We start from the raw sequence: 56,093 nt of genomic DNA, 5'->3' as shown, positions 1-56,093 counted from the left end.
TTGCAGTAACTTGACGATTTATGGGTTGAGATTGAATGGGAAGATTCATCTTTGTTTATCCTTATTTGAGAATTGATTGTTTGTTTTTAGGTGTCACGAATGTGAGGTGCGATCGGGAAAAGCCCTCCCTCACATATCCAAAACCGTAAATTATGCGCAAACTCCAGTACATGTGCCGAAAATGCATAGCCCGTAGCATTGTTTACCGCCAGGACAGCAAGATGCCAAAATACCAGTTGCTTTGATAGCGTTTGCAGTAACTTGACGATTTATGGGTTGAGATTGAATGGGAAGATTCATCTTTGTTTATCCTTATTTGAGAATTGATTGTTTGTTTTTAGGTGTCACGAATGTGAGGTGCGATCGGGAAAAGCCCTCCCTCACATATCCAAAACCGTAAATTATGCGCAAACTCCAGTACATGTGCCGAAAATGCATAGCCCGTAGCATTGTTTACCGCCAGGACAGCAAGATGCCAAAATACCAGTTGCTTTGATAGCGCTTGCAGTAACTTGACGATTTATGGGTTGAGATTGAATGGGAAGATTCATAATGTTTTCCCTCTTGATGTTTTCCCTCTTGAGTATTTCTGATTATTTATAATTAGGACTGAGACCAAGAGCGCACTGTACCAATGGTCACAGGAATTACATCACTAACATCAATGGTGAATCGAAAGACTCGGTTAGAACGTCGGTTATTTTCTGGATCGAAGAAGATTAACTTAACGTCATAACAATCAGAATCAGGGCGACAGATAGGACTTTTCTCTACGCTGATAGAATTAAGCACTCTCTGATCGCCTGCTGCCTGAGCGATCGCTACGGAAGCCTGGAAAGCATTAGTAGCGGAGAAATTCAATGCTCGCTCTTGAGGAGTTATCCCTAAATTACGATAGTCGTAATAAACTCGATTCAAATAATCTTCAATCTGAGACCGTAATCTGTCCTCTGTGATATTTGCAGCAGTTATTTGTGGCGCGACTGCTGTTACTAAAGCAGTAATAGACCAACTGTACATTCCTCTAACTTCAGGAACGATTAATGGAACAACTTGACCAGACATTAAGCGGATACTACCAGCAATATATCCTGGAACCGAGATGCGTTCGATGTTTTCATCTCCTAAATAGGAAATAAGTCGCTCATAAGCGATGCTAGCATAAGGACCAGCAGCCTTAATGGCATAGATGGGAGTAGCATCTAAATTGAGAGTCCAGATGATAGATTGAGCTTCATAAGGACGATCGCGAAGATACTGAAGCAGTGTCATATCAGGAGGCATTGCTTGGGTAAAGGAATCTCGGCGAGCTTCAGTGCCAAAATCAGTACCTAATTGGCCAATCGCATAAACTGTCTGTATAGGGCCACCGCCTCCGCAGCCACAACCTCCATCTGCTCCAGAAGGGGTAATAGAAGAAACTGTTTGATTATTGGGAGTTACCATCATGGGGTTAACTGTATTATTAGAAATATTGGTAGGCATAACTGGAGATATTTTGGCTTCTGCTGCTTGTATACCCATTGTTACTTGGGGAACAGTTGCTTGTGAACTGGCGTTAATAGCTTCAATAGGTTGAACTTGCTCTATTTCAATCTCATTGATTTCATTGTTTAACTCTTGAGGGATGTTGTTAACTTCACTCGGTTCCATCATAGCTTCTTCTAATTTATTATCGGACACTGGTTCAATTTCTCCTTTTGTAATTAGGGTGTAAGCCCCAGAAATATTCAGAATGCCCACTAAACAGCGAGCTTGATCTGCTTTTTGTACGTTACAAGGCAAAGCACTTTTGAGAATGGCTTCACGAACGCCATGGGGATCTGGCTGTTCCCCCCGTTGCAATTGAATACTGAGTAAAAGAGCCGCAATTCCTGAGACAATGGGTGTTGCAAAGCTAGTCCCAGTTTTTAGACTCGTGCCCCCGCCAGGAGTTGCACCTAATATGTTTGCGCCGAGAGCAAGAATCCCTTGACTTTGGTAAGCTTTGCCCCAATTACTAAAATCAAGGGGATTTCCTTGAGAGTTCATTGCTCCCACGGCCAGAACTGATTCCAGGGCAGCAGGAAGATGAAGACACTCGCAGCTATCATTTCCTGCTGCAGCAATGATGAGAACATTCTTTTCTTGACACAAACGAATAGCATTAGCTAGTAATTGGTCAGATTCTGGGGAAGCCGTCAACTGACCACCACTAATGTTAATAACGTTAGCTCCTGCTTCGACTGCTTGGGTAATCGCTCGTGCTAGGTCAATTTGAGAACAGGGAGCTAGATTATCTCCTTTCCCGCTACTGAAAATAGGTAGGATTAACCCACGACAATAAGGAGCGATCCCCTGAACAGAACTACCTTGTTGACCAAAGATGATGCTAGCAACATGAGTTCCATGTTGAGATGCAGGACTTCCATTAGCTGCACCAGATACTAATGTTGTAAGCTGAGTGATATTAGCTCCATCAAAGCATGGATGGGAAAGATCGACTGGTCCATCAAGAATGGCAATACATACACCAGAATCACCAAGAGATTTATTCATTAGCGAACTGAGTTCAGTTGATGTTGCAATATTAGTCACCAAGTTTTTCTCTATCCTCTTTGTTTCATAACCTCTTTGAGCTGTTTTTGTTGGCTTTTGTACTTAGCTATGAGTACAAGGTATAGGTTTTCTTTTGTCAGCACAACCAAAGTTTGTAATTTTAAGAAAAAAGATAAGGAATTAGCATTAGTAAATCCCCAAGGCATTTTCCCATCTAGATTTCAGCGATCAAAAAGTTCAGAACATCACCACCATCCCCTACCCAAATTGCTTAACTTTGGAAAAATTCCAAAGTTAAAAGTTAAGCACTGTACTTCCGGTTTCATCCCGTAGTTCATTACAATTATCTTGGTAACAGCCCATGGTATGAGCAGTTTCTTGGTCATTTGCTCATTCCCCTTAAAATTATTACCTCTGTCTATTGCTTACTGGCTATTATTTGTTGAATAAATATTCATATAGATTTTATGAGATTGACAAATCATTTGACTTGTGCAGGTAGCTAATAACAGTTGATTTTCACTATGAAGGAAAGCCTAATTATATGAACTTTTATGAGTCATACGAATAAATCCCTTACGTCTATTCTATATAGTTATGTAGATAGTCAGCAGATAGAATAATGAGTAACCATGCACGCCGGCGAGGCGTAATCTTAACTATTCAGGGCTTAAAGAAACTCAATCAGGCAAAAGCTAAGGCAGAGATTGAGCAACATTCCAAGCGCTATACTCTCGAATCTCTTAGTCAAGAAACAGGTTTAACTCCCAATACCCTCAGCAAAGTTTTTACCTGCTCGTCAGGAGTTGACAAACGGACTTTGAAATGCTGCTTCCATGCTTTTGATCTAATTTTGGCAGAGGACGACTATCTCTACCTACAGTCCAATCAAAATAATCTAGCTAAAATTAACTCAATCTCACCTACAAAAACCTACTCCTTCTTTGAACCCACCTGCAATTGTCATTTCGATATGCTGCGCGATCGCAACAATCCTTCCCCAATAAAAAAAATTATTCAACCACAAGATAATCTACAACCTCGTCTACTAACAGCACCGGGAGGTCAGATGCCTTTAAATTCTGTTTTTTACATTGAGCGTCCTATCATCAAATCCCTTGCTTACAAAAGCATCCAGAAACCAGGCACGCTGTTGAATATCCGCGCCCCCAAGCAAATGGGGAAAACCTCCCTAATAAGTCGCATCCTGGCTTTTGCTAAATCTCTGGGTTATCAAATCGTTTATCTGAATTTACAACTTGCCGATGGTGAGATTTTACAGAACCTAAAACGCTTCCTACAATGGTTCTGTGCCAGAGTTAGCAAGGAATTAGAATTTCCCAATGCGCCATCGCCAGAGGCGATGGCGCATGAGCGGATAGCTGACTTTTGGGATAGCTCCTTGGGTAGCAAATCAACTGCCACCGACTACTTCAATGATATTATCTTAGCTAACCTAGATAGTCCTCTGGTAATAGCTATTGATGAACTTAATCAGCTTTTTACCTACCCAGATATTGCTAGTGAATTTATCCAACTTCTGCGAACTTGGTCTGAGCAAGCAAAAGCAAGGGTTACAGACAATACTCTCTGGCAAAAGTTGCGACTGGTGACAGTTCATTCTACTGAAATTCTGATGCCTCGCTCAATTAATCCCTCCCTGTTGAATACTGGGTTAGTCATCAATTTACCTGAATTTACCCAAGCTCAAGTGCAGGATATAGCACAGCGGTACGAACAAGAGATAACCGAACAACAAATCAAGCAACTGATTACCCTTTTGGGCGGACATCCCTATCGGTTGCAGTTGGCGTTTTATTATCTACAGCAACAGAATATAACCCTGGAAGAACTTTTAGAAAAATCTGAGAGTGCGACTGCTTTTTATGCAGAACATTTACAACAACAATGGTCAAATCTGCAAGGCTATGATGAATTATTGCCGAGCTTTACTGAAATTGTGAACAACCCCAAACCTATAAAAATCAAACTATCCTTTGGTTATCAGTTGCAAAAGATGGGGTTGGTTAATTTGAAAGGCGATCGGGCAAGTCTCTCTTGTGAGTTATTTCGTCCGTTTTTTATGGGAGTTTTGAATTGATTCTGAGGTGGTGTTGCATTGTTATAGCAAAAGGCATTTATGCTGAGGGCAGAAGGCAGAAGGAAAAATCTTGGTTTGTCTGGGTTTTATGGTTTTGATGTGTCCTAACCTTTGCTTCGACTGGTATATTATTTTCGTTGTGGAATATGGCACTCGGAGCATCTTACTCCTTTACAGTAAAATCAGTAGGTTCGATTTTCCTTTTCCTGCGCAGCATAACAAACGGAAAAAGCGATCGCTTAACGCACTATTCATAGAAATAATTACAATTATCATTGCACCATTTTAGCTTTGTTGATACTGGACTGACACACCTAATTTTAGGCATTAGTATCCTTATTAATTTGAAAAACGAACCCGCCCCATGCTATTGCAACATTTGAGCCTGGTAAATGTTTAATAAATGACATTAATAATACTAATTCTCATGCATTAATACTACATTTCAGCTCTACTTCAACATCTAAATAGTTACTAAGATTCAAAGTCCGTTTTTGACAATTATTTAGTCGGTTAGTATAGATTTTTCCTACTTTTAATCTCTCCCGTACGGACGTTGTATGTAACGTCCCTACCCACACTCCTCACATTTCGCCATCCAATCAAATATAGTAATATTTTTGAGAAATGCTATAATATCATATCCGGGTAATTAGTGATAAAAAAGTTTTTGTTTATAGTATAGCTCTGAGCAATATCTATAGATATTACTCAGAGCTATACTAGGAAGCTCTAATTATAACTATTTAACTACATATGATATAATATCTAATCTGCTACAATTCTTTACCGAAAAATTTTGGTTTAAAACCTCCCCTTGGATAGGGGATAATAAATAAAAATTTTCATGATTAGTCAATCCTCTCCTTGAAAAGAAGAGGTAATTATTAATTATTCATTATTAATTATTAATTGTTGAAACCATATCCTGGTATTGTTTACCATGATTTTCATCTTTTTCTGCAAAACAAGTCAATATGACAGATAAACCGACGGACTATGCTGCTATTATTCGAGCTGGAAATCAATTACCTTCTCCTCCAGAATGGTTGAAAATTGGTGCGAAAATTTATTCTTCTGAACATGGTATTGGTCAAATTACGGCAGTATTGGGAAAACGTTTAATTGTAGATTTTTTGGAATGCCATAAACCTGTACATTTTCCAGATTGGCAAATAGCTATTAATGAGGAAAAAATTCATCCTAGAGATGGTGCAAATTTTAATCAGAAAAAATTAGAACAGGCAAAACAATCAAAGATTTCTTCAGCAGAAATAGAAGCTATTCCTCGACCTGTTTTTCAAAATATAGCTCAAGAATTTTTAGATAATTTATTAGCAATAGATAACACACCGCCAACTCCTGGAAAACTTTATCCTTTGCCAAAAGATTTACCAATTACTCTACAAAATTCTCTGGCTCAACAAAATATTACGGAACTCTACGAACATCAAATTGAATCATTAACTGCTCTACGGAAAGGATTAGATATTTGCATTTTTACCCCTACAGCTTCTGGCAAAACTCTTTGTTATAATCTCCCAATTTTAGAATCATGTATCCAACAATCTCAGACTACGGCATTATATATTTTTCCTCTCAAAGCATTGGCATTAGATCAGATGCAAAAGCTCGAAAAAATGGTCTCATATTTTCCTGGAAATTCTGTCAAAATTGGATTAATTACAGGCGATACTTCCTCAGAAAAAAGGAAACAATTATTTATCCCCAACCCACCCAATATTTTAGGTGTCAGCCCAGATTTATTACACTATCAACTATTTAAAATTAGAAGCAAAGATGGAGAAGGTTGGCGCAAATTTTTTCAACAACTCCGCTATGTAGTTATTGATGAATCTCATACTTATAGAGGTGCTTTTGGCGCTCATTTTGCTAACCTCATGCGACGGTTAAAAATGATAGTAGATCGAGTAGGAGGAACTTCAGAAAAATTACAATTTATCTTTAGTTCAGCTACTATTGGAAATCCCGCAGAAATGGCTATGAGATTTAGCGATCGCTCCCACCAACCGGAACGACTTCATCTAATCTCAAAAAGTGGTGCTTATACTGCTGGAAGAACTATTTTGTGTCTCGAACCAAGCGAGACTGCTAATCCTGATGCTTGTCAAATAATTCTGTCTTGGTTGCGCCATAATTTGAGTGGGATAGTATTTTGCAATTCCCGGAAAGCTATTAAAAAATTATTGGGAATAATTCAAAAAGAAGCTAATAAAAATGGAGAGGGTTATTTGGCAGATAAGGTGGCAATTTTTTATGGTTCTTTGGGGTTGGATAGGCGACAGGATATTATCCAAAAATTGCAAACTGGAATTGTCAAAGTTATCCTTTCTACTTCGGCATTAGAAGCAGGTATTGATTTACCCGAACTTGACTGTTGTTTAGTGCGTGGTTATCCAGGTAGTTTAATGTCTTGGAAACAAAGAATTGGTAGGGTAGGCAGGAGAAATCCTGGATTAGTTATGTTTTTGCCTGTAGATCAAAATCCTTTGGATAGTTTCTATGGAAATAAACCAGATTTATTACTAAATGGTGAGGCAGAAAATGCTGCTTTTAATCCAAATTATCCGACAATTTTGGGTAAACATTTAGAATGTAGTTGTGTGGAAAGTGGAGTACCTTTGAGTGAAATAACAGAACGTTTTGGAGAAGTGGCTGGAGCAATTGCCGATAGTTTATTAAAGCAGGAAAAAATCTATATTAATAAGTCTAATCAACTCTGGAGTTATGGTTATCCTCACCGGAATATTAATCTGCGCGGCCATGGTCAAACTGATGTGGAATTAATCAATATTAATACTGGGAAAAGTTTTGAAAAAATGTCAATGAGTCTGGCACATCAAGAGGTATTTCCAGGAGCAATTTATTTAGCACAAAATTATGATGGTGAGTTAATAACCTACCGTTCTGAGAATCTTGACTTAGATAAAAAACAAGCAATTTTAAAACCTTTAGGCAAGTGTAATTTAGAAACTGAAGCAAATGGTGATTTAGCTATTAAAGAAATTCAGCAACTAGCAACACCTCAAATAATTCAAACAAATATTTCCCACGCCAGATTAAGATTAAGTCTATTTTGGGGAGAAATTACCTCTTCCGTCACAGGTTATCAATTGTTTTCTACTAAATCTGAAAAAGGAGTTGAAATTATGATAGTTGTCGATGAAGGTAGCTTCGATCCTCCCTATCAAACTCAATATCAAGCTCCAGTTATTAAAGTTGAAATAAATGATGCTTTTAGTCAGGTTATACGGGAAAATATTACACAAATTAAGGAGAAAATTAAGGAGAAAAATCAAGGCATAATTCCAGATGATTTCAAAGATTTATGGAGTTGTCATCCAGATTTTATTGCATTGCATAGTATGGGGCATCAAATCAGAGCTGCTATTCCTTTAGTAGTGTTGAGTTCCAGTCAAGATGTCGAATGTTTTGTGCAGCGACAAGAAGGGGAAACTGTCGGTTATTTTTTTGATACTTGTGATGGTGGAAATGGAGCGAGTGAGGCAATTTTTAATCAACTGTTGAAGTTTGCACAGAAAGCAACAGCATTAGCCAAAAATTGTGATTGTGAATATGGTTGTCCTCGGTGTTTAACTCACCATCGTTGTCCTCAGCAAAATCGAGGTTTGCTTAAAGATTTGGGGTTGTTGTTGTTGGAAGCTTTATCCCCCCTAACCCCCCTTTGAAAGGGGGGGACTGGAGCTCCTTTGAAAGGGGGGGATTGGAGCTCCTTTGAAAGGGGGGGACTGGAGCTCCTTTGAAAGGGGGGGACTGGAGCTCCTTTGAAAGGGGGGGATTGGAGCTCCTTTGAAAGGGGGGGACTGGAGCTCCTTTGAAAGGGGGGGACTGGAGCTCCTTTGAAAGGGGGGGACTGGAGCNTCTTATAACCCCAAACAATGTGGAGGGAGACCTTGCATTCGAGGGATGCGAATTCGCGTTTCCGATATTTTAGAGATGCTGGCAGAAAATGTTAGTAGTGGAGAAATTTTAGAAGATTTTCCAGACTTGGAAGCGGAGGATATTCAAGCTTGTTTGTTGTTTGCTGCCCAACGAAGTAATATTCCTAAATTAACAGTATGAATTTTTGGATTGACGCGCAGCTTCCTCCAAATTTAGCTGATTGGTTAGTGGAAACTTTTAATGTCAATGCTACGGCTATTAGAGATTTGGGGCTACGAAATACTGAAGATATAGAGATTTTTAATGCTGCTAGAAACCCCGGGTTATTGTTAGTAAAGATAGCGATTTTGTCGAGTTAGTTACTCGTTTGGGAACTCCTCCTCAAATTCTTTGGTTGACTTGTGGGAATGTTACTAACAGAAACCTACGACGGATTTTGAGCAATACTTTTGCTGAAGCATTACGGATGCTAGAAGAGGGAGAAGCTATTGTGGAAATTGGCTATTAGTGAAAAGAATAGATGAGATGACAAAAAGATTATCTGTTTTTTCTTTTATGAATTTGATTTGTTAAGGAGATTGGGTTAATGTCGGAAGTTCAAGATGGGGCTAATAGCGTTTTTCAAAGGGCGAGAAAGTTGCAACGGGAGGGAAAGTTGGAAGAGGCGGTTCTTGTCTACAATCAAATCTTAGAAACTTCTACAAAATCTGCATGGACTTATAGCAATTTGGGAGAAACTTTGGCAAAACTTGGTAAGCTTGACTTTTGAATTCCCAATTCCCTAGCATATTTCATGTCGCGCAGCGAAAAGTTTTAAGGCTATAAAATCTAACTTTTGAATTTTGAATTTTGACTTTTGAATTCCCAATTCCCTAGCATATTTCATGTCGCGCAGCGAAAAGTTTTAAGGCTATAAAATCTAACTTTTGAATTTTGAATTTTGACTTTTGAATTCCCAATTCCCTAGCATATTTCATGTTGCGCAGCGAAAAGTTTTAAGGCTATAAAATCTAACTTTTGAATTTTGAATTTTGACTTTTGAATTCCCAATTCCCTTATAATATGAATAAAAAACCTAAAGTTGTTATTACCCATTGGATTCATCCTCAAGTTATTGATTATTTAAGTCAAACTTGTGAAGTTATTCTCAATCAAACTAAAAACACATTATCTCGTGAAGAAATTATCAATCGAACTAAAGAAGCTGAAGCTTTAATGGTATTTATGCCTGACTTTATTGAGTCTAATTTTTTAGACGCTTGTCCCCAATTAAAAGTTATTGCAGGAGCGTTAAGAGGTTACAATAATTTTGATATAGACGCTTGTATAAAACGAGGTATTTGGTTCACCATTGTTCCTGATTTATTAGCAGCACCCACCGCCGAATTAACCATTGGTTTATTAATTGGATTAGCTCGCCGAATGTTAGAAGGCGATCGCCTAATTCGTAATGGTAATTTTCAAGGATGGAAACCACAACTTTACAGTAAGGGATTATTAAATCAAACTCTAGGAATTGTAGGAATGGGAAAATTGGGAAAAGCTTTAGTTCAAAGATTAGTAGGTTTTGAAATGAATTTACTCTACAGCGATCCTATTCCCTTATCTGTAGAACAAGAAACTCTCTGGAAAATCTCTAGAGTTTCTTTATTAGAACTCTTAAAAAATAGTGATTATGTAGTGTTAATGGTACCCTTAATTCCTGATACTTATCATCTGATTAATCAAGATACCTTAGCTCAGATGAAACCAAAAAGTTTCCTAATTAATCCTTGTCGGGGGTCAGTTGTAGATGAGAAAGCGATCGCCTCGGCGATTCAATCAGGACATTTAGCTGGATATGCTGCTGATGTATTTGAGATGGAAGATTGGGCAATTTCTCATCGTCCTCAAGAAATTTGTGAGACATTAATAACAGAGAAAAATCAGACTTTTTTTACTCCTCATTTAGGTTCTGCTGTTGATGAAATTCGGCACGATATTGCTTTTGAAGCTGCCAAAAATATTGTTCAAGTTTTATCAGGAAATATTCCTCAAGGAGCTGTTCACGAACTATAAATTAAATCAAAACTGTTAATATCTGTACTTCATATACCTGGAATATCCTGTATTATGCTATAGCAATCCTAATAGGACTTACGCAAAGAAACCCGGTTTCTACGATAAATTGTTGTTTTTGACAATAAACATCTACGAGAAACCGGGTTTCTGGGTTCGCCTGGGTAAGTCCTGCCTAAATTGTTTGTGAGAATTTTTATGATATCAGATCCGGTAGTATCGTTTGTGTATAGAATTAAGTCACAATTGCCAGAAAACCTTCTGCCCTCCCCCCTTTCAAAGCGGGGTTGGGGGGATTCCTCCTGCCTTCCTTGCACCAAAGTATAAGTATTCAAGCGGACATAATATTAATGGGTAAAACAAAAAGACGCAAACAAACACCGAAAAGCATAAAATTAAATGAACCTAGAATATCAGGACTGCCATCAAGGGAATTTCCAGTAATAGAGACTAATGAACTAGATCGATCTAGTTTCTGTATTGCCAAACAGCAACCTTTTTCTCAATCTTTGCTCTGGGAATTACAGCGAGATTACTTTAACCGACGAGGTATAGATGCTTGGCGAACAGGGGAAGTTCCCCACTACATCACCAGCAACCCTACTATAGCTAACAGCTATGCCGAAATTACCTTGGCCTGTTGGCAGGATCTAAAACATCTCGTCTCCACCAAGCAACCCCTTTACATCTGCGATCTAGGAGCTGGTTCAGGTCGTTTTGCCTTCCATTTCCTGACTCGCCTCACTCACCTTTGCCAACAAGGTCATATTCCTCTCAGCAACTTCCGCTATATCTTAACCGACTTTACCCCAAGTAATCTCCAGCAATGGTCTCAACACCCCCGCTTTCAAACCTGGTTTCAGCAGGGAGTCTTAGACATGGCTCTGTTTGACATCAATCATTCCGATCAACTCACCTTGCAATACAGCGGTCAGATTCTCTCTGCCCAAACTATCCAAGGCCCCCTTGTGGCGATCGCTAATTATTTCTTCGATAGCATTCCCCAAGACCTCTACTATATCAATCGTAACCAAATCCAAGAGTGTCTTGTATCCTTACACTGTGATGTAGATCCTCAAAGCTTGAATACCTCTCAGCTACTCCAGCATTTACGTGTGCACTACGATTACCAAACCACTGCTCCCTCCGAACTCGCACCTCAATTTAGACCTCTGTTAACTCACTACCAACGCACCCTTACCAATACCCACCTGCTCTTTCCCTCAGCCGGAATGCTATGCCTGCAACGGTTGCAAAACTTATCACAACAGGGACTATTACTCCTCTCTGCTGACAAAGGCTACGCCGATCTTGCCAACCTCCAAGGCAATGCTCCTCCTCAGCTCATACAACACTACGGTTGTTTTTCCCTCAGCGTCAACTATCCCATTCTCCAAAACTTCTGTGAGCAAAATGGGGGTATCGCCCTAATGCCAGCCGTCAAGCATAACAGTATCTGTGTCGTTTGTCTAATTATGTGCGATGGAGCCAGTCGTTATTTAGAAACTCAGCGTGTCTATAATCGCCAAGTTCAAACTTTTGGCCCCGATGACTTTTTCACCATTACCAAACACGCCCGACAAACCATCGATCAGATGAACTTAGAAGCAATTTTGGCCTATTTGCGTTTGAGCTATTATGATAGTCACCAATTTGCCCGCTATATTCCCCGCTTGATGGAACTAGCTCCCAGTTTCACCGCTCAGGAAAAAGCGGCGATCGCAGAAGCAATTAAACAAGTGTGGCATCTCTATTTTCCATTGGGCGAGGATCAAGATTTGGCATACGAAATTGCTAAACTATGCTATAAAATTAAAGAATATGCCCAAGCTTTGATTTACTTTCAATATTCAACTGATATGTACGGCCAAGATAGTGAGACCTCTAACTATATAGCAATCTGTCAACAATTTCTAGATTAAAATTCCAAATTCCAAATTTGAATACACCGAATTTTCGGCAAAATATTTGGCATTTTTATCAATTATTGAAAAATCTAATTCCTGTTGCTTATTGGCCATGCTTGAAACTCAATTTTTCGGTGATGATTATGTTAAGGGAAAAAATTGCATCGGATGCTATTTTATATAGAATCCGGTTATACAGTAATTGCAAAATTACTTTCTCTTAATACAGATGTTCTACTGAATACAAATTATAGAATTCATGCTATTCCAATCTTTTCTTTCTCCTGACTCCTGACTCCTGACTCCTGACTCCTAGAGCGATACGATAACTAATTACCCGGATTCTATATTAGACGAAGCTTTTGCCTGGGTTTGTGAGAAACGTGCTCACTACCATTATAATGGTGATATTTGGCATCTCCGGCGGTGGTGGTCTGAAAAAAAACCGGAGCTACAGTACAAATTACGCTCTGGAACCTATCGCTTTAGGGAATTACGGCAAATCAAAGGAAAAGACCAAATTGTGGAATGGTGGTCGTCCCAGGATGCTCTGGTGTTGAAAGCTATTTCCCTGGTTTTGGCAGAACACCTCAAACCACATCTTTCCCGGCGCTGTTTTCACCTCGCAGGGACTGGTGGCCTGAAAGGGGCAGTGCGGGAAGTGTCTCTACATCTGGAGGAGCATACTTTTGTTTTTCGGACTGATGTTAAGAGCTATTATGCAAGTATCAATCATCATCTGCTCATGGATATGCTGAGACAGTATATCCAGGAGGAAGAGGTTCTGGCCTTGCTGTGGGGATATTTAAGGTAGTTAATCATGTGCTGGGGGGGTTAAGGGTGGAAAAACACCCGGATAAGACGTTTATTGGGCGCATTACCCGGGGGTTTGATTTTTTAGGATATTGGTTTTCGCCGGGGAGGGTGGGCGTGGCGAAAAAGACCGTGGAACGGATGCTGGATAAGGTGACTCAGCAATACGCGCAGGGTGCGAAATTGGTTCGCATTGAGTCTTACCTTACCCATTGGTGGCGTTGGGTTAGAAGTGGGATAGATAGGTTGTGGACTACATGGTCCCTTGGGGTTTTGATGAGTGATGTGGTGCGTTGCGGCGCGGCCGTACACACACGCAACCCGGGTAATGAATGACTTCGTAGGTTGCGGGAGCGTCAGGGATACCCAACAAACGGTTAAGCAAAAGCTCCCGATGTACATGGTTTCCAACTTCCACAAAAACAGCACTAGCTGCGTTCGCATATAAAATGAGGAATTTTAGACATGCTTGGTTGGGTGGAGCCTCTTTCATACCAAACCATACCTCGCGTTAGCATATAACATTGGAATATAGGTGTAAAAACCCCAACCCCACAATCCACCACACAGACTGACCCAATGAAAATCAGCATTGCATAAAATCATAATGTGGGGTTACATCCTACACAAAGGCCACAAACCCCGTAGCACTGCAATCCCCTGCCTGTCCCGCCAGGACTCGTCGAAATGCCTATTCTCACCCCCCCGTCCCCCCCTTTAGGTCTCCTCTAAGGGAGCTCCGACCTTACACGAGCCTCGAATCTTCTGATCTGTGCAGGGGTCAGCTTGTGGTACTCAAAGTACTTGATTCCCTCCGCACGGTCCCGAAACGCACGATCGCTCATGATTAGCCGCGCTTGCATATAATCCAATGCCGGCCCAAGTGAGCTCGGGTCTTCCAGGTAAGTATTTAAGTGAGCAACCAAATCAGTGTGGTTCTCATATGTATGACCACCCGGCCCAGCTAAATAAGCTAGCCGCTCTACGATACCTTTGGGGATAAATATTTGGAGTAACGACGCTCCTTTCGTTTTTTCCTTGCCAACCAACCTCACTAGGTTGTTTAACGTGCTTTCCGACACACCAGGTTTGTAGTGCCTAACTTGCTCCTCTAATATCTCCCTTCTGAATTGCGTAATACTGGTATTATTCTTGTAAAACTCAACCGTTGATTCCCCTTTATGAAGTGCGTTCCCTAAAAGTGACATGTTTGTCGACAACACATGGGCTGGTACATCGCTGTCTTCAGCTGTTTTCATCTTCTCTACCCAATATTCCACCTCGCTTCCCTTCTCACGCACGTCCGCTGCGTACTTGCCCGCGCTCGACTCCATAGACTTCGGCTCCCTCAATAACGTGAAGCGCGCATCGTCATTGTCATCCGCGTAGGCATGAGTTTCCACTGCGCCGCTTATTATATCGATCATCCACCTAAGGCTTCGATAATCGCCTCTTTGTGCATGATAAAATACATAGTGATCGCTTCCATATATCTCCTCTCGTCTCATCATTACCTCTAAGAAATTCCCCATATCGTTCACCAGCTCTCTCACTTTGGGTATGTTGCCCATTACGCGGAGATAGGCGGACGTCGGCCCCATACCATCCCACTCCACCTCGAGACCTTGATTTGCAGGATATAATTGCATTGTCCTTTTGATCAGACTTAGTGACTCGGTTTCGCTCAGTGATAGATGATCAAGGGCTTTCCTAACCACGTCTGCGTCCCTAATTTGTAGGACAACCGATTCGATAAATTTCTCCCTCTTCTCCTCCCTCTTTTTGATTATTTCGTTGAGTCTAGCACTAATCCCATCTCTCACCTTTTTATCGATAGCTGACCTTACCGCTTTCCTTCGTTGCAAATCCTCAGTGTTCGAACCATCCGCCGGTGCATTGGTTTTTTCCTCTGTATCAATTTCCAATCGTAGAGGAACAAGCTCTTCCCGAATTAGAGGGACATATCTGACAATAATATCCCTGAGTTCAGCTTCCGTGGTCAATAATGGCCGCCCGCCTGAAACAGAATAAGAACTCAAAACATTTATTACTCTCTCCACAATAAGCTGAGACAGTGGATCACTTTCCACAAGACCCCGGATATCAATACTAATATCCGACGGAGGCAACATCGGATCAGGCTGGGATAATTCCTCCGCTAGGGTTCTTATTGCATTCATCGGGTTGGACGTGTCATTTCTAAGCAGTTCCTCCAGGCGCGACCTTATAGCAATGAGATCAACATTCGGAAAAACTTGACCTTCAAAAACAGGAGAAGTAGCTTTTTCCTCAATAAAACTCGACTTTTCCTCCAAAGAATCCGAAAGTCCGCGATCCCGATGGTCACTAGACTTACGACCGCGATTTGTATTAGGATCACTTCCGCTAATACTGCGTTTTCCCAGGGATCCTCTTCTTTTCTTACCTGGATGACTACTAAAATCTTTCCCACTTCTTTGGCGTGGTTGCATAGCAAATATTCCTATAATAATGTTTACATTGGTCCGGATTATAAAACATACACAATGCAGAACTGCAGCAGCCCTTCATGTATCTCCCTAGCCACATCACTCACCAACTGAGCCGAGCGTCCAAATAAGGGGTGCGCTCTATAAAACTGGATTCTGATATCACCGATGGGATGTCTAACCTCTCAATTATGAGGAACAAAGGGTTGGGGGGCGATCCCCACAACACGAACATCCCGCTCCAAAAACTGTTCCAAGGGTTCCAAGGGGACAAATGCAGCATAAAGCCCTTGCTCCTTTTCCAGGCAACAAGCATCCCATGCTCAAGGGGAGATAGGCTTAGTTGCCATTTGCCATTTATGATGGGATAATGAGCATACGCCCTTTCCCTAGGTCGTATTTAGGACACAGTTTCGATAAAGTTTCCCGTTGTTGATCTCAATTAACTTCAGGCAAACTCAAGCCATTCCTAAACTCTGTACCATTACTAGCCAGACTCACCCACTTGTGGAGAGGGATATGATGATCACATTGTAACTCCACCAGGGCGTTGTGCCGCCCGCTCGGCTCGGCGTAGTGCCAGATCGGCAGTATTTTCCAGAAGAGCAGTACGACGACGTTTGCTTTCATGGTCGTCCACCACATCATCCGGGATATATAACCCCTGATCTTTCTCCTCCTTAGTCGCCTTGCTTTTTCTTGGTAGATAGCTTGTATCTCCCTCCTTTGTAATTACCGCAAACATTTTACGCTTGTTTTTAGCATCATACTCTGGCGCGACATTGCTCATAGCATTAGCCGGACCAAGGGGAGCATTTTGACTAATCGCCTCATCCTCCACATATCGCCCTTCCGAAAACTCCTTGGCACTTGCCTTGCTCTTTTTCGGCCAGTAATGATTACTACCATCATCAGCTTTCACCGCAAACAGATCCCGCTGATTCTCAAAATCATATCTAGGCCGTTTGTTCAACACCTCCCTCACTATCGAATTTTTCTCCGGGATATATTTCCCTGTAAGCAATTCCTGTTCTGTGGCCTCACTTTCTTGGGGCAGATATTCTGTTTTCGACTGACCAAGCCAATTGGTGGTCGTCGTAGCAAACAGTGTTCGTCCTGTACTGAACTCAGTAACCGTCGGACGCTCATACTTTGATGCCTCTTCAATTGTATTCACCGGATCTTTAGGCGCAAACCCCTTCAGATATCGACCCTCTGCCAGCTCTTGAGCAGTGGCCTGATTCTTTTTGGGAAAATATTCAATACTGCCATCCTCCATTTGAGTGGCAAACAATTTGCGATCGCTATTATCCGGGTCAGTTTTGGGAGGTTGAAATAATTCCTCCCCCGCAATAGAAGCTTTCTCTGGGATATATTTCCCAGCATTGAGTTCCTCAAAAGTCGCTTCACTTTGTCGGGGCAGATATTCTATTTTTTTCGTCCTTTTTCCATCATTGTCCAAAACCGCAGTGGCATATACAGTACGTCCCGTGCTTTTCTCAGTCACAGTTGGACGCTTACCATCAAGGTCTGATGGTTCGAGGGTCTGATTCACAGGAGGTAATGGGGCAACTCCCTCCAGATATCGACCTTCCGCCAGTTCTTGTGCGGTGGCCTGGTTTTTCCGGGGAAAATATTCGGTACTACCATCTGCCCCCTGGGTAGCAAACAGATAGCGATCGCTATTATCCGGGTCAGTTTTGGGAGGTTCGTCCAACTCCTCCCCAGCGATGGACGCTTTCTCCGGGATATATTTCCCGGCATTTAACTCGTCAATTGTAGCATCACTTTGGCGAGGAAGATACTCAATCTTAGTCTCTTTTCCATCACTATTTAAGGCTGCCGTGGCAAATAAAGTCCTGCCTGTTGCGACTTCCTTAGTTGTAGGAGGTTTGCCTTGTAATTCCGATGGAGCTTTAAGCTTATTCACAGGGTCTTTGGCCGCAAACCCCTCCAGATATTTACCTTCTGCCAATTCCTTAGCAGTGGCCTGATTCTTTTTCGGATAGTATTGGATACTGCCGTCAGGTGCCTCGGTGGCAAACAGTTTGCGATTGTTATTATCCGGGTCAGTTTGAGGCGGTTGATCCAACTCTTTTCCTACGCTGGGGGTTTTCTCAGGAATATATTTCCCGGCACTTAACTCCAGAGGCGAAGCCTCACTTTGGCGGGGTAGATATTCAACCTCCTCCATACCATAGCTATTTTTTGTTGTAGTCGCGAATAAGGTTCGGCCTGTCTTAGCATCCGTAACAGTAGGACGCTTGAAGTTCGATGCATCTGTGATAGTATTCACCGGATCTTTGCGTACCGCGTCATCCTCCACAAATACCCCGGCCTCAATTTCAGACTCACTGGCATCACGCCGAGCAGGCAGGTACTCGGTTACTCCTCCCTTGGTAACTGGATAGATCATGCGGCCTCTAATAATGTCAATTTTCGGTTTCGGTTCTTTCTCTGCTTTAGCCTTATTGACATCCCGACTGGCATTTTGTCGCCTTAAAGCCGGAGGTTTACTAACCTGGGGGGCAGAAGAATCCCGACTTACCAAAGCATTTGCCCGTTCTCGTCGGCCTTCGACATTGGCATTACCTCCATTCGATAAACTACGTTTCTGGGAGCGATCGCTCGGAGGATTTATACCACGACTCTTGATGGCATTTTGCCTATCTATCTTTTGTTTTTTGGTTAATGGCATAATCTTATCGTCTCACGGAATTCAAAATTCAAAAGTAATATTTTATAGACTGTTTGTAAAAGGAATATTACAGCACTTTTGAGGACGGTGAGGTAAAGTTTTTGTAACACAGGCTTCCAGCCTGTAACAAGCAGGATGCTTGTGTTACAAAACAGCTATCAGCTTTTAGCTATCTTGATAACTGTTCACTGATAACTGATAACTGTCCTACACCTTAGCCTTGTAAACCAAGATCATCTCCGCATTCTTCAAGGTACTACGATCGCCTTTCAAAGCAAATATCCAAGTAGTCCCATTCTGCCCCACACTCAAGGTTTTCGGTTGCAAATAGGTATTATTTGGCACTTGCAGATCGTTGTTAATAGTAAAGATAGCCCCACTGGTACCCCCTTCGTACTCATAGCGCATGAACAACCCAATAATCTTGCTACTCATCATATTAGGGAACATACTCCGGTTGAAATCAATCTCCACTTCATTAGCACCACCAGCAGTGAGCGCCTCCCACTGATCGGGGAAATTGTAAGCCATATCAAAGAAACTGGTAGCATGATAAGGTTTGAGAACTCCTTTAACCTCGTTGGCAAAGCGACTGCCTCCCTGCTTCGCTGTATAACGAAGCTTAATAGTGACATCCAAAAGATCCGCAGGATTGTAAGATCCTTTCTTACCATTGAGTTCCAAGCGCCAGTTTGACACTGCTCCAGTTCCCTCAAAAGGAAGATAACGATCATCCCCAAAATTCAACTCGAACATACCGTTATTTTCCGTGTACTGATCCACATGGGACAGCGCCACCTGTTGATTTGCTCGCCAGTTTGCCCGCACATTCGTGGTAGCTTCATTGGCAGGATCGATCAAGTGTTTCACTGCCTTGATATCCGTATCCATCACCAACTTGTGACTCAGTTGAGTTAGGGTAGCATTAACACTTTGACCTTCCCCAATATCAAAAGCAAGGGAGACAGTTTTAATCTGGCGGTTGTAATGACCTGGGAAATCGTAATCAAATAACTCCTCACTCAAGCGGAAAGTACAGAATCCTTTAGTTTTGAGAGCTAATAAAGCCATCGGATCGGTTTCCAGCAGGGAAATATTCTTGGTAATCTCCAGGGAACGGCTATTCATTTCCATGTAAGCCTTTTCCATGCGGTCAAGATCCAGCTCTAACTGCGCCCCAGACAGCAATCCTTTTTTCATGCTATCCCAGTACATTCCGCCAATATAGTTCACCTCACCCGCCTTAATTCCATGCTCAAAAATAAAGGCTTGTTCCGCTTGCTTGGCATAATCATGGGCAAGTTTATAAGTTTGGTAAAATAGACCCGAAATCTTACCACTCATCCAATTGTAAAGTTCCAAATTAGAGAACTTACTCTTCATAAACTTAGCGATCGCTTCCTTATTTTCGATCTCCTTCTGGTGTACCAGCAACTCCTGTTTTGCCTTAGTGATGCTATGTTTTTGAGCAGCGATCTGATGGTCAATTTGGACGATTTCGCTAGTAGCTATATCCTTTTGGAGTTTCCAGTCTTGCTCAGAACGCTTGTATTGAGCCATCACTCCAGCAATTTCACCACCCAAACTAAGCCCTTCAGCGAGGGATTCAGCAGATCCCCCAAACTCGCTTAACATAGCACCTACATTTCGGCCTCCAGAAGTTACCCCAAAGCTGAAAGGCCCGGCGGTAAATTGCGGTACGAAATAGGACAGACCGCTGATAATCCGGCTTAAAACCACCAACCCGTGAATTCCAGCAGCAGCACCCATCAAGCCGATTTGCGTTTTCTCCTCTGGTAATAGATTCTTACCAATCAAATCTGCATAGTGACTCTGTTGTATTTTTGCACTGTTTTTGGTTTCTTCTAGATTTTTCAGGGAGACTTCTGCTTCCTTAATCTGCTCTTCTTTGATCAGAGTCATCATATCCTGGATGAGCAACTCCTGTTTGTTTTGGAGCAGACTAAGTTCTTCTGCATCCTTCTTCTCCAAGGCAGACAGGAGAGCATCACCCAAGCTTTTCAGCTTGCCCACCAAGTCACGAGCTTTTGCCATCATGGAACTAAAACGGTAATCCGGCACATTAGCTGCACCCATTGCCATTGCAGCAGCTCCAGCAATACTAGCTCCTCCGGCAACTGCACTCACCAATGCCATCGGATCAATTGGTGGCTGGAATAAAGGTAATGGCTGAGCAACACCATCAATATTCAGGCAAGCGCGAATCTTAGCGAGTCGGTCTTCTACCCGCGTCCAATACTCTGTAAACAGTTCGTTTTCCTTGAGGTAGAAGTAGGGGTTTGCAATGGTATCAAACTGAGTTGCAGCAAAGCTGAGACTCTGTTCGTAATCAGCTACACTATTACTAATCGCCGTGTTTTCCAGGTCAATGAGGAAGTCATAATCTTCATGCTGTTCATTATCAGACTCACCGGTGTAGTGGCGTAGGTTGCTATAGGTTGTGGTATTCCCCAGTACCACTCGACCGATATTCTCAGGCTTTTGACCCAATATATCGTAGGCAAGGATATAGAGCATTCGCGCCTCATTGATACTCTCCCTGGTGTACTGACGGAAGAGCATATCTCCCCAGTCCAGGAGATTATCAATATAGTGCATGACGATCGCTTTCCGGTAGGCAATAGGACGCAGCGCTGCAATAGCATGAGGCTCGAAGGGGTCTGCAAAATACACCGCCAGTTGAGCGCTGTAGTTGTTCATCAAACCAAGGCGGTATTCGAGTTTTTTGACTATCTCCAGCACTTCCTGCATTTCACTCTTCCAAGTCACCAGGAGAGCTTTGTCGCTGTCAGTTTTGGCATTAGTAGTATTGAGGTTGCTAATAGCAGTCACTAGGTTCTGGAAAGTATTCCAATTTTCAATATTAGCAAGTTTGAGTCCCTGTGGATTCTTGTTAGTATCCGCTTCGTAAAGAGCCAGGTCAATTTTACCCAGAAAGACATTTTGATAGGGTTGTAAATCTGCTGCCAGGACTCCTAGAGCTATTTTGGCAGTTTGTACAGTTGTCTGTTGATTGTTTACAGGAACTTCCGTCGAAATCACGTCAAAAGCATCCAAGTCATTCCCCAGGGTACTCATAAGGGCATCAGGATCAACGGCGAGGAATGGCAAGAATTTCCAGTAATCGGAAATTTCTGTGGGATCGAAAATGTATTCATACCACTGTTTGGCATATTCAAACTTCTGGTCAGCGTTGAGAGTTTGTGCAATTAGGAAGGGTGCATGGAAAAATACTTCCCAGTAATAAAGACCGTTGGCACTGTTAAAGTCAAGATGACTGTTAGTTGGTTCCGTCGTAAACCTGTTCCGGTTCATCTGGATATTGCCAGGTGTGGAAGCAGCGAAGCTAATGGTGGGGGATTCATTAATCTCCTGGGTCGATATTTTTAACAGTCCATCAATACCATTAACAAACAGTATCTGATTGAGTTGTTCAGCAGTGCTTGACGTGAGGCGAATGACCTCGTACATGGCATCATTAATTTCGTAGGGTTTGGCTACGTTGGCACTGCTCATATCGTAGGAAATATAGGCATCTTTTTGAATCAGATACAGGGTTTCCTTGCCTTGACTATCAATATTTTTGAACGCAGCATCAAGGCCAGAAGCCCGGATCTCTTGGGGAATATTACCCCAACTGCCGGCAATGGAAGATGCGCTACCGAGAGCGATCGCTTGAGTGCTGCTTTCGGCAGCTGCATCCACGCGATAATAATTTGTACCTGAAAATAGGTAGACGTAATTGTTTAATACAAAGGCTGCATCAATATTACCCCCCTCCATAGATTTGGGGTAGCCACTATCAATATAACGAGGAATCGTATCCAGCACACTATTACCAGCGCTACTGGTAAGTGTGTAACGGTAATACTCTGTACTAACAATCAGATACAAGTAACCATTTGATACATAGGCTGCATCCACTTGCTGTGTAGTCTGTAGTTTTGTGAGGGAAAGCACACCCCAAACGTCCACTGTAGTGTGGTATTGATTGGTGTCACTACGGTAGTATTCCTGAGTATTATTGTTAAACAAGTAGGAGACATTATTACTGCTGTCATTTAGTGTGAAAGCAGCATCTATTTGGTTCCATCCTGCTTTTTTAGGGAAACCCTCATTATTTGTGGACAGGGTTTTAGGGTAGCCACTATCAGCTTTACTGGCAAAGTTGCCACTTTCATCCGGAGTAAACCGCAAGTATTGATCGCCTCGGAACAGATACAACGCATTTGCAGTGCCAAGGGTTGCCGTACCCATAAAGGCTGCATCAACTTTATTTTCCTGCCATATAGGGTTGCTCGAAACGGTATTCAGGTAAACTGGTAGACTGAGAACGGCTACATTACCTTTGTTACTATCTGTTCTTAGTTGAGTGAGAATTTCTTTGGGACTCTGACTGTTGTCAAACAGGTGATAAGTAGTCTCATTAGTGATAATAACAATGTAGCTACCATTAGCCGTAGTGAAAGCTCCTGTAACATTAACCCCTGTATCATAGAGGTAGGTGTTAGACCCAATGCCATCGCTACCAAAATCAACCCCTTGGTAGTTGCTCCAGGCTTTTGCTAGATAGTTGTTACCGTTACTGAGTAGCTGACTACCATCACCATAGGTGCTATAAAAGGCTAGGTGGTGCAAAACATTATTGGTGTCGGTATAGCTGAGACCAGAAGTCCAATTTTGGTCGTAAGAGTTTCCATCAAAAGGTCTAGGTGGCGATTGTACACCATCCGCTTTCACATAATTACTATGTCCTACAGCATCCACAATCCACAATCCACCGTCAATCACCATTAGACCTGTCAGGATATTGCCTTGACCAGTCACCTTGGGAGCGGAGTCACCAAAGATATTTTTCAATACCGTTTTAACCTTAGCGTCCTTTTGTTGACTACTGCTGCCGTCAGCGTTGTATACGGTGTATGCGCCATTGCTAATCAGGTGTAGAGTGTTTTGAAACACAGCAGCAATTGATATGGTACTGACTAGCCCTGCACTGTCACTGGGCAGGCCAAAGCTAGCTCGAATTGTGGCAATGCCACCGGTGTCACTACGCAGCACAGTTCCTGAAGTATTGTTAAACCAGAAGCTCACCTTCGAGCCATTGATAGTCGCAGTAAAAGCAGCATCAATATTACTCCAGCTATTGGGTATTCCACCAATCAATTCCGACAAACCTTTAGGTTCTTTCACCAAGAAAGCCAGGGGATCTTGACTATCTCTGTCATATTCATAGATTTGCCCATTTAGCGTTAGATAACTTGCACCATTGGCGACAAAGGCAGAATCAACATTACCGCTGGTTTGCATCTGGCTGGTGTCATCAATTCCCCAACGACTATTAATTGCAGCAGGCCCTGAGATGATATTGCCATCTGCAGAGACAGTGACATAGGTCTTATCCTTTAGGAAGTAGTAAACATTTCCACCTTGAGACACCTGCACCGCAGCCGTAATATTGCTATTGATAGGTATATTTGAGGTTCCACTCAGTGGGTTGAGAGTGGTATTGCTAGGTAATGCGATCGCATCGGGTTTGACCAAAAAACCGCAGCCATTGTGGTTATAAGCGAACCAGGGACCATCCATCGAATTAGCGGTGTAATTCAGCATTACTACATTGTCTTCTTCGATGTTTTCACTACTTGAAAACTCATTTGGGAAAAGCTCTTTGAATAGGACCTGTCCACGGTTTTGAATAGGCTGGGTGCTTGCCTCTTGAGAGTAAAGTTCAGGGGTTAGGTTAAAGGCTTTATAGTAAGGACCGTAGGTGGCTGAGGAGAAAGTTGTACCCAGGTAAAAGCGCACACTAATGTAGATGTTTTCGTACTCATGGTCACCCGATGCCTGCGTCAACTTGGTGGTATTTTCGACAAAAACATCCACATTAGAGATGTATAGAATATTCTTCAGTGCCGCTAGACCGTTAAAGGTAGTTTGCAGAGCCTGGGGTTGCGTCCAGCGCTTGTTCAAATTGTAGAAGGAATAGTAAACCTTCACTTCTTTTTGACTATTCCCTGAAGAACTGACTGTCTGCACACTATCACTATTTTTAGTGGTAGTTATTTGAGCGGAGGACGGATCTTCTGAACTTTCTTCTAAGACTGCCCAAAATACAAATACGCGATTAAAGGCAAACACTGGCTCGACACGGATGGCATCAATTGTGATTTGTAGTTCTTCCCAAGGCTCCCAAACCGCAGCAACGCTATTACCACCCACAAAAGTGCCAAAGCGATAAAAATAGCGCATGGGGTCAGTGCGAGTGCGACCAAAGAGTACCAGTTTTTTATCATTAGTACCGGAGCTATTATCATCATAAACATAGCCCCCAGCTATGGTTAGCTCTGATAGCTCGGTAAAGGTATCAAGGTACTTGAAGTATGCCTCTTCAATATTTATTTTAGTGAGTTCGCCTTGGGAAAGGCTTGCCTCTAGTGCTTCAAAAATATCAGTTTTGCTCTCGCGCAACTCTGGGCGAATATAGTTCTCTGGATACAAAAAGACTTTACGGTTGGCTTCCCAGACGCGGTAATTTTGCAGCCATTCCCACCTTTCCTTGAGAACTGTGCGCATTTCCTGTTGATCGCTGGCATCCAGTTGAATATCCTCCAGGTTCATAAAGTACCGATGGATATAAAGTTGGACGGCAGCGGTTGCTTCTTTAATGCGCGATGTTTCTGCAATGCTATCCATCTGGATATCAATGAGTAGTTTTTGATAGAGTTGTCGGGTGGTAGTAATCTCAACATCATTAGCGATGACATAGGGCACCAAAGCATCCCGTTTGATAGTGTTCACCTCATTGGTAATCTGCTTGACCAAGGTTTCATAATTGTTATTACAGTCCACTGCCACCAGCAAATCGTAAGCACCCGTAGCTGCATTGTTAAGATTTGGCGAACTGCTACCGTAGAGATTGACCCAAACATCTTTGTAGAAGGCGGACACATCTACCCGTAGCCGTTGGGTAGTAGCAAGGATATCGTAGAGGCGCAGTACCAGTTCCAGGTGGAAATCATCTTCAACCACATTCACCGGATCTGCCAGAAAAGCATTGTGCTGTTTAACCCAGCGAACCTCTTCCTTCTCGAAGCTAAAGATGGCAGCAAAGTGCATATAAGGTTCCCGAACCTCACCATTTGCCCCACTAACCAATTCTGTCAGGGTAAGATCGCCTCCAGTAAACCGTTGATTTAGGTCTTTGAAGCGACTAATAGCATGGATATCGCTCAAAAGATAATCAGACCATTCTCCCCAACGATAAGCCAGAACCTGCACCGGCTTCTCCTCATCATGGTCAGTCATATCCAGGTTGTAGGTAACGAAATATTCCCCGGTATGGAAATAGATTTCATCTTCAAATTTGAATACAGTATCAACGCCATCGGTTTGGAGGATGGTAGCATCCAGTTGAGGCCAAATTTCAATGATGTCGCGAGGAAATTCCTCATCTACATAGCGAGGATCGTCATAAGGGTTGAGGGCAAAGAGTTCGGCTGTGTCGCTGTAACGCACAAACTGTAGACCCTTGAAAATCAGTAATCCTCCTTCTTTGTCTACATAAGCTCCATCAATAGTCAGATCGTCTCCACCCATAAAGGTATTGTCGAGATAGCCCCAAACGTCGTTGATATTTCCTAAAGTATTGTTGTCACGAGCAACATGGAGATAAGTCTTCTCATTGAATAGCACCAAACCCAGGTCAGTAGAATAAAACGTTGCGTCAATGCCGTTGCGATAATCTTCAGGCAACTGCAATCCTTCTAAATTTAGATTCAGTATGTCTTTTTCTTCAGCATAGAAACTTTCCCCAAGAATTTTGGGATAACCCTCGTCGATATAGCGGTAATAGTCTCCCTGGTATTCATTCGCTACATCCTGCTTGACAGTATAGCGAATATATTGTTCGCCGGAGAACAGGTAGGTTACATATAAGTATTCCTCTGTTTGTGGATCTTGCGCTTCTACCACAAAAGCACTATCCACATAGCCTCCCTGGGTAAAGTTATTTTCCACTTGACCCAAACCATCAATGTCATAGACGACATATTTGTTTGGGCTACCGGTAAAGAGAGTATTGTCGGTAAAGAAGTATAGACAGCGCCCATTGTCTAGCAAACCCTTGAAGAACGGGGTGGGGTTGTCTGGGTCGTAGTCTGCTTCGAGATCGTCTAAATGCTGTTGAAATTCCTTGGTCATAAAGGCAAAAGCTGGCTCATCCCGTAGATAGGTACCAATTTCCTTGGGATAGCTTTCGTCCACATAACGGTAGTCGCTACCGCTATAGCGCACATAACAATCTCCGGCAAAGAGATAGGTACTGCGATCTGTAGGGTTCACCCAAGCAGCATCTACTCCCTCCTCAAAAATATTCTTTTGCAAACCCCAATAATCTTTGATATCAAAAATTTTCCACTCGTTATCATCGTTGTAAGTCGCATAACGTTCCTGGCTAAAAAGATAGACCTTGCTACCATTACCCACAAACCCAGATTTCAAGGTTTTGAAATCGGTTTTGTTAAAGGGAACGCCGGGATAAAGCAGCTCTAGGAGTTGTGGAGCGCTCCAGTTCTCGGTATTGAGATTAAAGCTGATAAAGTGGCGATCGCTGATAAATATCAGATTATCTTCATGGACAAAAATGGCATCAATATCCCCATTTGCCGGGTCAAAGCCTTCCCGCTTATAGGCAGTAGGAATATCCCACAGACTTTCATCTCCTTGGTCTAATCGACCTGTTTTCTCATAACTATCTTTGGTGTAGTGCAGATAACGGAAGTTACCGTTGGCATCGGGACGCTCAAACAAGTAGGTATCTTCTCTCCAGACATAGGCAAGGGCAACGTTATTGAGACCGCGCCATTTATCACTAATGCGTCGCGGAGGATACGTCACGGTACTATCAGTATAGTTTTCCGTGTCCGTGTTATACTCCACAAACCATTTCCCAGAAAATACATAGGTCACGCCATCCCGACCAACAAAAGCTGCATCAATGGTTTCCTGGTCATAAATCGGATTGCGCGATCGCCCCCAGACATCGGCAATATTAAAGCCTTGTTCTAACTCTACATCGTAGTATTTGTTCCCGGCAAACACATAACTCTTCCCATCGGTGCCATGGAGTACCGCATCAACATCTGTAATTGTTTTTTCATCAGCATTCAGGATATCCTCGGCTCGTTGCACCGTGCGGGGGGTAACTGCTTCCTTAGTTAACGTCCTGTCTTCCAAGTGATTAACTTTGTACCAGGTGTCGATGCTCGTCTCAGAGCGAGAGTCAAATTCGTTGAGCAACAGATAATTGACTCCCCCTTCCTGAGCAACACCTTTCACATTGGTAAAGGTGTTATCGTCATAGTGCTTGTAGTTGTCCTCATCTCCAATTACGACATGGAAGCTATTTCCCTTAAACAAATATACCTGGCGTTGGTCGGCAAAGGCAGCATCAATTCCTTCAGGGAAAGTTGTTTGTAACCCTCGGAAGCGGGGTTCATCTTTGAGACGGCCAAGAGAACGGGGATAACCCTGTTCAACAGCATCGTAGGTATAGTCACCGTCTTCATGGAGATAGCGGAAAAATTGATCTCCAGAAAACAGGTAGGTATGCTCGGCGGTCATGTCCACCAGTTGACCATTTTTGTCCTGTTCTTCCCACCGAGATTCCACTATTAGGGCAGCATCCACCTTACCCGTCCGTTCAATATTGTTCCGCACTTTACCCCAGAACTTACGAATCAAACGGGGATAGCCATAGTCTACCTTGCGCAGTTCAGCATCTGAAAAGCGTAGATATTTGGAGTCATTTGATGTCTCTTCTTTGTAGAACAGATAGGTTTTGCCATCTTTACCCATAAACCCGGCGACGACTTGTTCATTATCCAGACCTGTCACCGTCCGATCCCATTGCTCCGAAAGGACTTTGGGTTCAGACCACCAGCGATTTATGTGTTCATACTCGATATAATATAATTCACCATCAGAACCAGTGTAGAACAGATATACTTTACCTTCTGCCCCATTCATCACTGCGTCAATCTGGAAATTCCCATCCCCATTGGTGACACTATTGGGTAGACTCCAGAAGTCATCGTTCACAGTTGTAGGAAAAACTTCGATTTCATCAACATCTGGTCTGTTTGCCAGCACTGTTTCAATCACACGAGCATTAGGATCTTCTTCATCTACCTCCAGATAATCGTCCTCATCCTTACGCAGGGTAGAATAGCGCACATAAACGTTTTCATCCTCGCCATTCGTACCAAACAGATAGGTTTTATTCCCCAACACAAAGGCACCTGTAACCTCGGTTAGTCCCTCCCAATCTTCTGTGATTTTCCGGGGAAAACCGTCATCCACCTGAGAGTAATCACTCCCGGAGTAGCGCACATATTGTTCCCCTGAGAATAGATAAGTGTAGCCATCTAAACCTACAAAGGCTGCATCAACCTTGCCAAGATGCGCAATATCATTAGCAACCTTGCCCCACATTTCCCTGGTTTCTTGAGCTGCAGAGGTTCTGCGAGTTCCATTGCGGTTAATGGTGATGGTGACATACTCATCATCCCGGAACAAATAAATAGTATCGTCCCAACTACCAAGCGCCGCATTAATGCCAGAAACAAATTCATCAGGCAGGTCAGTAAATTCCTGGTGTATTCCTTTGGGATAACCGTCTTCTGGCTGTAAGTTTGCTAGCTCAATGCTGCCAACATATTTCGCTACTTTATTCTCCAGGAACAAAAAGTAGTTGCCCTGACTAGCTAAGACCGCATCAATGTGGGTGGGATGACCAAAGTTATATTCCCGATGTCCCCACTTTTCGGCTACGGATCGCACCTGACCATTCTCTGAAGAGACATAGCGATCGCCTAAGAAGGCATAGCTATAATTATCTACCCCATCAAACAGAGGACCTAGATCGCGAGAGAAACTCTTAGGAAGTTGAATAGGAAGATTTTCATCGTTCCAGTCTTCAGCGATAGATTTGGGATAACCCCGATCCACCTTGAGGTCAGAAGAAAGGTTAGAACCTACAGAACCTAAATCTGAATACCGCACATATTTATCGTTAGCAAACAAAAACAAGCGCCCTTCTGTATCCACATAAGCAGCATCGATCATCTCTAGATTTTCAAAGTCGTTATCGACCTGACCAAAGTTATTTTGGCGCCTATCCCAACTATCGCTATCCGCATACCGGACATAGTGGAACTCGTCACTAACAATAACCCATGTACCGTGGCGATCGATAAAAGCTGCATCCACTTTGCTGATATTCTCTTCTTCTTCTGCAAACAACTGACGAATGGGGTCTTCCTTCAGGTGCTTCTGCAATTCTTCGTCTTCTTTTTGGCGGTCTATTAAGTCTCGATCATCTTCATTATCTAGGTCGATGTCTTTTTTATCAATTAGGATGTAGTCTTCGGCGAGGTATATCCAATAATAATCATCCTTGAAGATATAGAGCAACTCTTCCGTTTCCAAGAGAGCATCCACACTGGTAATCGGATTGCCATTGCTATCATCAGGCAAAATCATGTCTTCAGGGAATTTATCCACTAGATCCTGATCTTCCAGAGCTAGCTCGATCTCGTTAAGATCCAACTGTTGTTGTTTGATTAACAATGCTAACTGGCGAATCCGTTTCACCGCCTGGGTGTAGTGCATATTCTCAGGCAGTTCATCCAGATGTCCTAAAGCATTAGCATCTTCTAATAACGGTCGCAACCAAGCGAAATGTAAATTGTCTTCGGTCTTAAATATCTCTTTAGACAAGGCTTTGACTGCATCTGCATCAATTCCTAGTACCCCTTGTAACTGTTCGACAATCGCGTTCTGCTGAGACTCACTGTTATCTTTTAACGCTTTGTCAACCGCTTTTACTGTCCCATCAATAGCTTGCGCCACATCGTACAAGATAAAGAAAACTTCTATGCTGTAATCTTCAAAACCAGGGATACTGAAGGTTGCTGCATTTTCTGGTATCAAGAAGAATGGAACTTGCTCGGAGTTCAAGAGACCTCGATCGTCCAGTACGCCAATTGCGGTTAAGTTTTGCTTTAAAGCCTGGATTTCCTCAGCATCAAAGTCTAAAGCTGTTAGCTTCTGTTCCGGGATGCGATATTGGTCAGCATAATTGACGATACCTGCGAGATGATCAAACACGATCGCCGTCTGACTCTCACCAAAGTAGGATCGTAACTTGAAACTGTCGCGGTTGCTCTCCTCTTTAAAAAATGCAATGGCTTCAGGATTCAATTCATGATCATTTAGATACGGTTTCTGGATATCTTCATAAACCCAGTAGGATACTGCTTTGGCTGCAATTTTACCCAATTCTCCGCGATCTATCTGTAACCAAGTCTCTTTGTCAGCAGCAATGGCATCCTTCAATACTTTGCAAATTGCCTCGCGATGGGGATAAAACTTGAGAGCTAGCTCCATCATCTGCGGTGTTTCAGCAACAATGCGCATCTTGTCAATGACAAACATCTGCTTGTCAATGTAGCCGCTCATATGGAGATTATGGATCAAATCTTGGAGCGCTACCGGCTTTAAATCCAGTTTTGCAAACATCTGTTCGCTGATTTTTACCTTGCTAGCTGCAAATTTATCAATTTGTACCTTGAGAAGTTGGTAAACCTGACCCCTTAGCTCTCCAAATCCAGTATATAATTCAAACTCGCTAGCATTGCTCCCATCACCGAGCATTTCTACATCGGTAGCAAAGCCTTCCTCATCAATGTAGCCATTGTAAATCAGAGTATCGTAAAGTTCTCGCACCTCTGCTGCCGAAAGACCGAGTTCCTCAAAATCTGATTTAAACACCTGGATTTCAATGGTGTCGCCTTCCTCAAGTTGGGCAGCTACTTCTTCTTGGTAAACGCGGTGAAAGATATCAAACACAGCCTGCTGAAGATCGCTGAAATCATACTCCAACATGAATTCGTGTAGAGGTGGCAAATCGTTATTCTCCATGTTAGCAAGCAGAATTTTTCCACTGCCATCGATCGCTTGATGATTAACAAGATTCTTGAAAATTTTCTCTTGTAACTTTGTCTCAAGCTGCAAATCAACAAATTCGTAATCGTAAACCTCTAGCAGTTGCTCAATAAAGTCATGGGTAAGTTCCTGAATCTCACGAGCTTTATAGGCCATCAGGAGATGATGACGTTCCTTCGGAGCCATCAGCATACGCTTGTGGAGCATATCCTGCATTTTGTATTTGTATACACCATGCTTTTTCAGCTTTTTATGCTTTTTATACTTTTTATGATGACTCCGCTTACAATTCCATCGAGGTTTGGCTGGTTCCATCTCCCGGTAGCGCTCTTTAATCAGGCTAAAGGCAAAGTGGGAAGCTCGTTCATCGCCGAGGGCTTCAGTGAGGCTATTGGGACCGATCTCTCCCGCCTTAAAGCTTTGCAACAGAGTATTATAAAGGGCAAGATCCTGAGCTTCCTGTGCCTCTTCCGCCTTGTCAGTCATGGGGGCACCATTAGCGATCGCCCACAACATTTCCGCCGAATACCCAAACTCCTTCATCCATTTAGTCAGAGCTATGAGAGATTCAAACAGCCAGAGCTTGTCGCCAATATTAGAGGTGGAGCCAGTAATTACGATAGATGAAGTCTTATCGTTGAAGTATCCTCCAACATTTTTGGTATCTTCAGTGTAGGTTTTAGATCTACCTTGGAAGTTTTCGTCCTCATATAGAGTCACAGTCCAGCCCTTAGGTATTTTCAGCGAACCCATTCTCTTCTCATCGACAGGGCTGAATTCTGAACGGTTGTATTTGCCTGGAAGCATTTTCTGGCTTCTCCCCCGGTACTTAGTACGTTGATAAACGATCGCATGGGAAGTTGTGGTGTCATCAGCACGAGTGCTATAGCCATCCATTAAAATTTCAAAGCACTTTTGGGTAATTGGTGCATTGTACACAAAGTAATTATGGGGATCGTATCGACCGATAAAAGGGTCTTGTTCTAACAAGTCAAAGAGAATGAACAATTCCAAGAAATGCACATCCAAGGCATCAGATAAAGCTCGAATGCGGTACAGAACATTTAGCAATTCCCATTCGTAGCTGCTATCTTCCCACAAACTGCGATCGGCGACCTCTTCAAACTCTAGCCGTTCGGTAATATTAATTAGGTCTGTTTCAGTAAAACCCAAGGCATGACGCAAGCGTTGGCGATACGTATCATTGTCATCGCTGAACAAGTCATCGTAATACTTGATGGGGGTATAAGTTTTATAAGTGGTTTCTTTATACTGTTCTGGAACTTCCCCCGTTTTACCCTCAATGTGAAAATATTTTTCATCAATAGATACGCAGGGCAAGTTAAAAATTCGGTTGAATTTATCCTGGGGGAGATCGTTGTTTGTTCGCCCTATATAGGATATCTGGCTCAGGATCGCCACAACGGTATCGATGGGCTTTTCTAGGGTTTTGTGGATATAAACAACCTGGGCAATATAGACCAAGGTCTCCTGACTCAGGGTGGGTGTACCCCTCCCATCCTGACAGCAATGGCGCAGAATACCATCTAATTCGGTAAAGCTCAAACCTGTTTTCTGGGCTAGTCGCACAAAGCGACTGGTGCGGTCAAACCAAGCAATAGGTACATCACTGGGGGTGCCACTGCCGATGCTGTACCATTCCAACTTAGTCTCGTCGGTACTGAGCGCAACGTAGCCTTCCCCTGCTGTCGTGCCAGTGTTAATGTAGAAAGTCTCACGACCCGCTTCAACAATAGAATGGTTAGACGGCTCAATGTAGAGATTTTGGTACAGTAGTTCCAGCATCTCCTGGGCTTCTAAATCTGTGCTCTCCATAAAGGTAGAGACTGTAGACAGATTGACGATCGAACTACTATCTGTATAGCCGTAGTATGGGGCGACTGATTCTTCTGTAACTGTAGTTGTTGGTTCTAAAAGTGCAGTCCACTCTGTCTCTGACAATCCCAAATATTCCCGTGCCACAGTAGTGTAATCTGTATCGGTAGCAAAGAGGCGACGTAACTCATGGGCAGAAATTCCCAAATGATGCAGATGGTTCTTAACTTTTTCGTTTTCTAAGGAAAACGGCATATTGAAGGGGTATGTCGCATTTTCCAGCTCTGTATAGACATCATCAGTGGTAGCAGTTTCATCCAGATTTATTAGGACTCGTCCTTCCAGTATTTCGTTAACAATATCAAGATAGGGAATCAGAGTAGTCGTATTTTCTGCGTCGAGATCGATGTTGTAGATATCATCTCGGCGAGCTTGAAAGTCGATAGTGCTGGAGTCAAACTCATCATCCAATAGTTGTAGTAAGTCAACTAAATAAGCTGCTGGAGAATAAACTGAGCGGAATTCGTCACCTTTTTTGAAGTCGATGTTGCCGAACAAATCTGCATAATTGGGGATATTGGTTAGCATTCCCATGTTGGTTACGTCCTACTAAATTTTTTCAGTTAAATTATGGATCTAGGGGTGTTTAACGCTGAAGACCAGCGGCGCGGGTGTGTGGCTCTAACTGCTGCACGCGAGCCATATATTGCAGTGTAACAGCTTTACGCAGGGCAAGGGCGCGGAGGTACACCTGTTCAGCTAATGTCCTTTCATTATTAAAGAGTTCGAGGTTTTTTTGGATGAAAACTTTTTTCGGTGTGCTAGCAATCTGCAAGGAGGATTGAATACCGTTTTTTAACAGAGCTTTGGCGAGATCGTCTCGACCTGGTGGGACAACCCGCAGCATCCGTTGGTAAGCTTTCAGTTGCTTGACTAGGCTCTCTTTTTCATCTTTTTTGAGCTTTGGCCATTTGTATTTTTCGATATTTGAGGTATGCAGCAGATCGGCTGTGCGAAAGTCTATCTCTTCGTTTTTTTTCAGGAAGGCGTTGAGTTTTCCGATATCGATAGGAGTTGGTGTTGGGTATGATTCAACAGATTGTTTTGCCATGGTCTCAATCCTCACCTTACTACAATAAATTTAAAATCAGCATAAATTAAAACACTATAGGAGTATGAAGGCGTATTCTAAAGTTTGATATTTCAGATACATCAAGCTGGGTAATTCTCGGTAAAATCAGGAAATACCGTTCATAGCAATGTAACAGCACAACCATCAAGGTAAGCATTATATAGCAATGCTTTGAGGAAAATCCCCAAAGCACCTTTTCAATCTCTCGGTATTGAGCGATCGCAATGCGGACATTTAAAATGCTTCGACTTAATATAGTAAATATATAGTAAATATTTACTATATTAACCTTGTTTATTATCGTTGCTTGGGTATCGTAACATAGGTCGCCATATCGGAGATCCATAAGTAATTTTCTTGAAGCTTAATCTATACTTTTTAATCAAGATAACCTTGCTCTATGAGAAATTACTGTGACTTGAATCCTAGTTTTTTATGATTTTTGTCACCAAAATTAGTTAATTTCTTTAACTATTTGTAACAGTTTGGAAATTTAATTTTCTTATTGCTAGTAGATCACAATATATGTTAAGAGTAATATTTTTCTAGAAAAACAATTAACTAGAGTCTTAACGATAAGACTAAAAAAGTACGCTACATATAGCGTACTTAGGTAAGTCCTGTATAAATTAGCTCTGAATTCCTGATACCTATGATCTAAATTAATCAGGATACTTTATGGTCTAAGTATTCTAAAGTATCCTTTAGTAATCCTAAATAGGTTGTAACATTTGATCGTAGGGGTTTGGTCTCCAAACCCAAACATACAGAATATTTCTGGCAAATGATGTACAAGGTAAATGTTCATTTGATCGTAGGGGTTTGGTCTCCAAACCCAAACATACAGAATATTTCTGGCAAATGATGTACAAGGTCATTTCAGTTATCAGTTATCAGTTATCAGTTATCAGTAGAGAGTGAACCTCCGACTAAAATCAAAGACTTGAAATACTAAATTAAATATTTTTTTCATCCCCTATCCAAGGGGAGGCGCATACCCTCATTTATATAGGGCATCTTGCCCGCATCGGGGTGTACCTCACAAACAACAAAAAGCGCTGTATAAGGGATTTGGAAACCAAACCCCTACAGTTTTTTTCCAGCAACCCTAAATGATTGCTATTTGAAAATTAATTCACAGCTTGACAATATTCTTCATAAACACCATCAAGCAATAAATTCAAAGCATCTACCGCTTTTGCTGCTGCTGCTAATGCTTCCTGTTTTTCCGCATCAGTTTCACATAGTTTTACTAATGCTTCTTTTGTAACTTTGCTGTGAATTTCATCAGCTTTTTCATGTACTTTAAAAAATGCCAAAGCTGCTTCAGAATCAATACCATAAAATTCTTTCAAACCAGCTATTTTAGTAGTAGCAACTTCGGGAATTTGTGACTCATAAGCATAAAGAGCAGCTAAACCTTTAGCAGGATTTTCACTCCGAGCTAATTCCTTCAGAATACTTACAGATTCCTTAGTTTTTGCTAAATGTTCCCGCTCTTTAACTGCTTCTCTTTTTACACCCAAACCTTCAGCAAAACGTAACCATAATTCAGGGTGATTTGCTGCTCCCATTTCTTCTTCAATCAAATTTTCTAAGAGCATTTTCCGAATTTCTAAATCATCACAAGCTGCATGAGTAGCACTAACATAAGTAGGGAAATAATGAACTTGTAGATAATATTCTTGAGCGTACTCTTGCAACATTTCTAAAGATAATTTTCCTTCATTCCACATTTCATAGAATGGGTGCTTAAGTAAATGTTGTTTTTCAATAATGTCGTCTAGTAGGGAAATGAACTCTTGTGCAGTCATTTGTTTGTCTTGAAGCAACATAACTTATTCGCTTAATTAATGGTTAGATATGGATAGTAGCACAATTTTCTGAATTGTCAAGAAAATCAAATACTTTTTTAATAAACTAAATTACCTCGTGAATATTTTATCTATTTATCTGTAATGTTAAACATTTCCAAAAATCCACAATCAAATCAATTATTATTCATAAATTATCAATTTTTAAGCATGAATTATAGGCAGTTTTTTCCTGCTTCAGATAAACTAGCAAGAATGGTATTTTTTTTGCGAATTTTTTGTAATTCATCTCCATATAATTTAATATTTGCATATTGATTTAGCCAAGAATAAAGTTTAATTGCTATTAAACCCAAACCCATAGGTTTAGAATTAAAACCTGAACGTAAATTTTGACGAAGTTGAATTAAAGTGAAACCTTGCTCAAGCAAAAAAGGAACAATATCAATTAATTCCTGAGAAATATTTTGTGGTTGGAAACTAGATTCTGGGTTTGCTTTTAAAGTAAATCTGCGACGACGCTGATAGTGATGCTGCCAAAACCAACGATAATGATCATTATATGCTTCATCAGTATCAACAATAGAGTCTGAAATTTCTATAGTATTAGAATTTTCCCAATATAGCTTTTCTGCAACTACAAATACTAAATCACAATACAGATTATTAAAGTTTGGAAAAGTGTCTCCAGAAACCCAAAAATTTATATTGCCAACTTGGGGTGACATTTGAGTAATGTGACAGTAAGTATGAAGAAACTTTGGATTCCAAACATAGGGATCTTGATTACCATTTGTGTTGTCGTAGTAAACTCTCGTAGTTTCAAAGTCTGAAACTACACGAGAAGGGTGATAAATAAGATAACCACTCAAAATTATATATCTCCTAAAAATTTAATTTCTAGAATATATTTTAATAATACTATATTCTGGTAATCGCTTATGGTATTACTCCTGCTTAACAACTACTCGATGTTCTTGACTCAACAATAAAATACCCGCAGTAACAATAAAAATACCCAGAATTTGCAAACCATTAATATTTTCTTGAATAGTTAACCATGCTAAAATTGCTGTTAGACTGGGGTTAATTGCACCAATAGTTGCTGCAGTAGTAGCACCTATCAACTTAATTCCATAATTAAACATTAAATGACCACTCAAAGTCACGATCGCTGACAAGAAACCACCAACCCACATAGGAGTCCAGTTAAGATCCGCATTGTCTCCCTGCCAAATTAATAAACTTGTAGCAGATAACCCTAAAGCAGTAGCAAAACTAATCCAAGTAAACGGAACCGGATGTATACCTTCAAAACTTTTTTGGGCATTTACAGTATAGAGAGCATAAGCAAATCCAGAAGCAATGCCAAAAATCACTCCAATTCCGTTGTAACTATCGGATGTTGTCTGAGTATAAGGAATAGTCAAAAAAGTACCGACTAACACAACTACCATTACCATCCAGCGAAACTTTGTCGGAGGAATACCTAAAAATCTCCAAGAAAGCAGCGAAGTGAATATCGGGTAAGTAAAAAACAGAGTTAAAGCAATTCCAGTTTCGATCAAACCGATAGATATATAAAGTAGTGCTAAGTATAGAAACATCAACACTCCACCAAGGAGCGATCGCCCCAGTATAGGACGTGCTTCATTATTTCCTAATGCTCGAATATCTTGCCAAGTCAGCGGGTAAAGTCTTGCCGCAAAGGATGCCATTAATGGAACTACTAACACCATCCGCATAAACATTAATAGAAAAGAATTTTGTAGGTTTGGTATAACAAACCCACCTGTGGTAAAAATTCCTAAAATTGTTTGTTCATTGAAGAGAATTCTTACAATGACATTTTGGAAACAAAAACAGAATGATGCCAGTAAAACAATGATAAAACCAAACATATATTCAATAATTAATAATTAATAATTAATAATTAATAATTACCTCTTCTTATAAAGAAGAGGATTGGCTAAAAGGAATTTTTTTTTCTTCTCTTGGTTGATTGGATATGGCGCTTGCTAGCGCAAAGCTCCGCTTTTCATGTCGCGACAGCGAAACGCGTAGCGTCCCGGAGGGAAGGAGACCTCGCCATCCCTCAACCGCTTTTTTCTCCATGAATGGAGAGGCTTTATACCTTTATTTTCCGGTAAAAGAAGTCAGGAGTCAGGAGTCAGAAGTCAGAAGTCAAATTATTGCTATGACTATATTTGATAATTTGAGAATGTCCACCCTTAAGAGCGGGGTTTAAATAAAGCGCAGTTTTCAGACTTAAAAAAATTAGTTGTATAACCAGCAATTGCATCTACATTTTCCCACAATTGATAATCAAAACTTTCTAAATTGAAATAACCACCATCTTTTGAAAATGCTATAGCATTTCTCATAAAGATGAGGTACAGTTACGATCCCCCTAAATCCCCCTTGAAAAGGGGGACTTTGAAGACTCCCCCCTTTTTAAGGGGGGCAGGGGGGATCTAAAACTGTATCTCACCAATTTGAGAAACGCTATACCAGATTTTATATGAGAAATAATTCCTCTACTATCCTCAAACTCCTATCCTCTACAAGTATAAAAACACTGCAATATTAAAGAGCAAAAAAAATAAAAAAGGACGACAAACTTATATTTGTCATCCTTTATTTTTTAGTACCCCCAAGGGAATTCGAATCCCTGTCGCCTCCGTGAAAGGGAGGTGTCCTAGGCCTCTAGACGATGGGGGCTTGTTTTTTTCTTTTCACCTTTATTACTATAGCCAATGCCTAAATAAATGTCAAGGGGTATGAAATTTTTTTTTCGTCACTATTTGGCCCCATTGAACGAAGTCAGAAATCAGAAGTCAGAAGTCAGAAGTTATTTTTGTAACGGGGATTTAGGCCCCGCTCCAAAAACATTTTGCCTTAAAAGTCCTTGCTCTAAACCCAATTATTTGGGTCAACTATTAGTATTAAGGGTAGAAGCAAAAATCTTGCTTTGTCTGGGTTTTAGGCTTTTGATGTGGGAGCGCCCAATATTCGACTGCTATGATAGCGCTTGAAAACTTTGGCTTTACCAGCTTTTAACAATGACCTAGCCATGGCAGGTTTGCATGGTGCTAGGGGTTTTTCTGGGCGTCAAGTACGAATACATAATTGCTTGAATTGGACATTGTTGCGTCCCTCCTACAAAAAGTGTAAAGTTGGCCTCGCCTAAATAATTAATAATGAATAATGAATAATTAATAATGAGAGAACTCTTTAATTATTAATTACAGCAGATTCAGCGTGTTATGAGGTAAATATATTATAAAAGCTTTGTAGCACAGCCTTCTAGGCTGTTACAGTCGGACCTCACCGAGTAAGAAATCCGCTGTATTAATTATTAATTAATAATCAGAAAACTCTTTAATAATTAATTATTAATTATTAATTATTAATTATTAATTATTCAACTAGCTTTTCAAATCTCTTTGCCTGTTTAATGCCAAACAATAGAGGTCGGAACTGGCCGCGCATCCCGACGTATTGTGAGCCAGTGCGGTCTTGGGGTCTCCCCAAGTGGAGCAACTGGCAAACCCTTTAGGGTGACTAAAATAACGTTTACTTGAAGAAAGTGGGCTGGACTAACCATTTAAACACTAATAAGTGTTTTGATTAGATTTGTGGTTAGTCTGTAAAGCCATCTGAGCTGATATACCATCGTTCTGGTCTCCAAAATACCATAAAACAGCAGCAGCCTCAGCCCGACTCACTGTTTTATCTGGCCTAAATAATCTAGTATAACCAAAAACCCGGCGAATATTAGAAAAATCATTATTAGCATCTGCTAATACTGCCCTTAAAGCACCAGGGTCAATTTTAGAAGCATCTCGAAAATCCCAAGCTGCCTTAACTTTCTCTATTGTAGCTTCTGGTAATGGCTTCCTAAAATCTAAAGGCACTTTCCACAAGATTAAATCCTCACGGGTTAAAAAATCATCTGGGCGAAATTTGACCACATTAACATCCCCAGATAAAGGACTAGGAATTAAACCTGATTCTGCCAAGCCTTGAATTATAGCAAAATCGGGGTCAGTTTTTGGCACATCTTCAAAAATTGGTTTTTCATTTGCTCTAGCTAATCGGATATGTTTGGCAGGATTATTAGCAAACATCTCATTATTAGCGGTTACTAACCATCTAGCATATATACGCCGACTCACAAGGTTTTGAGGTTCAACTAAAATATTAGTAGCGTCGGGATTATCTTGATTTTTAGGTTGTTGTTGCTGAAATACTCGAAGTTTGGACAAATCTGCAATGTATGGACGTAAACCTGTAGGGACATCCCTAAGAGCTTTTTTTAATACAGGGGACTCTAAAGGTGTGGGGATAGGTGCTGGAGGGATAACATTAAGGGGAGATGGTGTCGGTGTAGGTAGTGCTGCTACTGTTGGAGTCGGTAAAGGTGTAGGTAATATTTCGGGGGATAGCTGAGTTTCTGGTTGAGGGTTTGGTGACCAAGTTGAGATGGCAGAAGGTTCAGATTTATCTGGTAACTCAGAGTTAGGTTCTGAGGATATTTCTGAGGGAAAATTATTTTTTAACTGGGGATCTGCTGCAAAAATTTGCTCTAGTTCTTTGCTTCCAGGATTATTGGCGCAACTACTTATAGAAACTAATAAACAAATAGTTAAACTGGCAAATATAGGAGGTTTATTTAAAAACATATTCATAAAAATCAATTTACTTAGTATTTTTAGAGAGAAAATAAATACCTCCCCAAAACCCAAAAGCTACAAAAGTTGATCATCTCAAATTGCTCTAGGAATTTCTATAAAGATTAAAGAGTGAGGTACAAAATTTTCGGTTTTCCAGAACATCTAATACAGGAAATTAAAAAATAACTGTACCTCACTCTTACTGAGAAACTCGATCAGATAGTCTTACAAATAATGAAAGCTAATTTGGGAGAATTAGAAACTTAATTTATCCTGAGTTCAGGATAAGCTGAAAACCTGATTTTTTTACTTGCTAATTCTACTATTTGGTGGAGGTGATTAAATTATTTCAGGACACTTAAGTTGAATAATTGCTCTTAATCCAATTAGCCATTCTATAAATATTAAGGATTTACCTGATGCAAATTATCTAGTTTCTTTGACTTTATTTTATTGCTCTTCGTCTACCTGTTTTTCTACTCCTTCCTCTGCTCCTTGCTCAGTTTTTTCTTGCTCTTGTAATTGTTTGAGGTGGATAGTATTTACTTGATTAATAAATTTAGCCATAGCATCTCTTGTCGTTTTGTAACGTTCCTTTTCTTCGGCATTACGAGGAATTCTATAACCTGTAGTTACCCCTAAAAGAAATTTCTCTTGTTCCGCTTCTAAAAGTTCTATAGCTCGATTAGAAGATAACCATTTGTCTTCAAAAGGAAATGAAGTTGAAAGACTAGCAACAATAGAAGCGATCGCTGGAAATATTACAGGTAACCAATTTAGCCAAACTGGACCTGTGTCTAATTTATCAACCAAAACTAAAAGCGGAGTAACTCCAGAAAAAATTATTGTTACGATCTGTAGTAGATAGTAAAAAAATCTTGACTGTACACGAGTCTTTTTGTAGTCTTCTATTAACTCTTGAGTATAGCTTAAAGCTGTTTCTACTCCTTGCATTATCTGTATACTTTTTGGGGAGTCTTCTAGTTGGGAAACATTGATATATATGTCTCTTGCCTTAAGTACATTATAATCTCTTAGTTTCTTAGTATATTTTTTATTTAATTCACTATTAACAGGGAGTAAAAAAATAAACAAACTAATAGAAACTACTAAAATGATCAATAATTTAATCTCACCTGGGAATAAAAAAGTAGTAATACATGAGGTAATAGCAATAACCAAAGAAAGATATGCAAGTATTCTTAGAATTGGCAATATACCAGGGCTAGGTAGTTCATATTTAGAGGTATCTACCTGGGGATTTTTTGACTGAGAATCAATTATTTCAGAACTCGTATCAGTTGAATTAGTCATAATCTCCTTTTTTATTCAATAACTACTTTATAATACACTATTTTGGGTATAACAGTCAATATCAAACTATCTTTAAAGTCTCCTTGATTAGACTGAATTAATTGCTTATATTCTCAGAATATTGGATAAAATATTCTCAAAAATAATTTTGCTTGAATTGGAGATAATAAGTATCAAGAAAATTTAATGACAATATTACTAAGTTATATAGCAATCCTAAATAGTTGCGGGTAATCAAAAACTAGAAATCAACTCCGAAAGTCTTACCTATTGCCAATTGCCTATTCCCTAAAAGCAGTGAGATTCTTATACACAAATATATTAGAGGATTGTTATAGCATAAACTTTTAATTTAGTTTAATTGAATATCTGCTGCCACACTCTTGCCATTCCCCAAAAAATTACATCAGGTGCATCTATAATATTCGGAGCTACCTCAGGAAATAGGGTTGTCAAATGACTCAATAGTATAAGGCGATCGCCTCCAGTCAATACTATTTTACTGTCAGGAAATTCTTCTTGCCAAGATACAATATAATTTTTCATACCTGCCAATATGGTATAAATTATCCCACTTTGAATTGCTGTTGCTGTTTGTTTTGCCCATTTTGGAGGTAACTCTACAGGTATATCAATTGATGGTAACATAGCTGTTCTTGTTGCTAAGGATGATAATTGCAATTTTAGCCCTGGTAAGATAGCTCCTCCCACTATTTTTTTTTGGACATCAGCACCAGTAAAGGTAATTGCTGTACCAGCATCTATAACTAATATAGGCCAACCAAGGTTTGTACCTCCACCCAAAACTGCTAAAGCTCTATCTATTCCGAGAGTAGGATAAAGTCCTTGGAGTGGCAATTTATCTAAAGTAATCATATCAGAGTTAGGATAAGTTTGCCAAAGTGCTGTTTGTTCAGGAACTACTGATGCTATTAACAAAGGCATCCCATGATTGAAGTTTAGATTTTTAGTTTCTAATATATTTTTGAGTGATTTTTCTATTCCCTTTTCTTCATTTATATTAGATTTAATTTCCTTTTGTTGAAGATGGTTAGTATTCCAGGCATTCTGAAGTATTGCATCAGCAAAATAACCAAAATGTAATCGGGAATTTCCAATCATTAAACCTAACCATTTTTGATTTTTAGACATAGAAAAATTTAGTTAATTTATCATTACGATTATCTAATTTTTGGGCAACCATTAGAGATTGGGTGCGTATCCTACTTGCCAAAAATATAATGAACAGGTGAGATGGTTATTCTCAAAAACTATCCTCTAAATTAATATATAAATATCTAATTCAATGAACATACAAAATTCCTCTGCTACGAAACTATTAAACTCATCATTATTTCTGCTACAAAAAGAACTTCTGAATTCTGAATTCTGATACTAATTCACTTTAAAAATTTCATTTCAGTTATCAGTTCTTACTTTTGACTTTTAACTTTTGACTTTTGAATTGTGAATATTCCGGTTTCGAGTCTGTCAAATCTGAGGTTTGACTTTTGACTTTTGAATTGTGAATATTCCAGTTTCGAGTCTGTCAAATCTGAGGTTGAACTTTTGACTTTTTACTTGTGAATATTCCAGTTTCGAGTCTGTCAAATCTGAGGTTGAACTTTTGACTTTTTACTTGTGAATATTCCAGTTTCGAGTCTGTCAAATCTGAGGTTGAACTTTTGACTTTTGAATTGTGAATATTCCGGTTTCGAGTCTGTCAAATCTGAGGTTGAACTTTTGACTTTTGAATTGTGAATATTCCAGTTTAGAGTCTGTCAAATCTGAGGTTGAACTTTTGACTTTTGAATTGTGAATATTCCAGTTTCGAGTCTGTCAAATCTGAGGTTGAACTTTTGACTTTTGAATTGTGAATATTCCAGTTTCGAGTCTGTCAAATCTGAGGTTGAACTTTTGACTTTTGAATTGTGAATATTCCAGTTTAGAGTCTGTCAAATCTGAGGTTTAACTTTTGACTTTTGAATTGTGAATATTCCGGTTTCGAGTCTGTCAAATCTGAGGTTGAACTTTTGACTTTTGAATTGTGAATATTCCGGTTTCGAGTCTGTCAAATCTGAGGTTGAACTTTTGACTTTTGAATTGTGAATATTCCGGTTTCGAGTCTGTCAAATCTGAGGTTGAACTTTTGACTTTTGAATTGTGAATATTCCAGTTTCGAGTCTGTCAAATCTGAGGTTTAACTTTTGACTTTTGAATTGTGAATATTCCAGTTTCGAGTCTGTCAAATCTGAGGTTTAACTTTTGACTTTTGAATTGTGAATATTCCAGTTTCGAGTCTGTCAAATCTGAGGTTTAACTTTTGACTTTTGACTTTTGACTTGTGAATTTTTGAGCCTGTCAAATCTTACTTTTGAATTTTGAATTTTGACTTTTGACTTCATTAGCGAACTCCTACACCTAAACCAAAAGTATATATAGCAACTGCTCGATCTTGCATATTAAAAACTACTTTAATTCCTGTTTCATCAGGATTCATCCATTTATAAGCATCCTTAATTTTATCTCCTTCTTCCGGTTCATCTGGCACTACTTGTTCTCTATCAACTAAACCCCGTTGATAAGCATTAGCATTGATTTGCATTTCCCTTGCTTCTCTGGATTTTTCAAAAGTTTCTGGGTCAAATTCTGTATCTAATTCTCCTTCCTTTCTCAAGATATTTCTAATTTCTTGATATGTCATTCCTAGCTGCAATTTTTCATACTTTTCTTGTGTAATTGAATAAACTGGTTTGGGTTGATTCCAGAAAGGATTACCAAAATTATAAGTATTCATATTTTGGGTTCTAATAGTCACCACTTTCTGATTAGAATCAAAAATTATAGTCATGCTTGTACCATCAGGATTAAGCCAAATATATTCAGTAGTATTAGAATTAGTTAAAGGATTATCTCTAGTTGGCTGTTTTGTACCTCCACTGCCAATAATTTTTCTCACTTCATCATAAGTCATACCAACTTTGATATTTTCAAAATTTAAACTGGTAACTACTGGCGATTCTCGATTTATTCCAAGGTTATTAGCATTCAAATTTTGAGCATTTAATTTAATCAACTTATTCTCGGAATTAAATACAGCAATTATTCCTGTACCATTATTATTTACCCACCGATAAGCAACGCTAAATTTTTCAAGATTCGGACTATTATATTCTGTATAAATTTCACCTTCTCTACCCAATATTCCCTTGACTTCCTGATATGTCATACCTATTTTCAGGCGATCGTAATCAGCTTCAGTAATTCGATTAGCAAAAACGGGTTTAAGGTTCATAGGTAAGGTATATATTAAACCCATAAGAACTGTTGTAAATAAAAAATTCTTCATACCAATTGCATAAATATTTTCTAGATTTGATTCTAGTATCAAAATAGCCTTATATTAATAAAAATTATGATAAATTGTCAATACTATTCTTGTACAATGAGTAAATTGAATAAATTTTATCAAAATAATTATATCTAATATAGAATCCGGTTATGCAGTAATTGCAAAATTACTTTCTCTTAATACAGATGTTAAGCATGAATACAAATTTAAAAATTCATGCTATTCCAATCTTTTCTTTCTCCTGTAGGGGCGATTTCCTACGGAATGCTCCTAATTAAGCGAATCGCCCCTACAACTCCTAACTCCTAGAGCGATACGATAACTAATTACCCGGATTCTATATAATACCAAGCGTGAAAAAAGAATGTTACAAATATTTTCAAATTCTAGTAATCAATAGACATCTCCAAAAAAGAGGAAATAGGGAATAGGAAATAGGGGGAAATAATTAATGAATTATTTACAATAATTGATTTAATTTTTTGGTAGTTCTGCTGAGGAATGGCGAAGATACATAAGTTTTGTAATTTCTTCCCACACCTCCCACACCTCCCACACCTCCCACACCTCCCACACCTCCCACATCTCCCACACTCTCTCTACCATTCCTCAGCACCACCACCAATTTTTTATTGTTGGAGATGTCTAATAGTCAATAGTCAGTATAAGATATTTCTAATTTCTTGAGATGTCATTCCTAGCTGCAACTTTTCATACTTTTCTTGTGTAATTGAATAAACTGGTTTGGGTTGATTTCAGAAAGGATTACCAAAATTATAAGCATTCATATTTTGGGTTCTAATACTCACCACTTTCTGATTATAATTAAAAATTATAGTCATACTTGTACCATCAGGATTAAGCCAAATATATTCAGTAGTATTAAGACATGACTATTTCATTTTATGAAAAAGTGTTACTCCAGAAATAAGCAAAAGCTACTCTAACCTTTAAATTTTCGTGACTAACCTTAGAAAAGGAAATAGCCATGGTATTAAGATTAGTCAAAAGATTATCTACCGAAGTCAAGTTATTAAGTTCACTCATCTATTTAAATAGTATTCCGTAGGAAAAGTTGAATGCTAATAGCTGAATGCTAATAGCTGAATGCTTATACCATTTCTCTGTCACAATGCGCTTAATAATTCTTACCCAAACCTGAATTTTACTGATAGCTTTATATCTTTTATTAAGCGCAACATCAGGTCGAAATGGTATTAGGTTTTGAGCCTATAAAATCTAACTTTTAACTTTTAACGTTTAAATTCAAAATTTTGAATTTTGAATTTGAAATTCCCACCATAAATTACTCAATTGACATAACTATCATAGAGTTTAATGATTATTTTTTAGGATATTAAATTGTTCAGAACTAATCTTATTAGACTCATGTAAAGTTTGAGCAATTTCTGTCAAAGTCAAGACTGAGTGACCTCGATATCCATGCTCTTGTAACTTATCTTTTACCCCCCGTTCATGGTCAATAAATACCACAATATCTTCTACTTGCAATCCCACAGATTTAAGTTTCTCTGCTCCCTTAATTACACTATTGCCACTAATCATAATATCATCCACAACTACAATTTTTTCCCCTGGTTGAAAATGCCCTTCAATTAATCGAGCAGTGCCATAAGCTTTTACCTCTTTGCGAGGAAATATCATCGGACGTTCTAGACGTAAAGCTAAACCTGTTGCAGTAGGCAATGAACCATAGGGAATACCTGCAATTCTATCAAATTCCAAATCTTTAAGAATCTCAGCATAAGCAGTAACAATTTTATGGAATATTTGAGGAATAGAGATAATTTTTCGTAAGTCTATATAGTAGGGAAAAATAGCTCCCGATGCTTGTACATGATCGCCAAAAATAATACAGCCAATATCATAAAGTTGTAAGATTAAATCCCGATTTGGTTCATGTTGTAAAAAACAAACATCTGGTAACCACAATTCACAAGTAGGACTACCTTCAACTACTTTGAGACGTTGTTCATTAATAGTATCTCTTAAACTTTCAATTGCAGTATTATAATTTCTCGAAACTAATAATTTAGGTGGAATTGGTAAAAGTAATCCTTCACCATTAATATTCAAACCAGCAGCTAAAAGTTGAGTTAATTTTTCAGCATTAGTAATATCATTTTCTTCTGCTATATCTCCCTGAATTAGTATTAGTCTTTCTGGAGCAGCTTGTCTAATTTTCGCTACCATATTTGGCATTATTCCTACTTCTAAACCTAGTTGTTCAGGAGTTGCCCATCTTTGAGCTTCTGCTACTAATTTCAGATAAAGAGGTTGGTCTTGATGAGGATATTCTTGTAATATTGCTGCCGAAGGATTTGCTGTAGCACAAAGTAGAAATACCGCTTTACCTGGATAAAGTAAAAAAGGTGCAACTAAATCAAGACCTGTATAAGGTGAAATTGTACAAGCATCTACTTGCCAATCAGCAAATATAGTCTGAGCAAATACCGTGCTTGTATTTAAGTCGCCGTGTTTAGCATCTAAGATAATTGGAATTTCAGAAGGAATAATTTTTAGGGTTTGCTGAAGTAGTTCTAAACCTGGTATTCCCAAAGATTGATAATAGCCTAAAGAAAGTTTATAAGCACATACATATTTTTCCGTTTCAGTTATTAAAAAATCGAGCCATTCCCACCAATCTTGAATTAATTCTTGATTGTCTTTTTCTGGAGGATTAGCAAATAAAGATTTTGGCAGAATATTTTTACCCTCAGCTTCTTTAGGTAAACTTTCTGGATTAGGATCTAATTCTAGATAAAGTAAACTTTGGTTCCGTTCTATATTGTTTAGCAGTTTGTCAAAAAAGTTCATAATGGTTTCTTCTGACTCCAAGTCTTGTAATTATTGAAAATTATATGATATTATAAGAGTTTTAGGAGTTACACATAAATAGGTTTTATCCACAAAATTTCCTGATTTGAACAACAGTAATTAGGGCAAGAAACCTAGTCTTTTATTTGAGTGCGTAAGTCCTAAATTGCTATATTTAGGTACTTAGTGGGCAAGTCTACTACTATTAGACACCTCCAACAATCAAAAATAAAATCAATTATCATACAGAAATAATTAATTCTTTTCCCCTATTCCCTATTCCCTCTTTTCTTTTATGGAGAGGTCTATTGCCCATATTTTATACCATTTTAATAAAGTTATGGCATAAACCTGAATTCTTGAGCAACCCTTTCCAAGGAGTGTTTGGGGAAATCAAACTCTTCCATATCTTTAACAAATTGGTATTAATAGTTAATCAACAATAATTAATGGAGGTAATTTCTATTTTGCAAGCTAGAGAGATAAAGGCAAAATTAAAATCTTTGATTCAGGAAGCATCCTTAGTAGACTCATATTTGACAAAAAGATTAGATGAAGTAAATAAATGGATTAAACATTTAAAACCTGGTACTCTGACAGCTAAAAAATTTGTGATGCTTTTTTTGAAACAGCTTATTCAAGATTCTCAAACTTTCCTAATTATCAAATCTATTGAAAAGGAAATTCAGGCAGAATTTGACTATCGACAAATGAATCCTACAGAACAATATTGGTATCAAGAATTATTCCCAAAATGGCTACAAGAAAAAGACCCTAAATTTTATATTTGGAAACAAAAACTAATGTCAGGAGAGTTTACTCAGGAAGATAGGGAAATAATTAAAGCGATCGCTAATAAAATTCAACTTAATCAAGGCACAGTTTTACAACGCTATATTGTTGATTTGTCAATGGCAACAGATATTATTGTTAGTGGTAATAAAGAGAAACCATTGTGTATCCAACTTACAAGTTTATCTAAAAATTTTGCTAAAAATAAAGCAGAAAAGTGGAAACATACTCTAGTATTTTGGGAGATTGACAGAGGTCTTTTTTTAAGCTATAATCCTGGCAAACAAGATTATCAAAATGAATTAGTCAAAACCACATTAGATCATAGCGATAATCTCCAGAAAGGTAATTATTTAAAGTGTAGTTTGTAACTGAATATAGATAAACTCAGGAAAAATATTAATATTATGGCGACAAACCCAAAAAATCCTCCAGAAGAAAAATTAGCAGAGTTTACTAAACTATTAGAATCATCTAGAAAATTACAAGCTGATATTTTAAATTATGGTTTAGAAGCAGCAGACCTTTATGTAGAAGATATTGATGGAGATTGGTTGGAAAATTGGGATGATAATACTTATTTTGATTCTATAATTTCTCTTCTCGAAAGTGATGACCCAGTAGTAGGAAGAGTGAGGCAAAAATTAAGAGAAAAATCCACATCAAAAATTGCTTCAGAGTTAGAAAAAATGTGGCAAATTTCTGACGACGATGACCGTCTTTTTGCTGTAAAAAATTTATTGTCTGGTGATGTTAGTGTGGCTAGTAGTAACCGAGATATAAATGATAAGAATGAAGAGGATGGAATTGAACTTTTGGAGTTAGCTGAAGAATTGCTGGAAAAATTAGATAGTATTTTTGAGGAACAGGAATAATTGATAATGGATAATTGATAATGGATAATTGAGACAAATTATATGGAATCCGGATAATTCCTATAGCCAAGTCATTGCGACTTTCACTCGTGGAAGGAAGCAATCTGAGAGGTGTCACAAGATTGCTTCCTATAGTCCCAATGACGAGTTTTAAACCGGATTCTATATTAATGGAAAATGTTCTGGTTTATTCGAGGCAATAATCTAGATAAATAGCAATCTAAAATAGACCAGTTAAGTCTAGTTTTCCATAGTCAAGAATGAGCTAATTTTTGAAAAAATTGGGAGGTTAAATTTGTGCTAGAAACTAACAATAATAATCTGGCATCGCTACCAGATAAAATTGTAGAAATTAAACTAAAGAGTCAACACCCAGAGGCTGTCAAATCTATTATTAAAAGCGCCTTAATAGCTGCCTTACAATCCACAGACAACGGGATTAAAATCACCGAGCAGCGACTAGATGAATTTGAGACTAAATATCAGCTATCGACTACAGAATTTTTGCATAAATTTAACAATAACGAGCTACCTCATTCTGGAGATTTTGATGAGTGGATTGGCGAATCAAGGATGTTGACACATTTGCTTGATAAAAAAACAAAAATCCAAGGAGTTGAGCTAGTTGATTGAAGCTTATTTTCAAGAAATACGCAGCTTGCTCGAATCCCTAATTATTGTCAGGAGTTTTGACATTAACTTCCAGAAACGAGATATCGACGAAGGGTTTATTCGAGGCAATATTTATTTTGTCAACGATTCGATTCTTCATGTTCGAGAGTTTATCAGCGTTCAAACAATAAGAGAGCGCAAAATGTAGTCCTATCATTATATGGATGCCGGGAATAATCTGATTTTTCGTTATGACGATACCGAGCATCATCAAGATTTAAATTTACCGACTTTTCCCCATCACAAGCATGAAGGAAGTGAGGATAATATTATTTCTTCAAACACTCCTACTTTAGCAGAGGTTTTGCAAGAAATTGAGGAAATGTTCGAGTAGCGATCGCGAACCTTTAATTGTTACGGATGGAGGGCGGCCAGTTATGGCTTTAGTGCCTCTGGACGAGGATATGGATTTGGAAACGCTTAGTCTCAGTTTTAATGAGGAATTTATTGGTATTATTGAGCGATCGCGTGCCCGACAAGAGGCAGAAGGTGGCATTCCTATTGAGGAGGTGCGACGACAACTCGGACTTGATTAAGTTTTTGGTATAATTGTTATAATATTGTCATCTGATGAATATAAGGAGTATTCAATATGACTCAAATAACACGCAGAAAAGTAGCCAGAGGTACGCCAATATATGGCGATCGCCCCCCTCTTTCCCCAGAGGAAATAGACAGACGCAAAGCAGAAAATGAAGCTTTTGCCAGTCGGTGTCGGGAAATTTTTTGGCGAGTTTATCCAGACTTGGTGAAAGAACATTACGACTGGTTTATTTATATCGAACCCGATAGTGGAGATTATTTTCTAGATCGCGATCGAGATGTTGCTCGTCAAAAAGCTCAACAAAAATACCCTAGTGCTTTATTGATGGCAATGTGCGTCAATGAAACAGGAGCAGTTGGGAAAATATGATTCAAGGATATTTTGGTAGCAAAGGAGAGTTATTTTTTGAAATAGAGCTAATTGCTGCAGACGGTTCGAGAATAATAGTTGATGCTTTGTTAGATACTGGTTTTACTGACTGGTTAGCAATAGATACTCAAGATGCAGAAAGCTTGGGATGGCGTTTTCAAGAACAAGAAGAAAGCCGGACAGCATTGGGAGTGGCAACTTTTAATTTGTACCAAGGTGCAGTTTGTCTTGATGATCAAGAAATGAAGGTTCCTGTTGTTGTTGGTGATGGAATACCAGAGATTTTAATCGGTTTGCCTTGGTTGGAAGACAGGCGGTTGGTAGTGGATAGAATCTTTAGTAGCTTTTATTCAAGAGTAAATCTTCCTGTCAATATATATTGACAGAAGGAAAGATGGGGGAGAAAAGCTAGACAAAACAGGATGCACTTAGTTATTCTCGAAAAAGAATAGAAACAAAGGAGAAAAAAGTATGGCAGCCGCTATTACTACCACATCAGCCACTTTAGAAGGTCAAGCAATAGAAGTAAATACCGCTTTAATGCTCAAGCAGCGAGAAACAGCAAATGCAGATAAAACTGCTATCGTGCAGAACGTAAACTTTGACTATGACACCTCGCAGGGGCAAATAGCTCTGGCTTTTCAGTTTGGTGTCGAAATAGACGCCACCGGTAATGCCGTACCCAAAATCATCGAAATTTATGATGTATAAACACCCACATCATAAGACTTAAGGTCAAACAATTAATATTTTAAACAAGGAGGTGAATTAAAATGGCTGGAAACGGAGGGCGTAATACCAGGAAAGGGGTTGACTCTGATACAGGATTGCGCACACAAATTTTGATAGAGAATGCCAAGCGAGCATTCAGCAGCTATAAAAGTACCGATACAAGCGAAAAGAATGCTGAGAAAAATTCTTTTTATGTGGAAACTTTAATTTCTACAGACCGCTTTGTCATCACAAACATACCCATAAGCTTTGCAATCGCTCTAGGCATAGACTCTGAAACAGATGTCGAAGCCCAAATCAAAGCATTAGGCGTTGGAGACGAAATCAAAAGATTTCAAGCTCCAGGCGCGAAGAAGACAGACGAGGGTAGAGCTGATAATAATGGCATTCCCTGCGTCAATCTAAAAGAGGATAAAATAATTGGGGTGGAATACCAAGTCAAATTGCACACCCCGATACAATATAAATTTAAGTCAGGTACCAGAAAGAAGAGATGGGCTTGCATAAGGATGCCTGAAGCAGTAAGCATTCCTGCATTCGCTCTTTTCTTAGCAAGATTTGCCAAGGAAAGTCGAATGCCATTAGGATTTACAACAAAGACTGGTTCTAAACTATATTTCCCAACTGATGATCCAACATCACTGACAAGCGTAGACAAAAAAGAGCTTAAATAATCAAAAAAAATAAGTGATTGATTTATCTTGGGTATCTAGTGATTGCTGGATACCGAGGATAGATTATAAACTTTTGTAGAGGGATTAACTTGTCATGTAATGTCTGATAGCTTTAGTATGCTTGGGATTAAGAATGTCAACCGGAACAAATTGAATTTCCTGTTTTGCCTAAGCAAGCTACAACTAATAATAATCAATCTAGCCATAATAGAGTTATTAAACAATCCCTATTTCGTTCTTTTTAAACCGAAATTGTTCGTGGCGAAATGGGGACATGATCTTAAGCTGTGAAAGTGGGAATAAATCAATTCAATAGCAAAAAAAACTCATGCAAAATACACAAAATCTTTTGATTGCGCAAGAAGTTTTAATAGCTGGAATAGTAGCGATTATAGGAGCTGCCTTCGCATATGGTAAACTCAAAGCTCAAGTCGATCAGAACAAGGAAGATATCGACAAATTAGAAGATGCTGTAAAGAAAAAAACATATTATTAATTTTTTTTCTTAAACTTTCCGGGCAACAGAAGGTGCTAGGAAAAATTCTGCCGACATCCAGGATTAAAATAAGTATAATTGATAATTGAAAGATGTAGATTTTTTTTAGCCGAGAATATGAAGTTATTATCTCAATCAGGAACTAATACCATCAGACTTGATGCTCCAAGTCAATCAGGAACTCTCCTGAATGTCGCTCAAATAGTTTCTTCAGACTTATCAGGATTGGAAACAACAGGATGGAAAGTCGGAGTAATCTTTGTAATTAGCGATATTAGGGTGAGCATAAAAGTAGACAAGACCTTGACTAAAGGAGACATTCCTAGAATCAATGCTGAAGATAGTACCGCTACTATACTTTCTGAATCTATTCGGTCGGAAAAAAATAGTGAATTAATTGGATTAGAATTTTTAATAAATGAAAAGCCATTAGGACTCTTTAAGATCAAGAATTATGAAGATACATTTTATAATGTTCCTGCCTTGAGAAAAATCAGCTCGCGAAACAAATTATTAGGAAAGAAAGATTTAATGTTAATTCGGATCATTGATTTGGGAAGTGGAACTTTATCTCTAGGTGACTACATTGACATTTCCGTAGATTATGTTTATGATTTAGATGGATTCAAGCCACAAGAAGATTTATCTTTAAGATTTGTTTAGGTGATGAGAAAATCGTCAAGAAAAGCCAGGGAACGCGCCAGGGAGAAAGCTAGAGAAATAGCAGAGGAAGCGGAGGATTTTGCTGAAGATGTAGCAGAGGATGGCTTGGAAGAAGCCATCAATAATAAAGCTGAAGACTTGGTCCATACAGGAGTAAGAGCAATTTTTGCAAGAGCTTTCGGAGCCTCTAATCCTGCATTGTGGTTCCTTCCAGAGTTTATTAAATCACATCGAGGATGGGGGCCAAATGTTTATATTATACCGCCTCCACATGAGGTAACAGTTCTCCTAGAAGACTTTCTATATGATCTGGAACAAGATTATATTGATGGTTCAGGTCAAGAACTTCAAGATTATCTTGGTGAGGAACAAAAACTGTTCGATGATATAATTAACGACAAGCTATTGGAGATCGACGAAATAATTGATCAAGTCGGAGAAAAAGACCTGGAGGAAATAGTCGAACAATTAGAAGAAGAACTTCCAGAAGGAAACGAGACTGAAGTTGATGAGTACGAAGACGAGACTGAAGATGGGAAACCATTGAAATGCTACTCAATCAGCATGGAAGCAGGAGGCGAGAAGATTACATTTAATGTTTGCGAACCTGATAAGGATGAATCTGATGAGGATGAACCTAAGGAACCCGATGAACCTAAGGAACCCGATGAACCTAAGGAACCCAATGAACCCGATGATGACGAACCGCCCCGAGAAACATACGCAAATTGGTGGTGTCCAGTCGTGGACAGGAAGTCCAACTCCACAGTAGACTGGATAAGTCCGGCATCTAGAGAATACTTGGAATGGGTTCAAAAGGGGATCAAGGATGGAAGTAGGAGATGGTATTGGAGGGGATACAGATACAATGGTGAGACTTGGAGAATGTATACAGTAGAACACAAGGGAAAGTTGTATCCGCCACCACGAGCTTATAGATATTATCACCCGTGCGAAGCTTACAGTAGTCCAATGCCACCTCCTACTGACAGACATCCTGCTGACAATATAAGAGAAGACAAAAAAGATCAAGGTGATGAAATGGAAAAAAAATGTTGCAAAGCTACTCTCTCACTGACTAGAAAAATGAGCGAGGAGCTAAAAAAGATCGCCAACGTTACTGGTATCTCTGAAACCCCCAAATTTCCAGGGACTCTCCCAGAGAAACTCACCGATCCAAATGCCAAAAACACCACTGTCAATAACATTGCTGAATGGCATCAATATCACTTCGATATGCTAGATGAGTTAGTCGGACAATTTCCTATAGACTTTGAAGTAGAAGGCGAGGACGCCTGCCCCGACAACATCGCAGAAGCGCTAGCAGAAATATACGGCATGACATTAGACGTCAAAGTTGACGTTTATGAAAATAAAATGGCGATCGCTCGTTCCTTAGTCGAAATTGGACTAGCACGACTAGTTGCCAACAAGATATTTAGAAATCTAGAGGCAGCTATCGAATACCTTGATTTTGAAAAGGAAGAGGTAGAAGAGGAAATCGACATGACATTCAATCCTCTAGCATACGAGGATAAAGACAAGGACGGTGACATTGACGAGGATAGCATCGAAGATTTCCTGACTCCAAGCAAACAGCCAATCAAATACTATAAAGTTCCTCGTGCCTCCAAAGAATCCCTTCGACAAGCACTTTCATTGCTACAGGAAGCAGCACAAATCACCAAATCCTTGCACTGGCACAAAATTCCGCGAGACCCTATTGCTGCAAAAGGATATTTAAAAGATTTAATCAACTTAGGAGCAGATGTAGCAGC

35 protein-coding genes, 1 tRNA gene and 3 pseudogenes are annotated in these 56,093 nt (G+C 39.7%); 20 read left to right on the top strand and 19 right to left on the bottom strand.

Translation table 11 applies throughout. The features are described 5' to 3' along the window. Positions 1-603 precede the first annotated feature (603 nt). Positions 604-2,577 carry a PatA/PatG family cyanobactin maturation protease gene (locus tag F6K40_RS02755; protein ID WP_365669935.1) on the bottom strand — a complete coding sequence of 658 codons (1,974 nt, stop codon included), beginning with the start codon at positions 2,575-2,577 and terminating at the stop codon, positions 604-606. Between the two features lie 583 nt (positions 2,578-3,160). Between F6K40_RS02755 and F6K40_RS02750 the strand changes: the two genes are divergently transcribed. Continuing rightward, positions 3,161-4,639 (top strand): AAA-like domain-containing protein, encoded by a 1,479-nt coding sequence (locus F6K40_RS02750; RefSeq protein WP_293131027.1) that lies wholly within the window; start codon positions 3,161-3,163, stop codon positions 4,637-4,639. 425 nt (positions 4,640-5,064) lie between these two features. Here F6K40_RS02750 and F6K40_RS02745 read toward each other — a convergent pair whose 3' ends face one another. Beyond that, positions 5,065-5,220 carry a hypothetical protein gene (locus tag F6K40_RS02745; RefSeq protein ID WP_293131024.1) on the bottom strand — a complete coding sequence of 52 codons (156 nt, stop codon included), beginning with the start codon at positions 5,218-5,220 and terminating at the stop codon, positions 5,065-5,067. A gap of 396 nt (positions 5,221-5,616) precedes the next feature. On the opposite strand from F6K40_RS02745, the gene F6K40_RS02740 reads away from it, so the two are divergent. The 7 genes and pseudogenes from F6K40_RS02740 (at position 5,617) to F6K40_RS02705 (ending at position 13,342) form a co-directional block, all read left to right on the top strand. Beyond that, the gene (locus tag F6K40_RS02740; RefSeq protein ID WP_293131021.1) at positions 5,617-8,349 is read left to right on the top strand and encodes a DEAD/DEAH box helicase; all 2,733 of its coding nucleotides are present in this window, start codon (positions 5,617-5,619) and stop codon (positions 8,347-8,349) included. Between the two features lie 184 nt (positions 8,350-8,533). Then, a pseudogene (locus tag F6K40_RS02735) lies at positions 8,534-8,743 on the top strand (DUF433 domain-containing protein); the annotation flags it as partial. Further along, a pseudogene (locus tag F6K40_RS40585) lies at positions 8,740-9,071 on the top strand (DUF5615 family PIN-like protein). The pseudogenes F6K40_RS02735 and F6K40_RS40585, both read left to right, overlap by 4 nt. 78 nt (positions 9,072-9,149) lie before the next feature. Next, positions 9,150-9,332, top strand: coding sequence for a tetratricopeptide repeat protein (locus F6K40_RS02720; protein WP_293131012.1), 183 nt, complete (start codon positions 9,150-9,152; stop codon positions 9,330-9,332). A gap of 293 nt (positions 9,333-9,625) precedes the next feature. Then, on the top strand, positions 9,626-10,621 hold the full coding sequence (locus F6K40_RS02715; RefSeq protein WP_293131009.1) for a phosphonate dehydrogenase: 996 nt from the start codon (positions 9,626-9,628) through the stop codon (positions 10,619-10,621). A gap of 350 nt (positions 10,622-10,971) precedes the next feature. Further along, a complete protein-coding gene (locus F6K40_RS02710) occupies positions 10,972-12,543 on the top strand; it encodes an SAM-dependent methyltransferase (RefSeq protein ID WP_293131006.1) in 1,572 nt (523 codons plus the stop codon). A gap of 508 nt (positions 12,544-13,051) precedes the next feature. Further along, a complete protein-coding gene (locus tag F6K40_RS02705; RefSeq protein WP_293131003.1) occupies positions 13,052-13,342 on the top strand; it encodes an RNA-dependent RNA polymerase family protein in 291 nt (96 codons plus the stop codon). A 727-nt stretch (positions 13,343-14,069) separates the two neighbouring features. Here the strand turns inward: F6K40_RS02705 and F6K40_RS02700 are convergent. The 17 genes from F6K40_RS02700 to F6K40_RS02620 all read right to left on the bottom strand — a co-directional run bounded on the left by F6K40_RS02700 (position 14,070) and on the right by F6K40_RS02620 (position 48,498). Next, entirely contained in the window at positions 14,070-15,656 is a 1,587-nt protein-coding gene (locus F6K40_RS02700; RefSeq protein WP_293131000.1) for a hypothetical protein, read from the bottom strand. A gap of 679 nt (positions 15,657-16,335) precedes the next feature. Then, entirely contained in the window at positions 16,336-18,507 is a 2,172-nt protein-coding gene (locus tag F6K40_RS02695) for a hypothetical protein (RefSeq protein ID WP_293130997.1), read from the bottom strand. 207 nt (positions 18,508-18,714) lie between these two features. Continuing rightward, positions 18,715-33,966 carry a Tc toxin subunit A-related protein gene (locus tag F6K40_RS02690; protein ID WP_293130994.1) on the bottom strand — a complete coding sequence of 5,084 codons (15,252 nt, stop codon included), beginning with the start codon at positions 33,964-33,966 and terminating at the stop codon, positions 18,715-18,717. Between the two features lie 52 nt (positions 33,967-34,018). Continuing rightward, positions 34,019-34,483, bottom strand: coding sequence for a hypothetical protein (locus F6K40_RS02685; RefSeq protein ID WP_293130991.1), 465 nt, complete (start codon positions 34,481-34,483; stop codon positions 34,019-34,021). Between the two features lie 734 nt (positions 34,484-35,217). After that, positions 35,218-35,382 carry a hypothetical protein gene (locus tag F6K40_RS02680; RefSeq protein ID WP_293130988.1) on the bottom strand — a complete coding sequence of 55 codons (165 nt, stop codon included), beginning with the start codon at positions 35,380-35,382 and terminating at the stop codon, positions 35,218-35,220. Positions 35,383-35,634: 252 nt separating this feature from the next. Beyond that, positions 35,635-36,339: a CADD family putative folate metabolism protein gene (locus F6K40_RS02675; RefSeq protein ID WP_293130985.1), complete on the bottom strand. Its 705-nt coding sequence runs from the start codon at positions 36,337-36,339 to the stop codon at positions 35,635-35,637. A gap of 194 nt (positions 36,340-36,533) precedes the next feature. Next, positions 36,534-37,190 carry a hypothetical protein gene (locus tag F6K40_RS02670; RefSeq protein ID WP_293130982.1) on the bottom strand — a complete coding sequence of 219 codons (657 nt, stop codon included), beginning with the start codon at positions 37,188-37,190 and terminating at the stop codon, positions 36,534-36,536. A 75-nt stretch (positions 37,191-37,265) separates the two neighbouring features. After that, complete coding sequence (locus F6K40_RS02665) at positions 37,266-38,219, bottom strand: DMT family transporter (RefSeq protein WP_293130979.1); 954 nt, start codon at positions 38,217-38,219, stop codon at positions 37,266-37,268. Between the two features lie 330 nt (positions 38,220-38,549). Continuing rightward, positions 38,550-38,702, bottom strand: coding sequence for a hypothetical protein (locus F6K40_RS02660; RefSeq protein ID WP_293130976.1), 153 nt, complete (start codon positions 38,700-38,702; stop codon positions 38,550-38,552). A 264-nt stretch (positions 38,703-38,966) separates the two neighbouring features. Further along, positions 38,967-39,039, bottom strand: a tRNA-Glu gene (locus F6K40_RS02655). Positions 39,040-39,300: 261 nt separating this feature from the next. Beyond that, positions 39,301-39,393, bottom strand: a complete 93-nt coding sequence (locus F6K40_RS41295; RefSeq protein ID WP_375340544.1) for a hypothetical protein — start codon at positions 39,391-39,393, stop codon at positions 39,301-39,303. Positions 39,394-39,932: 539 nt separating this feature from the next. Continuing rightward, a complete protein-coding gene (locus F6K40_RS02645) occupies positions 39,933-41,009 on the bottom strand; it encodes an S-layer homology domain-containing protein (RefSeq protein WP_293130973.1) in 1,077 nt (358 codons plus the stop codon). Positions 41,010-41,444: 435 nt separating this feature from the next. Then, positions 41,445-42,308, bottom strand: coding sequence for a DUF4231 domain-containing protein (locus tag F6K40_RS02640; RefSeq protein WP_293130970.1), 864 nt, complete (start codon positions 42,306-42,308; stop codon positions 41,445-41,447). Positions 42,309-42,665: 357 nt separating this feature from the next. Further along, positions 42,666-43,460 carry a pantothenate kinase gene (locus tag F6K40_RS02635; RefSeq protein WP_293130967.1) on the bottom strand — a complete coding sequence of 265 codons (795 nt, stop codon included), beginning with the start codon at positions 43,458-43,460 and terminating at the stop codon, positions 42,666-42,668. Positions 43,461-44,712: 1,252 nt separating this feature from the next. Beyond that, positions 44,713-45,603, bottom strand: a complete 891-nt coding sequence (locus F6K40_RS02630) for a hypothetical protein (protein WP_293130964.1) — start codon at positions 45,601-45,603, stop codon at positions 44,713-44,715. Positions 45,604-46,134: 531 nt separating this feature from the next. Next, positions 46,135-46,266 (bottom strand): hypothetical protein, encoded by a 132-nt coding sequence (locus F6K40_RS02625; protein WP_293130961.1) that lies wholly within the window; start codon positions 46,264-46,266, stop codon positions 46,135-46,137. Between the two features lie 729 nt (positions 46,267-46,995). After that, on the bottom strand, positions 46,996-48,498 hold the full coding sequence (locus tag F6K40_RS02620) for a bifunctional orotidine-5'-phosphate decarboxylase/orotate phosphoribosyltransferase (RefSeq protein ID WP_293130958.1): 1,503 nt from the start codon (positions 48,496-48,498) through the stop codon (positions 46,996-46,998). A 449-nt stretch (positions 48,499-48,947) separates the two neighbouring features. Between F6K40_RS02620 and F6K40_RS02615 the strand changes: the two genes are divergently transcribed. The 12 genes and pseudogenes from F6K40_RS02615 to F6K40_RS02555 form a co-directional block, all read left to right on the top strand. Then, on the top strand, positions 48,948-49,661 hold the full coding sequence (locus tag F6K40_RS02615; protein ID WP_293130955.1) for a hypothetical protein: 714 nt from the start codon (positions 48,948-48,950) through the stop codon (positions 49,659-49,661). 36 nt (positions 49,662-49,697) lie between these two features. Further along, positions 49,698-50,165 (top strand): hypothetical protein, encoded by a 468-nt coding sequence (locus tag F6K40_RS02610; RefSeq protein WP_293130952.1) that lies wholly within the window; start codon positions 49,698-49,700, stop codon positions 50,163-50,165. A gap of 297 nt (positions 50,166-50,462) precedes the next feature. Then, on the top strand, positions 50,463-50,798 hold the full coding sequence (locus tag F6K40_RS02605; RefSeq protein WP_293130949.1) for a hypothetical protein: 336 nt from the start codon (positions 50,463-50,465) through the stop codon (positions 50,796-50,798). Further along, positions 50,791-51,171: pseudogene (locus F6K40_RS41550) on the top strand (toxin-antitoxin system TumE family protein). The gene F6K40_RS02605 and the pseudogene F6K40_RS41550 overlap by 8 nt, the downstream one beginning before the upstream one ends. Continuing rightward, entirely contained in the window at positions 51,152-51,373 is a 222-nt protein-coding gene (locus F6K40_RS02590) for a hypothetical protein (protein ID WP_293130940.1), read from the top strand. Before F6K40_RS41550 ends, F6K40_RS02590 begins: the two are co-directional and overlap by 20 nt. 56 nt (positions 51,374-51,429) lie before the next feature. Continuing rightward, the gene (locus F6K40_RS02585; RefSeq protein ID WP_293130937.1) at positions 51,430-51,750 is read left to right on the top strand and encodes a hypothetical protein; all 321 of its coding nucleotides are present in this window, start codon (positions 51,430-51,432) and stop codon (positions 51,748-51,750) included. Beyond that, entirely contained in the window at positions 51,747-52,133 is a 387-nt protein-coding gene (locus tag F6K40_RS02580; protein ID WP_293130934.1) for an aspartyl protease, read from the top strand. The genes F6K40_RS02585 and F6K40_RS02580 overlap by 4 nt, the downstream gene beginning before the upstream one ends. An 88-nt stretch (positions 52,134-52,221) precedes the next feature. Next, positions 52,222-52,461, top strand: coding sequence for a hypothetical protein (locus F6K40_RS02575; protein ID WP_293130931.1), 240 nt, complete (start codon positions 52,222-52,224; stop codon positions 52,459-52,461). A 62-nt stretch (positions 52,462-52,523) separates the two neighbouring features. Continuing rightward, positions 52,524-53,156 (top strand): hypothetical protein, encoded by a 633-nt coding sequence (locus tag F6K40_RS02570; RefSeq protein WP_293130928.1) that lies wholly within the window; start codon positions 52,524-52,526, stop codon positions 53,154-53,156. Between the two features lie 328 nt (positions 53,157-53,484). Beyond that, positions 53,485-53,652: a hypothetical protein gene (locus F6K40_RS02565; protein WP_293130925.1), complete on the top strand. Its 168-nt coding sequence runs from the start codon at positions 53,485-53,487 to the stop codon at positions 53,650-53,652. Between the two features lie 117 nt (positions 53,653-53,769). Next, the gene (locus tag F6K40_RS02560) at positions 53,770-54,315 is read left to right on the top strand and encodes a hypothetical protein (RefSeq protein WP_293130922.1); all 546 of its coding nucleotides are present in this window, start codon (positions 53,770-53,772) and stop codon (positions 54,313-54,315) included. Next, the coding region (locus F6K40_RS02555) for a hypothetical protein (RefSeq protein ID WP_293130919.1) at positions 54,316-56,093 on the top strand (1,778 nt) is incomplete at its 3' end.

Origin of the sequence: Okeania sp. SIO3I5 (genome assembly GCF_010672085.1) — a bacterium.
Taxonomy (GTDB): Bacteria; Cyanobacteriota; Cyanobacteriia; order Cyanobacteriales; family Microcoleaceae; genus Trichodesmium.
This window is presented reverse-complemented; position numbering and strand designations above follow the sequence as displayed.

Bases quoted from the DNA above. Each gene is read 5' to 3' on its own strand.
- F6K40_RS02575 (WP_293130931.1), top strand. From the start codon at position 52,222: ATGGCAGCCGCTATTACTACCACATCAGCCACTTTAGAAGGTCAAGCA.
- F6K40_RS02615 (WP_293130955.1), top strand. From the start codon at position 48,948: ATGGAGGTAATTTCTATTTTGCAAGCTAGAGAGATAAAGGCAAAATTA.
- F6K40_RS02580 (WP_293130934.1), top strand. From the start codon at position 51,747: ATGATTCAAGGATATTTTGGTAGCAAAGGAGAGTTATTTTTTGAAATA.
- F6K40_RS02645 (WP_293130973.1), bottom strand. From the start codon at position 41,009: ATGAATATGTTTTTAAATAAACCTCCTATATTTGCCAGTTTAACTATT.
- F6K40_RS02685 (WP_293130991.1), bottom strand. From the start codon at position 34,483: ATGGCAAAACAATCTGTTGAATCATACCCAACACCAACTCCTATCGAT.
- F6K40_RS02610 (WP_293130952.1), top strand. From the start codon at position 49,698: ATGGCGACAAACCCAAAAAATCCTCCAGAAGAAAAATTAGCAGAGTTT.
- F6K40_RS02710 (WP_293131006.1), top strand. From the start codon at position 10,972: ATGGGTAAAACAAAAAGACGCAAACAAACACCGAAAAGCATAAAATTA.
- F6K40_RS02740 (WP_293131021.1), top strand. From the start codon at position 5,617: ATGACAGATAAACCGACGGACTATGCTGCTATTATTCGAGCTGGAAAT.
- F6K40_RS02675 (WP_293130985.1), bottom strand. From the start codon at position 36,339: ATGTTGCTTCAAGACAAACAAATGACTGCACAAGAGTTCATTTCCCTA.
- F6K40_RS02560 (WP_293130922.1), top strand. From the start codon at position 53,770: ATGAAGTTATTATCTCAATCAGGAACTAATACCATCAGACTTGATGCT.
- F6K40_RS02750 (WP_293131027.1), top strand. From the start codon at position 3,161: ATGAGTAACCATGCACGCCGGCGAGGCGTAATCTTAACTATTCAGGGC.
- F6K40_RS02690 (WP_293130994.1), bottom strand. From the start codon at position 33,966: ATGGGAATGCTAACCAATATCCCCAATTATGCAGATTTGTTCGGCAAC.
- F6K40_RS41295 (WP_375340544.1), bottom strand. From the start codon at position 39,393: ATGGCTAGGTCATTGTTAAAAGCTGGTAAAGCCAAAGTTTTCAAGCGC.
- F6K40_RS02640 (WP_293130970.1), bottom strand. From the start codon at position 42,308: ATGACTAATTCAACTGATACGAGTTCTGAAATAATTGATTCTCAGTCA.
- F6K40_RS02565 (WP_293130925.1), top strand. From the start codon at position 53,485: ATGCAAAATACACAAAATCTTTTGATTGCGCAAGAAGTTTTAATAGCT.
- F6K40_RS02715 (WP_293131009.1), top strand. From the start codon at position 9,626: ATGAATAAAAAACCTAAAGTTGTTATTACCCATTGGATTCATCCTCAA.
- F6K40_RS02635 (WP_293130967.1), bottom strand. From the start codon at position 43,460: ATGTCTAAAAATCAAAAATGGTTAGGTTTAATGATTGGAAATTCCCGA.
- F6K40_RS02620 (WP_293130958.1), bottom strand. From the start codon at position 48,498: ATGAACTTTTTTGACAAACTGCTAAACAATATAGAACGGAACCAAAGT.
- F6K40_RS02695 (WP_293130997.1), bottom strand. From the start codon at position 18,507: ATGCCATTAACCAAAAAACAAAAGATAGATAGGCAAAATGCCATCAAG.
- F6K40_RS02720 (WP_293131012.1), top strand. From the start codon at position 9,150: ATGTCGGAAGTTCAAGATGGGGCTAATAGCGTTTTTCAAAGGGCGAGA.
- F6K40_RS02570 (WP_293130928.1), top strand. From the start codon at position 52,524: ATGGCTGGAAACGGAGGGCGTAATACCAGGAAAGGGGTTGACTCTGAT.
- F6K40_RS02625 (WP_293130961.1), bottom strand. From the start codon at position 46,266: ATGGTAGAGAGAGTGTGGGAGATGTGGGAGGTGTGGGAGGTGTGGGAG.
- F6K40_RS02585 (WP_293130937.1), top strand. From the start codon at position 51,430: ATGACTCAAATAACACGCAGAAAAGTAGCCAGAGGTACGCCAATATAT.
- F6K40_RS02630 (WP_293130964.1), bottom strand. From the start codon at position 45,603: ATGAACCTTAAACCCGTTTTTGCTAATCGAATTACTGAAGCTGATTAC.
- F6K40_RS02680 (WP_293130988.1), bottom strand. From the start codon at position 35,382: ATGACCTTGTACATCATTTGCCAGAAATATTCTGTATGTTTGGGTTTG.
- F6K40_RS02660 (WP_293130976.1), bottom strand. From the start codon at position 38,702: ATGAGAAATGCTATAGCATTTTCAAAAGATGGTGGTTATTTCAATTTA.
- F6K40_RS02665 (WP_293130979.1), bottom strand. From the start codon at position 38,219: ATGTTTGGTTTTATCATTGTTTTACTGGCATCATTCTGTTTTTGTTTC.